The following is a 56071-nucleotide window of genomic DNA, read 5'->3' as shown; positions in this document are numbered from 1 at the left end:
TCAACACCGTTTACCGCCGTCATGGCACCGTAGCGCTTGGTAAGCTTGTTTAGCTCAACAAAGGTCATCGTTCCTCCCGAACCTTTTCGAAGGCAGCGCGCGCCTTACATTCACACCGTCGATTGTTTTCAGAAAATTGTCAACAGTTAACTATACAAGTGACGAGAGAATAATTTGCTCTAGATATCGCGAGCCCTGCCGCCCGCGGACAGACCCTACCCGGCAACCAGGAAGAAGCCGCAAAATACCAATGATCCCGCCCCCATAAGCGCGAGTGGACCGAGCCGAAGCCTTTGCGCCGCGATGGCTACGATCAGGGCAACCAACCAGGCGATCCAGCCTCCCTTGGCATCGCGTAGCAGGAAGAAGGCACTCGAAAGCACGAACGCTGCGGCAAGCGGAGACAGGCCATAGATCAGTGCGCGCTGCCAGATCGCGTTGGGGCTGCTATGCCAGGCATGCGCGACGAGCAGAATGAGCGCGGAGGAGGGCGCGAAGATCGCAATTGTCGCGGCTATCGCGCCAGCAAGCCCTCCGACCTTCCAGCCGATCAGCGTGACGATCAGCGTGCCCGGGCCAGGCGCCACGCGGGAAATGGCGAAGATATCAAGGAAGCCCTGCTTGGTGAGCCAGTGAGATTGGTCGACGACGCTGTGCTGCAACTCGCCCAGTATCGAGGCTCCGCCCCCAATCGCCAGCAGCGACAGCGGCGCAAACGTCAGACATAATCCGATAAGGGAATTATCGTCTTTCATGCCACTCCCTCACGAAACCGATACCGACGCCGACCGGTGCCAGAATGGCCACCAGGGTGATCGCTGAGAGATGGAAGACGATGCCGCCCACCAACGCCGTGAGAAACAGTATGCCCGAGAAAATATCACGATAGGCATGCCGAGCCGCCCGATAGCCGACGGACAACGAAAGGCCGGCAGCCGATGTCGCCAAGCCGGCGAGCAGGGCGCCGATCACGGGCACAGCACTCAGATGCAGGATCGAGCCACCGATCAGAACGATGACGACCGCCGGCGGGAGGACCACGGCGGTCAGCGCCGCGAGTGCTCCGGCGATGCCGCGCTGTTGATAGCCGAGCCAAAGTGCCAGGTTTGCGATATTGACGCCCGGCAATGCCTGACTGACCGCAAGGCCCGAGAGGAACTGGTCTTCACTCAGCCATCTTCTGGAAACAACGAGTTCGGCATGCAGCATGCCGTTTACGCCATTGCCGATGCTGGTAATGCCCAGCTTGGCGAACACTGCAAAGAGCATCCAGAGCGGGGGCGCTGAAGGAACGGGATCGTCCGGCGACGGTTCGATTTTATATGCCTGCACGCGCCCGTCTCCCTCTTCCATGGAGGTTTGCACTATGCCCGGCTCCGTAGGAGAATGGGTCTTGTGCACCGCTGGGCCGCCGTCGAACCGTGATGGTTTGTTGACAGTTGCCAGTAAATGATGGATTGGCGTTTTCATGACCAATGAGCTCGAATTTTTGAAGGCCCATTCGTTGAGCAGCCTCGTGCGCCGCGAACTGGAGAAGCTGATCCTTTCCGGGGAATTCGCCCCCGGTGAAAGGCTCAATGAATATGTGCTTGCCGCTCGCTTTTCGGTGAGCCGCGGTCCGGTGCGCGAGGCATGCCGTGCGCTCGCCGAAAAGGGGTTGCTCGACCTCGTTCCCAACCGCGGCGTCTTCATGCGCAAGATCGACGAAGGCCATGCAGCTGCGCTTTACGACGTTCGCGCCGGCCTTTTCGCCTCGGCAGTAAGGCTGCTGGCAAGCAGGATTACGCCTGAGCAACTTTCCGCGCTCGAGGATTTGCTGCGGCGCATGGATGATGCCGCGGACAGGCAGTCTTTGGATGAGTACTATCCCTTGAATCTGGAATTCCATGATTCACTCATGCGCTTTGCCGGAAATAGCCGATTGCACAGCCTTTACGGGGAGTTGATCAAGGAACTTCATCTGTTTCGCGAACGCGCGTTGCTTCATGACGGCGGTCTGGCCGTATCGAATGCCGAACACCGTCGCATTGTTGACGCGCTCCGAGCCAGGGATGCCGCGGCCGCCACGGAAGAAGCGTTCAACCACGTTCTGAGCGGTAAGGCGCGCATGGCAATTCACGATACCCACGAGTCCAAATAACGCCGGCAACGGCATCGCAGCAATCCTCCTCCGGTGCTGTCGGCCCCGCGGACGGGGCCGACGATAAATGACGCGTACGACGCAGTGACGGTCAGAGCGCGCTTTCGATCGCCGCCGCACATTCCCGTGTGTTCGCCTTGCCGCCGAGATCCCGGGTTCGAAGCGATGGTTCGGCCAGCACTCTTTCGATCGCTGTGACAATGGCCGCCGATGCCTCGGGATAACCGAGATGATCGAGCATCATTGCCGCGGACCAGATCTGGCCGACCGGGTTTGCAATTCCCTGTCCGGCAATATCGGGAGCCGAGCCGTGCACGGGCTCGAAGAGCGACGGAAACGTGCGCTCGGGATTGATATTGGCGCTCGGTGCAATGCCGATCGTGCCGGTGCAGGCCGGTCCGAGATCCGACAGAATATCGCCGAATAGGTTCGACGCCACGACCACATCGAACCAGTCGGGATGGAGCACGAAGTGCGCTGTCAGGATGTCGATATGGTATTTGTCCCAGGTGACATCAGGGAAGGACTTGGCCATCTCGACCACGCGCTCGTCCCAATAGGGCATGCTGATCGAGATGCCGTTCGATTTTGTTGCCGAGGTGAGGTGCTTGCGCGGGCGCCTTGCTGCCAGATCGAACGCAAATTTAAGGACACGATCGACGCCCACGCGCGTCATGACCGTCTCCTGCAGGACGACCTCGCGATCGGTGCCGGGGAAGATGCGGCCGCCGATGGACGAATATTCGCCCTCGGTGTTTTCCCGGACGACCCAGAAGTCGATGTCGCCCGGATGGCGACCTGTAAGCGGGCTCGGCACGCCTGGCATGAGGCGCACGGGGCGAAGATTCACATACTGATCGAACTCCCGCCGGAACTGGAGAAGCGATCCCCACAGGGAAATGTGATCGGGGACGGTTGCAGGCCAGCCGACGGCACCAAAGAAGATCGCATCGTGCGATCCGATCTTCTGCTTCCAATCCTCGGGCATCATCTGGCCGTGGCGGAGGTAATAGTCCTGGGAGGCGAAATCGAACCAGTCGAAGGACATCGAGATGTCGAAGCGCGAAGCGACCTTTTCAAGGACGCGCACGCCTTCTGGCACGACTTCCTTACCGATCCCGTCGCCGGGGATGACTGCGATACGAAAGCTATTGGACTGGGACATTCGATGCTTTTCCGGAGATTGCGTTGATCGAGGAAGTGGTTTGTCCCGTTTGGGAGGCGGCCCGTTTTCTGCCGGCAAGCTGCGCTGCCAGGCGCACGGCGCTCTCCAATGCTCCCGTGGAGGCGACACCCTTGCCCACGATGTCGAAAGCAGTTCCGTGAGCGGGGGTGGTGAAGACGGTGTCGAGGCCCGCGGTCACCGTCACGCCGCGATTGAACCCACGCAGCTTCGTCGCGATCTGGCCCTGGTCGTGATACATCGCGACGACGCTGTCATATTCTCCGGCGAAGGCCTTGATATAGACCGTGTCCGACGGAAATGGCCCCTTGCAATTGATACCCGTTTCTGCCGCCGCGCGAACGGCAGGGCCGATCAGGTCGATCTCCTCCCGGCCGAACAGGCCGTTTTCACCGGCATGGGGATTGAGTGCGGCAACGGCGATGCGGGGCTGTTCTATACCCGCAAGCCGCATCGTGCGGTCAACGAGTTCAAGCGCCTCTATGATGCTTTCGTGGGTGATCATATCAAGGGCTGTACGCAAGGAGACATGGGACGTCACGCGGGACATCCACTGGCCGTCGAGCACGTTCATCTCGGAAAAATAGCCTTTGTGACCCAACAGGTGCGCGAACATCTTGTGTTCATCGGGAAACTTCCAGCCACCTGCATGGAGAGCCGCCTTGTTCAAGGGCGCAAAGGTTATTGCGTCGAACATGCCTGCAAGCGCGAGTCGTATCGCCTCCGCCAGCGTCTCGCCAGTCAGTTTGCCGGACTCCGGCGACATGACGGCGCGAGGGAGTGTCTCAGGATCGATGTTGCCGAGATCCATGACGGGCGTGCCCGGAGCATCCCAATCAATCGAATTCACGTCGGTGACGCGATTGACCGCAAGCGGCACGCCGGCATCGCGGGCGCCCATTTCCAATACGCGGACATCGCCTAGGACGACTATGCGTGCGACATCGGCGAGCCGCCGATCTGACATCACACGGGCGACAAGCTCCGGACCAATTCCCGTCATGTCGCCAAGAAGAAGGGCGAGGCGGGGAAGTGTGGTCGGGGCTTCTGATTTAAGAGCCATGACATATTCCTTGAAGATCTAACGGCCTCATCGGAACCGCTGCAAGGAATGTTGAAGCGAATGCATCAAAAGTCAACTGAAAACTGTTGACAATTTTTTCTTCGGCGGCGACGATGCCCTCCACTATCTCGTGGAGGAAACGTATGGTCGATCAAATCCAAACGTCGAAAGACACCGTGCCGTCGCAAATGCCGGCCCTCGAAACCGGTCACAAGAGCCTTATGGAAGGCTTCTCATATCGCCGCATCAAGACACGGGGAGCCGAGATCAATGTTGCCATGGCAGGCGAGGGGCCGCCGTTGCTCCTCATCCATGGAAATCCGTTGACCCATGTCAGCTGGCATTGCATCGCTCCCTCGCTCGCCAAGACATTCACCGTCGTTGCGATGGACCTGCGCGGTTACGGCGACAGTTCGAAGCCGGATGGCGGTCCGGACCACGCTGCCTATTCCTTCCGCGCGATGGGGGAGGATGCCTTTGACGTCATGAGCGAACTGGGTTTCGAGACCTTTGCACTCGCCGGACACGACCGCGGTGCCCGCGTCGGCTTTCGCATGGCGCTTGACCAGCCGGACAGGGTCACGCGGTTCTGTGCCCTCGACATCATCCCGACCTATCATCTGCTGACGAATGTCACGATGGGCTGGGGATTGGAGAGCTATCACTGGTTCTTCATGGCGCAGAAGGCGCCATTCCCGGAAAAGCTCATTTGCGCGGACCTCGATTACTACATTCAGTATAAGCTCAACAAGAAAGGGGTGGGTCTCCAGATTTTCACCCCCGAAGCATTCAAGGAATATGCGCGCTGCACCACGCCGGAACAGATTCACGCCGTCTGTGAAGATTACCGGGCAACGGTTACCCTTGATCTGGCCATGGATACGGAAGATTTCGGCAAGAAGTCGATACGCTGCCCGGTCATGGTGCTCTGGGGCAGCAACAGCCACGTCGGCCGCCATCTCAAGCCCATCGAGGCATGGTCGCCCTGGGCCCCGGATCTCAGAGGTTGGGCTATACCGACTGGTCATTATCCGTCCGAGCATCGCCCGGATCTTGTTTATGAAAGCTTCTGGTCGTTCTTTACGGGCAAGGAACCAAAGCCCTTCGAATAGGCTGGATCTGGCTGGCACCGCCCTGCGGTGCCAGCAACATGGCGAGGATATCGCGTCCGAGCCGAAGCACACCGGAAATGGTACGTGGCTGGTTGTTCGATCGAGCCCCGTCCGCATGATCCGGCCTCATGAATAAGGAGTTTTCGCTGTGATTGACCAAAGCCTCAAAGGCCGGGTCGCGATCGTAACGGGCGCTGCCCGCAATATCGGCCGCGAGATTGCACTGACATTGCCTCGTCAGGCGCGGCAGTCGTGGTGAACGCCCTGAGTTCGCTAGAGGAAGCTGAAGCCGTCGTCTCCGATATCGGCTCGGCGGGCGGACAGGCCATTGCAGTGCTGGCGGACGTGGCGACCCGGGAAGGGGCCGATCGGCTCGTCGCTCGCGCCGTGGAAACCTTCGGTCGGCTGGATTGCCTTGTCAACAACGCCGCGATCCGGCGCGAGACACCGTTCGCCGATCTCGATTATACCGAATGGCGTCAGGTGATCGGCATCATTCTCGACGGAGCCTTCCTGATGGCCAAGGCCGCTCAACCGGTTCTGGCCCGCTCAGACGGTGGGACAATCATCAATATCGGCGGCCTGTCGGCGCACACGGGTGCGGCCCATCGCGTTCACGTGGTGACCGCCAAGGCGGGTTTGATTGGGCTGACACGTGGCCTCGCGCATGATCTTGCGGGCCAGGGCACCACCGTCAATTGCGTCGTGCCCGGCATGATCGACACCGTGCGGGGTAGGTCGGCCGGCGGTACCCCCAGCCATCATGCGACGGGTGCGCCCCTCGTTGGCCGTCGAGGTCAGCCGGACGAGGTGGCCGCACTGGTCGGATATCTTGCCGGCCCCAAGGCACGTTACATAACGGGACAGACCATTCATCTGAACGGTGGGGCGTTCATGCCCTAGCGCTCTAGGAGCAAGGTCGAGGACGCTGCCTCGATCGCTCCGCGCGATAGATTTTGATGAAGCGGGAACGCGCGAGCACGTCGTATGAACGCGGTTCCCGAACCATAGGTCTCGAAGCAGCCCTTGTTTCCACAGGGGCAAAGTTCACCGTTCGGCATCAAATGCCCGATCGCAAGCAAAGCTTAGGATCAAAAGCAATCTCAAGCGACCGACCATCCACCGTCGACCAGAAGGTTGGCACCGGTGACAAGCGCGGCAGCCGGCGAGGCGAGATAAACCACCGCGCCAACGACATCGTCCGTGTCGCCGATCCGGCCGAGGGGAATGTGACCGACAGTGCGATTGTAGAACTCCGGATCTGCCAGCGCGGGCCGGGTTCCATCCGTCCAAATGAACGTCGGAGCAACCGTGTTGACCGTGATGCCGTATTGCGCCCATTCGGCCGCCAGGCAGCGGCTCAAATGGTTTATCGCGGCCTTGCTCATGCAATAGATCGCTTCGCCGCGCAGGGTGACTGTCCCGGCCTGCGAACTGATATTGATAATACGACCGCTCTTTCTCTCGATCATGTGGCGGGCGACCGCCTGCGTGACGAGGAACGTGCCCTTGATGTTGACATCGAGGATCTGATCGAGGTCCTTTTCTGTGACGAGCTCCGCAAGATCGCCTGGAGCAACGCCGACATTGTTGACAAGCACGTCGATCTTTCCGAAGACGTCAAGCGCCTTGGCCACAGCTTCTGTGATCTGCCGGCTGTCTGAAATGTCCATGGTGACTGCGAGAATACGCCGGCCTGTCGACTCCAACTCGGCAACGAGATCGGCGACCGCCTCGACATTGCGGACGCCGATCACGACGTCTGCGCCCGCGGCCGCGCACGCAAGTGCACATGCTCGGCCAATGCCCCGCGCGGCTCCGGTGACGAGCGCGACCTTGCCTGCGAGACTGAAATTCGGTGCTTTGACTGTCATTTTCTTTTCCGTTCGACTTTGGTTTTGGCCTTATGCCGTAGCGGCCGCAAACCGCGCCGGCTTTCGGCCGAGGATGATCATTCCGAGAGCGTCTTGGGTCAAATCCCGCGTCGGATATGACCCAACCACACCACCGGACTTCATAACTGTAATCCGGTCCGATAGTTCGAAAACATCGTACATGTCGTGGCTGATCAGAAAAATGCCCAATCCCTGGCGCTTCACTTCCTTGATCAGCAAGCCGACATTTTTCGTCTCTTCAGGTCCGAGAGCGGCTGTCGGCTCGTCCATTATCAGGATCCGAGCATTGAAATGCAACGCTCTGGCGATCGCAACGGTTTGACGCTGGCCACCGGACATCGATCGTACCGATGCAGGAAGCCGCGTTTCTCAGGAAAAGCAGCCCGCCAAAAGTGCCACTCCTCAGCCATGAGGCGCAGATCTCGTAGCGCAATCCGGCGAGCAAAATATTCCGCCGTCCCGACACCGCTTGTTCGGGCGCCTACCGTTTAGAAGGGCCCCAGCGAGCCGCCGCCCGACTTTGGAACTCCGGCTTCACGGGCCGTGCAAGTCCGAAGGTCTAATGCATCGGATAACAGAGTTAGTCTTGTGGGGCAGGGCTCGTGAAATAAACTAAATGGGCTGGAGAAAGACTGTTTGCCTCTTATTTCAGGGAGGAGATCGGAAACGAAGAGCGAGAGGACCACGCAATGGCAAAGAGCACGATCTGCCTATGGTACGACAAAGACGCCGAGACTGCCGCCCGTTTCTACGCCGAGACCTTTCCCGACAGCGCAGTCGGTGCCCTCATTCGCGCACCTGGAAACTATCCAGATGGGAAGCAGGGAGACGTGTTGGTAGTTGAATTCACTGTCGCAGGCATTCCTTGTATCGGATTGAACGGCGGTCCCGCGTTCAAACACAACGAAGCGTTTTCATTTCAGATCGCAACTGACGGCCAGGAAGAAACCGACCGCTACTGGAACGCCATTGTCGGCAACGGCGGTCAGGAAAGTGACTGTGGCTGGTGCAAAGACAAATGGGGTGTGTCCTGGCAGATCACGCCGCGCGTACTGACCGAAGCGCTCGCGGCAGGCGGTGATCAAGCAAAGCGAGCTTTTGATGCAATGATGACAATGAGGAAGATCGATGTTGGGGTGATCGAAGCCGCTAGGCGTGGCTGAGCACCAGTGAAGGGAAGGGCGCTTTTTCAACGACCACCGGGCTTCTGATCTGGAATGCCCGCAGACAAGCCGTCTCTGTTTCAGCGACGTAAAGGACGCTGCCGTCCGGCGATAGACCTGGGGCCGATTTCGCTGCTGAACAGCGGACCTTGCTGCCTATTTCCCGGGTCGGCTCGAGTGTGCCCTTGCGGGTGCAGTACCGGAATGGGCGTCACGCGCAAAATGGTATAGCTCACCGTTGAACCTAGTAGGATTCTCCAGAAAAGGTGCGTGTCCCGTCGCGGCATACCACGATGCCTTGGCTCCAGGGCACAATGCCAGAAGGTGCCGCCCCATCGCCGGCAGGATCACCGTGTCCTCTTGGCCGTGGGTTACAAGGATAGGCGCCGCAAGTGCGGTCAATATGTCGTCGGAATCGATCTCGCGGGCCAGCAGGGCAGCCCGGATCTTCGCAGGCACGGCCATGTTCCAGCAAATTGCTGTCTCGAATACTTCGGAAGGTAGTTGCGAATAAGTGCACCCGCGCACGAAATTGCGGATTGCTTCGATGTTGCCGGGAAGGTCGTCGCTCGTGGCACCAATGACATGATCGAGGAAGCCGGGGCCAATCAGGGTGCCGAACGCCGCCTTATTAAGCGTAGTTGCCCCGCCCACGAAGTTGATGCCCGCAACATGGGCGGTTCCATGGGCGCGGAGATAGTCACCGATGATGAAGCCGGCGTAGGACCAGCCCACAAGAACAGGACTGCCAAGGTTGAGCTGATCTATGACGGCGGCGATATCATCTGCCCAGAGCTGCGGTTTAGTATAATGCTCCGCTTCAAGGGGCGCCTCCGACATGCCGTGACCGCGCAGGTCCAGGGCTACGAGGCGAAAATCCTCGGCAAGCGTGCTTTCGTACTGGTTTTTCCAGCAGAGATGGTTCTGCGACCACCCGTGGATGAAGAGGATCGACGGCGCATCTTCTTTTCCCCACTCGCGAACATGCAGTCGCAATCCTGCACCGCCAGTTACATTGTGAACCTTCATCGTCGCGTCTCCTTGTCAGCGTCGAATACAGTAAGAAGCATGGTATTCTGCGCGCGTAAGAAAGAGTGTGGGAAGAACCGTCGAAAATGCCGGGCCAATCGTTGAAAGAGCGCCGCAGCCGAGGTTGCTATAGCGCGTCAGCGAGAGGCGAGGGCACCTTGCTCAGTAGGCAACGTCTCCAAGGCAGTCGGGGTGCAGGTCAAAGCGCTATAACCAGCCGCTACGCTGTTTCTGCGACGAACCGCCTTGCTTCACGAACAAATTGCTCAAAGGCGGGCTCGTTGGCGAGGAGAATGTGGTTCGCGCTATCGAGATCGACAAATCGAGCCCCAGGGATGCCGGTTGCAAACTCCCTTCCGCACTGAAAGGGAACGACAGCGTCTTTTCTTGCGTGCAAGACCAGCGTCGGAACCGTCACCTGCGACAGGACGTCTGAAACGTCGATGTCCCCGAATGCCTCGTGCAAGCGACCCGCGTTGCTGGGCGACACGGAAATGCGCTGCAGTTCGTCAAACCAATCCATCTGCACCTGGTCCGCCCCTGGAATGAACATTGCAGTGAACAGATGCCGAAAAACCGGATTGTTCTGGCCCCATCCTTCGCGGATCAATGCGGTCATTGCCTCATGCGTTGCTACCTCATGACTGTCGCTTCGCTTGCGCCAGCCTTTTACAAATCCTCCATACAGGATGAGCCCTGAAACCCGCTCAGGATGTCGGACGGCATAGGCAACAGAGACGGCGCAGCTTTGCGATACTCCCAGAAGCGTGAATCGGTCGAGGCCTGCCGCATCGACCACGCTCTCCAGGTCAGCAATCATTGCCGTAAACGAGATATCCTCGGCAACCCAGTCCGAAAGACCGGTGCCACGTTCGTCATAGCGAATGAGCATCGCTTTTTCCGAAAGGGCGTCGATCCAATGCCTCCACACCGGGCTTTCCCAATCGTACTGGAGATGCGACATCCAATGTGCGGCTCGCACGATCGGTAGTCCGTGCCCACACACCGCGTAAGCAATCGTTACCCGGTCGGCCGTCTTGCAGAAGCGAATTTCCTGCGATCTGTTGCTGGGCGTCACAGATGGCAATGGGACATCCGTTTCGAATGTCCGGGACATGAGACCTGATCCTGGCCGTGGAAGTCGAAGTGACTGGTCTGGGGCATAGCCACAACTCTCGGCCAACTCGCTGCGGAAGATTGAAGGCTCCAACCGCTGCTCGGGGAGATCGACGCCGGCAGTCTCTTCGGTAAGTCTGTTGAGAACCATAGAATGAGCGTGCACTCGGTCGGGACAATCTCGAAGGCGTCGGAGGAGGGCGCGCAGAATTGCTGTGTGAACCCGCAGCGCTATGTCTCGGTGGTATAGCCGCCAGGCTTCAAAGTTCGGGCAGTGCGGCAGGTAGAGGCCCTCGAGAAATTCACCGCGAAATGTCGCGGCAAGCGACTCTAACGCATCCGTATCCAAGACGTCGAGGTCAGCGGGGCGGAGGGAGGCGATGCCGTTGAAGTCCACGTCGATTGTCTGAGGGCTGAGGAGAACGGAATTGTGGTCCGCATGCAGACGCTCATCACCTTCAATATTCACGATTGGCCTGAGTTTGTGGAGGCTCCACCTTAAGGAAGCCCGAGGGTCGTCTGGAACTTCCCAGAACATCTTACAAAGATGCTCGCGGCGCTGCGGCTTTCCGATAACGGCCAAATAGGCGAGAAGGGCGCGGGTCTTCTTCGACTGCGGCAGAGGCAGAAGCTGTCCCTGCTGCCTGACGTTGAGTTCGCCCAATACCTCAATGGTTAGCTGGCCGACCATGATACACCGACAACACGCTAGTGTTCAGCCAACAGCTTAGAACAATGCAGCTCAAGATGAAATCGGCTCCGCTTGCCGTCAGGCGATCAAGGGCAGGGCCGCCATATCAGACTGACAAGATTTCGGCGCGGCAACTTGGCGCTTGCGCCACCAGACCCCATTCTTCGAGATGGCACGGGATGACCGAGCGTGTGTCCCGCCATATCTCGGCTATGATGCGTAGCCCAGTCTTGCCTCGATCTGTGTCCGTCGAATAAAATGGTGGCATGGCCAAGCAGATCCTCTTCGTTCAAGGAGCCGGCGAAGACGCCCACGATCGCTGGGACAGCAAGCTCGTGGCGAGCCTCGAGCGCGAACTCGGCGAAAACTACGCTGTCGGCTATCCCCGAATGCCCAGAGAGGATGATCCCAGCTTCACAGCCTGGAAGGCCGCTCTAGTGAGAGCATTCGACTCACTGGAGGAGGGGGCAGTTCTTGTGGGCCACTCGGTCGGCGGCACCATTTTGATGCATGTGCTTGCCGGGCACCCGCCGAAAACAAGGTTGGGCGGGCTATTCGTCATCGCTGCGCCCTTCATCGGCGAAGGCGGATGGCCGAGCGATGACATCGGCGATTGCAAGGACTTCTCAGGCCGCCTTCCGCCCGACGTTCCGGTCTATCTCTATCATGGCGCCGACGACGCAGTGGTGCCCATTGCTCATGTTCATCTCTATGCGAAAGCCATTCCGCACGCCGTGGTCCGCACGTTCGAACGCAGGGATCACCAGCTCAACAACGATATGAGCGACGTCGCGCGAGACATTCGTTCCGTGGGTTAAGCTGAGGGCACGGGCCACCGGCAGAACAAGACCAAGAAGCCGTCGGCCACGGCGTGCAGCAGTGAGCCTTTCTCACGTCTAGGTGCCAGCCTGTTTGAATCGGCCGCCCGCTGACGTGTTTGCCTTTTACACCAGGAGTGGCATAGTCCAAATGCTGAATCTCGGGAAAAGACGTGGTTTGCCGTTCAGCGTCGCCGAGGTGTCCGCGATTGACAAATGGCCGCGAAGCCATAATCTGCTTTCAGCCCTTGTGATCATCCGCTTTTCGGAGACGAGGAGGATGCTAGTGCCGTCGCCCCGCAAACAGGTCAGGCCAAGCACATGAGACGGTTTCTGCTGGCGGGCATTGCTGTTTTCCTTTCGGCCTTCGGAGCGAACGCCGGGACGCTCGACACGCTTTCCCAGCACGGAACCCTGCGCATCGGCTACGTCGTCGACGAGGCGCCGTTCTCCTCCATCAAGCCTGACGCAAAACCGACGGGATATGCCATCGACCTCTGCGGCAAGGTCGCCGAAGAAGTCGAGCACGCGATTCCGCAGTTGAAGCGCGAATATGTAGAAATGACGCTGGCCAATGGCTTCGACGCAATCAAGGACGGTCAGGTCGACCTGCTTTGCGGTGCGATTACCGTCAATCTAGAGAGGCGGAAGCTTGTCGACTTCTCACAGCCAATCTTCCTGACCGGAGCGAGCGCGCTGCTGCGCAGGGACTCGCCCGACTACCTGCAAACCCTTTTTCTCGATGAGCCTGCTGTTCGTTCCGTTAGCCAGCGTACTGCATCCACCAGCATCATCGGCGTGCGTGCAAACACCACGACGGACGCAATATTGCGAGAGGCGCGCAGCATTGAGGCCTCTAACACCCGAATTGCTGATTTCGATACGCACGAGGACGGTCTCAAGGCGCTGGAGGAACACAAGATCGACGCCTATTTCGGCGATCGTGTGCTGCTCATGAACCTGGCCAAGCGAGCGCGCGATCCGTCCTCGCTCGAGGTCGGCGATCGCCTGTTCACGCATGAACCCTATGCAATCGCCCTGAGGCGCGACGACGCCGACTTCCGCTTACTGGTTGACCGCGCGCTGACGGATTTCTACCTGTCGGACGATTTTCTGCCGCTACTCGAGACCTATTTCGGAAGCGAGGCGCCGATGCTGCACACGCAAATCATGATGGAGCATGTGCCTTAGGGTTCATGGACGACGTGCGTTGTGTCGGTGAGTGCAGAGATCGACTCAGCCGCCTGTCGCGCCGCATCCTCGAGCCTTGAGCGCAGCCACCTATGGGCTGGGTCATGACCATGACGATTGTGCCACACCATCTGAACAGGCGTCGCAGGCGCCGCCCAAGGCAACTCCGAGACCGCCACTGATCGTGATCTGAGAAAAACGTCTGCCAACCTCGCAGGGGCGAGGGCCGCAGCCGAAGTTCCGGCCAGCAGCGTGGGAAGCGCGAGGAAGTGCGGCTGGATGACCTTCAGATTGGGCTTTGCGCCAATCTTCGCGAACTCTGCTGAAAGCGTTGCACGATCAAACATCTCCATACGCCGGGTCAGGCCGCGCTCGGAGATCTGCCCATCGTCGATGCCGCCCGCTGCTACCACAAAGAGAGGAAGAGCAGAAAGCTGATCGACAGTAATGGAGCGACCGGCAAGGGGGTGGTCAGGGGCGACTATCACCACGTCCCGCTCTTCAAAAAGCCGCTGGGCACGAAGACGATGCGGGATGTCCGAAAAGGACCCAAGAGCCACGTCGACCCGTCCCACGTCTATCTGAGCTGTGAGGTCGATCCTTGTCGCAGGCAGGATCGTCACCCCAACATGCGGTGCAAGTGCCTCTAGGGTCCGCAGAAAATGGGGGGCCACCACGGCAGTCATATAATCTGTCGCTGCGATGCAGAATTGCCGAGTAGAGGTCTCAGGTTCGAAGACCGGTGGTCCTATGGCGTGCTCGGCAGACACCAGTGCATCCCGCACCAGCGGTGCCATTTCGGTAGCGCGCGCAGTCGGCGCCATCCCCGCAGCCGTACGGATGAAAAGCTCGTCGTTCAACAGGGCGCGCAGCCGCGACAATGCGTGGCTGACTGCCGAGGGGCTGAGCCCGATCGCCTGTCCGGCGCGAAGCACATTTCGCTCCCGCATCACCGCATCGAAAACGATCAAAAGATTGAGGTCGAGGTTTTTCATTGGCTCACAAGCTCGTTTGCAGGCGGAACCTACCGCCAGCAGAGTGCATGTCATGCATTTTCATATTGTCAACATTGCACTTCCTGAAACAGGCAAGTCGAACGATGATCTGAGCATTGCAGGACATAATGGACGCCAGCGATGACCAGCGACCCGGGCAGCGTTTTAAATTCAGTTTCAGCCGTCGATCACGTGATGCGCGGTCGATTTGCCAACCGGTTCTATGTGGATCGCCCTGTGAGCCTTGCGACGATCACCGAGATCATTGAGGTCGCGCGTCATGCTGGAACTGGAGCGAATGTGCAGCCTTGGCGGGTGCATGTGGTGACGGGCCATGCCAAGGGGACCTTGATCAGAGCGATCGGAGTTGCGCATGAGACCGTGCCAAGCGCTCACTCACCCGAATACAATTATTTCCCGGAGAATCTGCCTGAGCCCTATGCTTCGCGCCGGCGCGAGTTCGGCGCCGTCTTTTACGGCTCAATCGGCATTGACGCCAAAGATCAAGCCGCGCGGGCCGCGCAGACCGCGCGCAACTACCGGTTCTTCGATGCGCCGGTCGGCCTCATCTTCACGATCGATCGACACCTGGAAAAGGGCAGTTGGCTCGATCTCGGCATGTTCATTCAGAACGTGATGCTGGCGGCTCGGGCGCGCGGTCTCGACACGTGCACGCAGGAGTTTTTTGCCCGTTACCATGCCGTTATCCGCCACCATCTGCCGCTTTCGCCCCAGGAAATGGTCGTCTGTGGCATGTCCATGGGTTTTGCCGACCCCGAATGGTCCCAGCGACGTCCGCCAATGCCGAAGGCGCCGGTTGAAGACATCGCTTCGTTTCACGGCTTTTGAGCAGTTGTTGGAGGAACTTTCATGACCGAGCGTTACGAACTGATCGAGGCAGCAATGGCTTTCATCGAACAGATAACAGACCGGACGCCAGGCGAGGAAATGGAGCGTTGGCTAAATGACGAGCATGGTCCTGGTAGCACAGTCTACGAAGACCTTGCGCACCGGGTGAGGCGCGGGGTCGAGCAGGGCTGGGCAGCCGACGTCGAAATCAGTGGGCGCCACTACCGTCGCAGCCGTCTTCTCGAGCCTTGCGCTCAGTCGCATTATTTCAGCTTGACGACTGTCTACATGGACAGTCGCGAGGGCCGCATCCCGAATGACCAGAAGCCGGCCCCGGAGCATGTCTTCCGCGGAGACTATCATCTCCATCCGTATGGCGAGTTCAACCTCGTTGTGCCGCTGGAGCCGTCCGCGGAACTGATGGGGCCGCTGGGATGGCGTCATGCTGGATGGACAGCGCCGGCGCCCGGCAGCCATCACTATCCCGAGGCTAGGGGTGGTGCTCTGATCGCCTTCTTCCTTCTGCCCTCTGGACGCATCTCCTACGACATCAAGGCACCCACTGCTGACTTGATCCGATGAACCGGGAATCAGGATGGACCCGGCCGTGCCATGAGGGCGTTGGAAGGAACAGAAGCCACGTCAAAATTGCCAGGAGGCTGCCATCAGTGACCGAGATCTTTGGAATAAAAATCCCCGACAGCAAATTGGCGGGTGAGGTCACGCAGTTCATTCGTGATACCGAGAGCGACCTGCTATTCTTCCACTCCACTCGAGTCTTCTTCTGGGGAGCCCTCATGGGAAAACAGAAGAACTTGAAATTCGATATCGAACTTCTTTACGTGGCGGCCATGTTCCACGACATCGGTCTGACCGAGGGGTATCGTGACAGCGAATTGCGCTTCGAAGTCGATGGCGCCAACGCCGCCCGTAACTTTCTGCGGGCCCATGCCATTCCGGAATTGGACGTCGAGAAAGTGTGGACCGCGATCGCTCTTCACACGACCCCTGGCATTCCCGAACACATGCACCCGGAGATATTCTTGGTGCAGGCCGGGGCTGGCATGGACGTGGCCGGACGCGGCTACGACAGCTTCAGCGACCACCAGCGTCAGGCGATTGTCTCCGCGTACCCGCGCGCTGCCGACTTCAAGAACGGGATAATCAACGCCTTCCATGACGGGATGAAGCATAGGCCACATACTACCTTCGGCACTTTCAACGATGACATTCTTGCGTTCAAGGACCCAACTTTCCACCGCGCAGATCTCTGCAGCATCATCCTTCATTCACCGTGGGATCAATGACTGCCGAAGAGCAAAAGCAGCGTATTGTCGCAGCAGGCATGAGTGTGCGGACGCGGCAAGGTGCTTACGCATCGGCAATTGCTCCTGGACGTCTGAGTGAAGCGTTCGCGGAGTAAATTCGTTAGAGTAGATTTGTAGGAAGTCAGGCAAAATGCCCATAAAGTATAGGAAACACAATGGGTTAAGTCTATGAATTAAGCGGTTTCTTCATCGAAGCGCTTGAGACGCTGCGAGGGGTCGGGTGCATGCCTCGGTCCAAAAATGGTCGCGGCGCGTGTGGTTCTCGCCAATATTGCCCAGGCTTAGGTGGCACGACGTTCCGTCCGTCGAAAACGCTAAACCTATCACGCACAATCGCGTTTCAATCGATGTCGAGATCGGGAACGGCAGCGGCCTTGCGGCAGCTTGCTCAAGCGGCCTGACTGGCGGCCTTCACCGGGGGGGTACGTCGGCTGCTGGCTTTATCCTTTTCCTATTTCTGCGAGAGCCGTTCCCAATCGAAAAACTATGAGCTCGTCGTTAAGCTGGACGCAGCAACGCGAGGTGGAATCTCGTCTCATTGACAGGGCGCGAATGCTGGAAGGAAAGGGGTCGCGGAGCATTGGGCAGATTCTCTACGCCGACCTGAAGGAACCTTATGGCAACCTATGATTTCATCTTCCATGCTTTTACCACTTTGTTAGTGACTGTCGATCCGCCGGGCCTTGCGCCGCTTTTCCTCGGCGTAACGCACGGCATGACGCGCCAGCAACGCAAGCTGGTCGCAGGCCGTGGCGTAGTGATCGCTTTCGGCATTTTGACCACTTTTGCCCTTTTTGGTGCGACGATCCTTCAAACGCTCGGCATATCGATGGGCGCGTTTCGTGTTGCAGGCGGACTGATGCTGTTTACGATCGCTTTTGAAATGATCTTCGAATTGCGCCAGCAACGTCGATCGCGCAGCAGTGACGCCGCCATTACCAAGGAGCACCTGCATCACCTGGCAGTGTTTCCAATCGCGATCCCGCTCGTCGCCGGGCCGGGTGCTTTGTCCGCGACAGTGCTGATTGCAGGAACACTGGATGGAGTAGTCGGAAAGCTTGAGTTGATGGGCGTCATTGCTGTCGTGATGGGATTGGTCGTCGCCGCGCTTATCCTGGCGCAGAAGGTCGACAGGGTGCTCGGGGTCAGCGGTCGTGTACTGCTTACCCGTTTGCTCGGGGTTCTTTTGGCGGCGCTTTCGATCCAGTTTGTAATTGACGGTATCCGCTCGGCATTCAACCTCTAGAAGATGTGATAAGGCGTGACTGGGCCGCCGTTGAGCCGGATCGACTACTGGTTGCCGATAAATTTCAATCCGGTGTAGGGTCCGCTCATGCCGTAGTTGCCATTGTTGGACGAAGTATTGCCATTGCGGATATGCGAAGCGAAGCTTGGTGTACCGGCCTTATGATTGCCTGCCTTTAGGATTGGTTTTCGTCCGCCGTGTCCTCCATGACCTGCGGCTGAAGCATCAGCGGCAACCATAAGACTGGCCGCCACTAAGGCAGTGCTGACCACGATCATTGTTGTTCTAAACATGAGCCGGTTATCTCCTCTGATATATTCGCTTCGGCACGAAGCTTATGGGCATTAAGGCATCGAGGCTTTGGAACGGGGCAAAACGAGGGATGCGCGTCACGTGTGCCCATATGAATCCAGGTTTTGGATGACTACGGTCGCGTGCCGTCCTCTCAGGCCGAATGTGTACCTCTTTATGGTGGCATCCTCTCCATCTGGAGTGTCGGATGCTATGCTCTCCAACGTTAATCGACCAATGCCATTGGCAGCAAACAAGTCTTGCTGAGATACCGATAATGCTTCGGCCAGCAAATGCGCGTCGAAGCCGAACGCCCAGTCATCGCCGTTGGGGTTGATTATCTCCGCAAATCTCGGGGCGTGGATGTCTCGGGTTGGCTGATCATCTGAAATGAACAGAAAAATTCGCGGCTCTAGGATCCAAAATCCTTGATACGGGAATCCTTCGGGTAGAGCGTTCCCTTGTCCAAGCAACGGGATACTCATTCTTGCCCCTCTTATGCGCGCTGGTTGTCTTCACGGGTAGCTTTAATCAACCGGTTCTTGCAAAACAACTCAATAGGCCGTTACCGGCAGATAGCAGTCGGCATGAGCTAAGGAACCGCGTACAGCGGCTAGGGAATTGACGACGATAGGCCATCTGATTTCACCCCGGAGATTGCGACACCCATAGGCAACAGGTACCGCCCCAAGCGCCCGAACTCGCGAAGTATTACGGAATAGCTTCGGGTGGAGCGCGCCCCGCGCTCGCGGTAACTTGCTGAGCAGTGGCCACGCGCTGAACGAATGATCCGATAAACGCACCAAGCGTGAGCTTCGCCAGGTCCATAAAGCCGCCGTTGGGCTTCCATAACTCCAAGGCCGAGAAGATCAGCGTCAGTGCTCGCTACGATGGCAGTCACTGAATTGACTGCGGCGATGGCCCTAGCCAACTCCCGGTTACCGGTCCAATTGAGGCAACAAAAAATCTAGAACTGAAAAGCCGTCGGCCTCTCCGCCGCAGGATGGAGGCGTATGCCCAATGAGTGCCGAATTTGCAGTGGCCAAAGAGCGAGAGATTGATCCGGTCGACTCGCTTATTTGTTCTTTTTATGTTCTCGTTTAATGTCAAACGGCGCGCTCTCTTGGAAACGTGCATCCTTGCGCCTCATTCCGACCAATTGTTATGTGGAGAAAGTATTATTTTGGCTGCAGTGAAGGAGTTAAAGAACGGCCACGTGATCTCGCGGCAGCAGCGTGACGTCAATCGGCCGCCCGACCCCGTTCTAAAACTAACGGCGGTCGCGTTCTTCGAGGGTGTCTATAGTATCGGCAGTGACAAGCAAACCAGATCGGCTCACTGCAAAAAGATTGCCCTTAGTCTGTCCACATCAACATCTCGGACATCGGCTGGCACTTCGCTCGCGGGATGAGCCCTAAACCACTCCGCCGCTTCCCGCACGCGATCACCATGCGGCGATGGATACGAGCCAAGGCGCAAGATCCACTCACGGACGGTCTCCCTCTCTATGCGTCCTCTTTCGTATCGGTCGCAGACGGATTTAGCTGACGCTATCAGGTCATTGATTTTCAACATGTCGCCGGCTCTCCCGGCCGCTGTCGCCTTTCGGCACATATCGACCGGATGAGAATCCTCGCGAACCCGGAAATGCTACGCACACGGCCATCTTTGTCAGTGATCACAAATTCACGCTACAGAGATAGAAATGGTCAGCGGTTGCGATAGTCGAAAAGCGAAGCTCGTGGAGCTCGTCACCTGTTACGCTCCTGGTGCCGGAACGCCTTCCACAATAAAGACGCGATACTCAGCGCCCTTCAGGCGATGTACCCGGGCGTCCTGGTAAAGCGGACTGTCGTACCAAGCCTGAGCAGCATCCATCGTCGGAAACTCTATAATGACGGATCCGTCTACCGTAGGCCCTTCCAGCGTCCTGGACGGTCCGTAGAAGGCGAGAGCCTTCATATCGTGTCCTTCCCTTGCAAGGGGCGCCATCTGTCCATACGTCTTGAATTCCTCGGGGTTCGTAATGCGGTCACGGACGAATACAACATAGGCGCTCATTTCAGTTCCTTTCGTTCTGCAATCCGGTCATCCTTATCGCCAGTTAGTGACATCGCCAATGGACGTTGTCGAGCCCGCTCTCCTGCGAAACCGAGGCCCGCCCGACGAAATTATCATGGAACTGCTGTGCGACGTTCCGCAATTATGCCGTCGAGGCGCGCGCCCTCGTCGCCGAGGAACGTGCACCGGGCCCTTCTAGCCTTGTAGCCCGGGCACTATCCCGACACTAATGGGCATCTTCAGATCCATGTGCCCGCGCAAGGAGCCTGCCGACTACTGACAGCTTTCTCCGGAGATCAATTTCCCTTTCGTCCAGCCGACAGCAGAGAGTTGTGACAGCATGACGGCGTCCATGCCCAACGCTTCGTTATCGATTTAAATGCGCCGCGGCTTCGGTAGAGGACTCCGGACGTTGAGCTGCAGTCTTCAAGTATCCAGAGAGGCGGTTGCACCCTGGACGATACGACGAACATTACCTGGTTGATCCGCGCGTCATTTGATGCCGGATCGGTCAAAACCGCTTGGGATCGATTGCAGTCCCGGCCGGATCGCGCCAAAGGCTGTCACGTACGCTTTCGATGTGTTCGGCAAGAGAAAGGCTCCACGCCAACGTGACAGGAAGGCCCGCATCCGCAAATCAATGATGATCGGCAGATGCCTTCCTGGAACCACTAATGGTACGGAGCGCAACGCAGCGTATAAATGCGGCGGGGACGGAGCGTCGAAAACATGAGGGCATTCAGGTCTTCGAGATCGCATGCGTGTCAACCGGACGCGAGAGCATCGCCGAGCAGTGTTTCGGCGGACTATCGAAAGGAGTAGCTTTTGTTCGAAACCGAATGAAGCTATATTGCCGGGGTCCGGCAAAGCCAAGGTGCCGGAGGGGGTAGAATACTTTCACGAAGTCGCCGTGTATCCGCTCTAACCACGCTTAGTGAGCAAGGTAAGGCCGGGACACCTATACCTATTGTCAGATAAATCCGCGGACATTTCCTGGTGCGCTGGGGTTTTCGCAGCGGAAATTTGCGAAAGGAACACCGTGGATTACCAAATTATGGGTCCAAGAGTGTAGAGGTGAAGCTGGTTGTCCTGAGGGCGGACCGATTCCGGGGGGCGGCCCAGGCTAAAGCCCCGATCATGTAAACTTGCATCTGCATCATTGTTGATCAAGGAGAGACGCATGACACAACACGTTCTTTTCATTGTGACCAACGCGGCCGCGATCGGCCCGCACAATCGCAAGACTGGCTTCTTTTTCGCCGAGGTCGCTCATCCCTTCGATGTCCTCGACAAGGCGGGAATTGCGGTAGAGTTCGCGTCGCCCGCGGGCGGATGGACACCGTACGACGCGTATGACGAAAATGATCCCGCCCAAAAGGAATTCATGCAGAGCAAGGCTTTTCGTCGGCTCAATCGCAGCCGAAAACTATCCGAGGTGGATGCTGCAGACTACGACGCGATCCTGATACCAGGTGGCCTTGGCCCAATGGTCGACATCCAGCGCAATTCTGATGTCCAGAAGGCTGTCGTGCGGGCATGGAGCACGGGCAAGCTGGTGACCGCTGTTTGTCACGGGCCGTGCTCGTTGCTGGGCGTTGACCTTGGGGATGGCACGCCGTTCGTGCGCGGTAAAAAGCTGACATCGTTCTCGAAAAAGGAAGAGTACGATTACGCGCGCGAGGACGTGCCATACGAGCTTGAGGACGCATTGACGGCGGAGGGTGCCGAGTACTCGTCCGCAGCTAACTGGGAGCCCCATGTCGTCGTTGATGGCCGTCTCATCACTGGTCAGAATCCTGCCTCAGCGGGACAGCTGGCTAAAGAATTGCTCGCCGCCTTGAAAAAGTCGGCGTGAGACCGCTGCGTGGCGGCTGGCCAGTGGACGTCGACGAACATTCGGGGGAAAGTCGCGCCTTGCGAATTAACGCAACCGTTCCCATCTGTGGTCAGCCACCCTTTAATCCGCAAACCTCCGCGACCGTCTGTCTCCGGGCGCGTCGATGACTTGCGCCTGGGGTGAGGGGCGCTCCCTCAAAGAGGTCGAGCGCCCTCGGACGATTTCGATACCATTTTCAGAGAAGAGGCTCATGGTCATCTGGTCGAGCGATTGGTAACAATGCCCTTAGCTGCCAAAAGCTGCTGGTAAACTTCCGAGTTCTACGACAATGAAGTGGCTGCGGAGGACGGCCCGCCGACGCTGATTTGGGCAAGTGTGCAGACAGGTAGCAAAACAACCATGTTCCAGGTTTACGCCGACGGCTCGTTCGATGCTGGTTCTGGCACAGGGAGTTGGGCATTTGTGGCGTTTGAAGGTGACCGAACCATACACACCGCCACCGGATCGGCCCGCGGCACTTCGAACAACTCGATCGAAGTGATGGCCATCGTACGAGCGATGACCTGGATCGAATCCGAAACGGGTGGGCAGGCCTGCGCTCTGTGGACCGACTCCGTTCATGTCATCGAAGGTTGCCGCCGATGGCGGGCCATCTGGCGTACCAACGGATGGACGGGGATCAACCCAAATCCACGGTCGAGGCGGGGTGTGATATCGGATTTGGCACTTTGGCAGCAATTGGACGCTCTGCTCAATCGCAACGCTCAAGTGAGCATTGAATGGTGCAAGGGGCACTCGGGCGTTCCTGGGAACGATCTTGCCGACGCATTGGCTAGAGGGTTTCCGTCAATTTGACGCTAGTCATCCTCGTCGCCAGTTCCAGCAAGGTCTGTCCAATGAATTCACTGGAGGGTGATTGGTCCGCAGGTCCGCCTCAGGACGTTGGACGTGCCCAAGCCCGGCCTCATGGCGAAGGCGATGACGACGGCCATCGAAGCGCAAGGGAACTCGCCGCGGGTCAGCGGGAGGCATCGTCGTCACGAAATCTTACGCCTGTGGGGTAAGAGACCGCATGAAGGAGGTTCCTGTTCGATCCGCGGATCACCGTGACTCGATGTCGGCGAAAACAGGCTCAGATTCAAAACGCTCTCGACACGTTTTCACACGAAAATCCGAATAGCCGATAGTTCCCGCTGGATGCGAAATCGAATAACATCTCTTCATCAGAGATTGTCAACGAGGGCAGTAAGGATGTCTTTGCAGCCGATCCAATACGGGCTCACGAGGGCAGTTGCCTTTGGCATCCTGATCATTCTTCCGGCTGTTTTCCTGGCCTCGTGTTCGACGGTCGGCAGAGCTGGCGGCCAATCTGCTTCCCTAGCCGCGAGCAAGTCGGCAGATTCCGTCAACGGCAAAGACAAAGCGGACGAGCGTCGGCGATGGGCAACGAGAGTGCAGCGAGATAACGAGTTAGCTCCGAGCGGGTCGCAACCAGGTTCCTATGGGTCTTTCGGCCCTCGTTTCAGTTGGTGATCAGCGGGCTGTTCGTCCGTGACCACTATTCATCTCCATCGAAGAGTCCGCGGACGATTGGCCATCCGCCGAGAAGTCGTGAGAGCGACCCGTTGGCTGACCGACGGCGACGGAAAGAGGAACTCACAGGGCAAGAGCCTGAACGTGGAGCAGACGTGTCAGATCGGAAGGAGCGAGTCGATCGATGAAGCACGACTAGGTTAACGAGGAATGGGGAGCCATCGGGTCATGTCCGTTATGTTCCCATCGGCCGAAACCTTGAGCGATGCAATGGAGGATCGATTACCTCTTCGGATGCGGCCTGGGTCCTGCGATAATGTGCTGGGCCAGTCTCTCGTAGTCTCCATCGAAATGATGGCCACCGGGCATGCCAATCACTTGTGCATTGGTGCCCTGCAACGACGGGCAGGCATTGTCGTGATAGTCTTCAGTGCCGTAGATGCACTGAACTATATCCGGGCTGATCGACTTGAGGTCATCCGCAGGGTTTCCACCTTTGCCTTCGGTCTGCAAGCCAAGCCATCCTCTGAGCGAGACCACATAATCGACCTTGTGGGACATGGCCAGAAGTGAGATCTGCCTGATCCTGCTCTTTTGTTGTCGGGACAGTCTTTTGTAGCTCGCTGGCATCACGTCTGCGCCGAAGGAATATCCGACAAGAAGGACATGCTGAACGTTGAACCGCGTGGTGTAGTAGTCGATGATCCGGCCGAGGTCCTTTGCCGTTTCCCCCGCGGTTCGCTGCGACCAGAAATAACGCAGCGAATCGAGGCCGATGACAGGAATGCCCTCTTTCTGCAACGAGCCGCCGACTTTCGCGTCAAGCTCCTGCCATCCGCCGTCCCCTGAATAGAGGACTGCTAACGTGTCCTTGGTCGGTTTGGCGTCCATGATGTGGAGCGGAAGATTGAGCGGGGGATCATCGCCGTATGGCCGCCCGCCCGGGTTCACGTCTTGTCGCGCGTTCGCGGGGCCGCCTATAATCGCGAGCAGGCCGATAGTAATCATCGCGTATTTCAAGATCATTTGCGGGAAACCCCTTTCAGTCTCCGTTCTCGGCACCCTCACGTCGAGCGAACGGAGAATGGCCCGGCACCACGCGGTGTGTATAGTCCGATAACAGCCACAGCAATAGAAGGCATTGGAATGGCGAAGATCATCGAATCCGGCGGCGTGATCATCGGCCAAGCCTCGGGGCCAATTCTCGCCTCGAATGTCTCTTTGTCCTTTCTGGGGCGGTGTGGACCCATCCACGGGAGAAGTGATGGATCGACACTATCCGCTCGCGGGTCAAAGGCTGGGAGGCGCCGTGCTGGTGTTGCCGAGCGGCAGGGGATCCTGTTCGGGCAGCGGGGTCCTCTTGGAGCTCATTCTGTCGGGCAATGCGCCCGCCGCTTTAGTTTTCTCGGAGCTCGAAGAGATATTGACGTAAGCTCGCTTTTGGCGAACTCGCTCCGCGAGCCGATGGCAGCAAGCCTACGCTCTTCGGCAGTTGATCCGAACACCGTGCCATCCAAGCGCTGCAGGCGCTTTTCTTCGAATGAGACTACATTTTCTGTCATGCGATATCCGGCTCGCTCATTGTTGAGCGCATGCACGGCGAAAGCTTGTCGAGATCACCGGCTATGGTCCTGCGCCGATTGCCGAGGATGGGGTGAAGCGGATCGGTGAACTCTATCGTATCGAAGCTGAGCTGCGCGGTCTCTCTTCCGAAGCTCGCATTGCTAGAATGCAAGAACGATCAGCGCCGCTGATCGGCGATATGCGAACTTGGTTGACCCGTCATCGTACCCGCGGCGCTGGCAAATCGCCGCAATCCTCGTCTCGTGTCTGACATGTCCATGTCGACGAGGCAGGACGGGCCTCAGGCGGCAGCGGCCTGTTCCTCCCGCACGAACTGCGAAACGCGCTTCAGCCCTTCACGCAGGATGCTCTCGCCGTTGGCATAGCCGATGCGCAGGTAGCCCTCCATGTCCATCGCGCTTCCCGGCGTCAGCATGACGCCTGTGCGCTCCAGCAGCTTGACGCAGAAGGCTTTGGAAGACATCGGCAGGTGGTATTTCAGCAGCGCCGACGTTCCGGATTTAGGCCCGGGAGATCAGCGGTTCGTTTTCGACGAAGTCCGAAAGTATCGCAAGGTTGGTCCGGGTGATCCCTTGGCTGCGCTGAGGGATCTTGTCGCGGTTTTCCAGCGCGGTCACGGCGAAATGGTCGTCCAGCATCCTGACGCTGATCGTATTGTAGTCACGATGGATGGACACCGCATGGATCAGCTCTTTCCCGGCGACGATCCAGCCGAGCCGGAGGCCGGTGCATGACCCGAAGCGTGTCATTCCGGACAGTAATTTGCGTAGACGATTCACGTCAGGCAGGTGGAGGGAGGTTCAGTCGAAGAAGCCCGCATCCTCTTCCCTGAGATATCTCTTGGCCGCTTGGGCGTCGATATCGAGGCCCAGCCCCGGCGCTTCCAGTAGGTCCACCATACTGTCCTTCACGATCTGCGGTGGCAAGCCGATTACCAGATCCTCCCACCAGGGGTCGGTGGCGCTCGGATATTCGAAAGCGATGTAATTTGCAGGCAAGGTGGCGCAGACATTGATCAACGCGCCGAGGCCTAGCAGGCCGTTGGCAGTCCCGTGCGGTGCCATCAGGATCGAGTGCATGTAGGCGTGCTCGGCGACCCATTTGAGTTCGGCAATGCCGCCAACATCGGCTGGATCGGGACCGATAACGCGCACCGCCTGCGTCTCGATCAGTTCCTTGAAATTGTGCCGCAGGTAGATCTGCTCGCCAGTGTGGATTGGCGTCGAGGTAGAGATGGTCAGTTCCCGATAGGCCTGCGGATTGACCCACGGCACATAGTCGCCAGTCAGCATGTCCTCGAGCCACATCAAATTGTACTTCTCTACCGCGCGAGCGAACTTAATCGCATCTGGCAGCATCCAGCCCGGACCGCAGTCGAGCGCCAGGCTGACTTTGTCGCCCAGCACTTCCTTCATCGCGATCACACAGTCGAGCATGTGATTGAAACCGCGCTCGCTGATCACGCCCTGATCCATGGCACCGTGATAGCCCGCCTTCTTCTGCGTCACGCCGTAGTGGAAGCCCTCAATGGTGTCCTTCATGTTGGAGTGGAACGAGATTCCTTGCTTCACCATGAAGAAGTTCTGCGGCTGCTCCATCATCCATTTGACGTCAGCGGCGTAATCCTCCGGCCGATCGCCCGTGCGTTTCCGGCGGATCGAGCCGTTATAGACGCGGACCTTGTCCCGCACCTTGCCTCCGAGCAGCTTATAGACGGGCACGCCCGCAGCTTTGCCGGCAATATCCCACAGCGCGTGCTCAATAGCGCTCACCGCCGCACCGTACGGCTTGAAAGAGCCGCGTTGGCGGATCTTCAGCATCACTCTCTCGACGTCGGTCGGGTCCTCGCCGACAAGCGCCTCGCGGAAATGCAGCACAAAGGGCTTGAGGTAGGACTTGGTGAACTCGACTTCGCCCAAACCATACAGGCCCTCGTCGGTTACGATGCGAACGATCGGGTGTTTGCCGATAACCGCACAGCGGAGGTCGGTGATCTTCATCTTCGGTCCTTTTCGCCTTAGCTCCAGGTTCGATCCCAGGAATACTCATCGTCCCAGTGATCCGTAGGCCGCCAAATGCCGGTGACACCCGGCTGCAGATGCTGCGAGATCACCTCGTCGACGACGTCGTCAATCCCCAGGCCCGGCTTGTCCGGAACAGTGATGAAGCCGTTCTTCACCAGCGGCTTGGGAAGGCCCGTGACGATATCGTCCCACCAGTCGACATCGACAGAGTGGTATTCGAGCGCCATGAAGTTTTCGGTCGCGGTCGCCACATGTGCCGCAGCCATTGCGGCGATTGGACTTTCTGCCATGTGGATGGCCATGGCGACACCATGGTCCTGCGCCATATCGCCGATCTTCTTGGTCTCGAGGATGCCCCCACTGGTGAGCAGGTCCGGGTGAATAACGGAGACACCGCCACTCTTCAGCAAAGGCTCAAAGCCCTCCTTGAGGTATATGTCCTCACCGGTGCAGATCGGCACGGTGGTGCAGTCCTGCAGGTGTCGGTATTGCTCGCTATACTGCCAGGGGATCACATCCTCGAGCCAGGCTGGCACGTATTTTTCAATTCGCCTGGCAAGGCGAATGCCGTTCTGCACCGAGATGTGGCCGATGTGGTCGATGGCGAGCGGAATATCCATGCCGATGACCTCACGAACCTCGGCGATGTATTGCTCAAGGAAGTCGAGGCCCTTGTCGGAAAAGTGGAGGCCGGTAAACGGGTGCGGGACGTTATGCAAATCGTACGCAGCGTTGCGGACGCGCCGCTCTTCAATGGTCTTCAGCGGGCCGCGGCCGGGGTGGTCACGGTACCCTTCAAGTGAGCCGGCAGGAGACACGACCGCGCCGGGCACATCCGCGATCTGCATTAGCCCCAGATCCATCTTGAGGAAGGTGAAGCCGAGTTCCATGCGTTGCTTGAGGCGCCTGCCGGTCTCGGTGCCGCTCGGCACGGTGGCGTCGGTGTCGCAATAGACGCGCACTTTCTCCCGAAACCGGCCGCCGAGCATCTGGTAAACGGGGACGCCATAGGCCTTGCCGGCAAGATCCCACAACGCGATCTCGACCGCCGATACGCCACCGCCTTGCCGGCCGTGCCCCCCGAACTGCTTGATGCGGCGAAACAGGCGGTCGATGTTGCAAGGGTTTTCGCCAAGCAATCGGCTCTTCAGCATCAGCGCGTAGGTGGCGCTGGCGCCGTCGCGCACCTCGCCAAGCCCGACGATGCCCTGATTGGTGTAAATCTTGAGCAGCACTGAGGTGAACGGCGCGCCGACAATTTCGGCTACCCGCATGTCGGTGATGCGAAGGTCGGACGGCTTGGAATGCGTGTTCACCCGATTGAGCGCCTCGTCGGCTCCATCTGCCTCTGGCATGATTTATCCTCGTTTTGGTCGGCAGGGCACGTCGCCGCGCACGCCGGGGCGGCGTAGAGCGTCGCTAGCTAGTCCAGCTCTATCTCGTGATTTTGAAGGTAGTCGCGGTTCATTTCAACGCCGAGACCAGGCTTGGGCGTAAGCTTGAGGCTGCCGTTCGAAACATCGAGTGGTCTGTCGATGAGGTGATCGTATTTGCCCAGGTTCCACTCCGACGTTTCGAGTTTGTAGAAGTTAGGAACGGTCATCATCACTTGGGCTCCCGCGACCACGTTGATCGGCCCTGCGGCGTCGTGCGGCGAGACCGGGATGTAGTAGGCTTCGCATAGGGCAGAAATCTTCTTGAGTTCGGTAATGCCACCGGTCCAGGTGACATCCGGCATGATGTAGTCAGCGAGCTTGTTCTCGAGCACCGGCACGAAATCCCACTTCGTGTGGCCGCGCTCGCCCCACGAGATCGCGGCACTGACCTTCTCACGGACCTGCTTGAGGGCGTTGAGGCTCTCGGGCGGACAGGGCTCCTCGAACCAGTCGATCTGACCAGCTTCCTCGAGGCTCCGACAAAGGCGGATGGCGGTGGGAACGTCGAAGCGGCCATGTGCATCGATGAGGATGTCGACATCAGAGCCCGCCGTTTCGCGGATCAGAGCCGTGAGTTCGGCGGCTTCGCGCTCGTCTTTGCGGGTCATGCTGCCATCGAGGTAACCGTCCCGCTGTTCGCGAGGCTGTCCATCGACGGTGCGGCCCTGGTGGGGGAAGGGATCGAACTTGAGCGCCGTGTGGCCGGACTCGACGATGTCTCGAATTTCGCGGACCACAGCCTCTTTGCTGGTAAACTTGGCCTGGTTGGGATGGGTGTAGAGCGCAATTTCATCGCGTACTGGTCCGCCCAACAGCTCGTAGATCGGCTTACCAAGGACTTTGCCTCGGATGTCCCAGAGGGCTATGTCGATGGCGCTCACGCATTCGACTGCGGCGCCGCGACTGCCCATGTAGGTGAAGCTGCGGAATACCTTGTGCCACAGATACTCGATACGCGCCGGATCCTCGCCTGTTACAGCGGCACTGATCTGCCGCAGGATTGTGCAGAGGGCGCGATTGGCGAGCCTTGTCGTGGTGGTGATCTCTCCCCAGCCGCTCACCCCCTCGTCGGTGGTCACTTCGACGAACAAATACTCTCCCCAATAAGAAGCATCGGATCTGATTAGCCACGGCCGTACGCTGGTGATTTTCATCTCAACTGCCTTTAGTGAAGTGGTCGGGATAACGATATTCCAGGCTATGTATTTATCCTGCCCGAGCGGCGTTACGCGCGCGCATGTGTTCGAGGATGTGCCGGCCGGAGCCCTCAACATGGCGTGCAATGAGTTCGGCTGCCTCGTCCGCATTTCCCGCTTTTACATGCGCGATGAGCTCGCGATGCTCGCTAAGGATCACGGCACGCCGGGCGAGGGTGAAGTTGAAACGCCGGCTTACGGCTCGAAGCACTTCACGATGCTTCCACCAAAGCTCGGCGGCATGGCGGTTGTAGTGCTTCTGGTACATCACGGTGTGAAAGGCAGTGTCCAGCTCGCTGTGCCTGAACGTGTCGGCGAAGTTGTTCTCTTCAATCAGGCCTTGGATGCGTTCGAGTTCAGCAATGTCCTCGACGGTGGCCATATTCACGAACCATCGCGTCAGTGCCGGCTCGATCAACACTCCTATCTCGTAGATGTCCCGAACAAAATCCTGATCTATGGGCCGAACGCGCGCTCCGCGGTTGGGAACGAGGGTGACAAAGCCCTCCCCGCGCAACAGTTGCAGAGCTTCGCGCACGGGGTTGGTTGAGGTGCCGTGGCGCCGGGCGAGATCGGTGACCACAAGCCGCTCGTTGGCAGCGAGCCGCCCTTCGATGATGTCTTCCCTGATCAGTTGATAAAGGGAGGCACCCTCGCTGGAGGCCCCGATAGCGTCGATCCCTTCGGGTGGCTGTGCTTTAAAATCGCTTGTTTCGGCCAAGACTGTCCCCAATCAATACACAGATTGCTCGGATATCACGCGAGGCTTCTGCAAACAATGTACGATTTCTTCGATTGACAGGCAATCTACGATCTGAAAACGTATGATAAGGTCTGAGGGATACATTGGGTGGATAGTCCCGCGGCCGGGGAGCAAAGACCGCTCGCCTCGATGCAGAGCGGCATGGGAGAGAACCTGGAGGATACCTATGACGAGGATTTCACTCGGCCGTGCCGTCCTGCGCGGCACTGTTTCCACTGCTTTGATGGTATCGTTGATGTCCGCGTCTGCGCTGGGTGCGCCGGTCGACTTGAGCAAGTGGTCGCCGGAGTACGTGCGCTCCATTGCCGGCACGCAGGATTTTGACACGGCAGGCGATTGCGCCAAGGTCACCCCGCTCGACTATAAGGGGCGACTGACTTTCTGGTATCAGGGCGTGTTCGAGGGCGACCCCGACCTCCTGCGCCAGTATTACAAGGATTTCTTCGAGACCTTCCGCAAAACCTATCCAAACATCCAGCTTGAGGAACAAGCCCTCACCTATAATGACCTTCTGGACAAGTTCCGGACCGCACTTCTGGGCAACGCAGCGCCCATGGCGGTCCGCCTGCAGATCCTGGGCGGCACCGAGTTCGCCTCAAAGGGCTATCTGCAACCGCTCAAACCCGAGGATATAGGGTATTCGACCGATGACTTCTGGCCCGGCGCAATGAAGGCCGTGGCCTGGGAGGGGGTGACCTACGGCATTCCAACCAATAACGAAACGATGGCGTTCATCTGGAACGCTGACATCTTCAAGCGTGCAGGCCTCGATCCGGACAAGGCTCCAGCAACCTGGGACGACGTCGTCAAGTATTCCAAGCAGATCCACGACAAGCTCGGCATTGCCGGTTACGGCCTCGTGGCGCGCAAGAATGCCGGCAATACGCCGTATCGCTTCATGCCGCAGCTGTGGGCCTATGGCGGCGGCGTCTTTGACGAGGCCACCGCGAGCCCGACCTATAAGCAGGTCGAGCTAAACAGTTCGCAGAGCAAGGCGGCGCTGCAAGCCTCGTACGATATGTATGTTCGCGACAAGTCGGTTCCGGTTTCGGCACTCACCAATCAGCAGGCAGATAACCAGCCACTGTTCCTCGCTGGCCAGCTCGGCATGATGGTCTCGCACCCGTCCGACTACAACGTCATGCTCGACCTGCAGAAGAAGACGACGGGCAGCGACAAGGAAAAAGCGCAGACCGTCATAGACAACATGCGCTACGGTCTGATTCCGACTGGCCCTGACGGTAAGCGTGCCGTCGTGTTTGGCGGCTCGAATTTTCACATCCTGAAGCCCGAATATGTCGAGGGCGGCAAGGTGGACGAGCCGGCTGCAAAGGCTCTCGGCTGCATGTGGGCGAGCCCCGAATGGTCGCTGAAGATGGCCTACGCCGGCTCGAACCCGGGAAACCTTAACGGCTTCAAGACCAAATGGATGAAGGAACGTCTGGACAATATCAAGTTCCTCGATGTCACGACTTCGATGTTGCCATACGGCATCCCGTTCCCGGCGCTGCCGCAGTCCCCCGAAATCATGAACATCATCGTCCCGGACATGCTGCAGAATGCCCTCACCGGAGCCATGACCGTCGACCAGGCAGCGGACGACGCAGCCAAGAAGGTAAAAGACCTGATGGACGGCGGACTCTAGTCCACGCCTGCCGATCTGACCGGCTGCGCCTCGATTGCAGCCGGCTTCTTCCGAAGAATAAGGGCAGGGCACAGTGACGATCTTGACTGGCAAGGCCGAGGGTGGCCGAAGACAGCAACCCGCTAGGTCCGGCGTGCTGCGAAAGGTTTGGGAGCATCGCGCTGACTACGCGTACGTGCTTCCTGCGATCGCCGTGATGCTCATCGTCATAGCCTATCCAATCTACTACACGATCGAGCTGTCGTTCTTTAATACACCGCCTGGCCTGCAGCTCCGGGACAAGATTTTCATCGGCCTCAACAACTACACCGCCATCCTCACAAGTCCGGTGTTCTGGAAGGTCACCTCGAACACTCTTATCTGGACACTGGGATCCACTTTCATCTCATTTGTCCTGGGGTTTGCCAGCGCGCTGGCGCTCCATCGTGACTTTGTCGGCCGTGGCATCCTGCGCGCCGTCCTGATCATTCCCTGGGTCATCAGCGCGGTCGCCGCGTCCTATATCTGGAAGTGGATCTACCATTCGGACTTTGGGATCATTGGCGCGGTGCTGGTTGGCCTCGGATTGGCGGACCGGCCGCCGAATTTCATCGACAACGTCAACACAGTGCTGCCCTCGCTGATCGTCGTCAATATTTGGCGAGAGTTTCCGTTTGCCATGATCATGATGATGGCTGGCCTGCAGACGGTTCCCGACCAGTTGCTGCGCGCCGCAAAAGTCGACGGAGCCAACGCATGGCAGCGGTTCTGGCACGTCACCTTTCCGCACTTGAGAAACGTCTCGACGGTGACGATCCTTCTGCTGGCAGTGGCAAACTTCAATTCTTTCATCATCCCCTGGATCATGACCGGCGGCGGGCCGTCGAACGCATCGCATATCTGGATCACCCACATTTATGAACTCGCCTTCGGTCGCCAGCGCTGGGGAGTGGCATCGGCCTATTCGGTGCTGCTGTTCCTGATCCTGATGTCGCTCGGCTACTTCTACGTCCGTGCGCTGAGCGGCAACGAACAGAAGGGTGGAAGCGAATGAGCGCGATTGCCGAGACTGCTTATCGAGGCCAGGCGCGTCGCCGTATGCGCATCGATGGATGGCGGTGGGGCGGACGCATCTTCCTTGTGTTCATGCTGCTTTACACCGCATTGCCGATGATCTGGATGCTGATCACCTCGATCAAGTCCGGCTTCGCGGCCATGCAATTCCCGCCGCAATGGTGGCCGGACCAACCCACCCTTGCCAGCTACCAGAAGCTGCTCGATCCGCAAAATAGCGTCGGCCAGGACTTCCTGCGCTTCTTCTGGAACAGCCTTTTCGTCTCCACCGCCACGACCATCCTTTCGGTGATCGTGGCGGTTCCTGCGGCCTACGCGTTTTCACGCTTCACCTTCCCGGGGCGGAACTTTCTGTTTTTCGCCGTCTTGCTTCGCAACATGTTCCCGGCAGTGATCTTTCTCGTGCCGCTCTTCATCCTGATGCGCGCGATCGGGCTGGTGAACACGCATGGATCGCTCATCCTCACCTACCTCACATTCGGCCTGCCGCTGGCAATTTGGCTCCTCAAGGGCTTCTACGACAACATCCCGGTGCAACTCGAGCAGGCGGCGCGCATCGACGGGGCAACGCGGTTCCAGGCTTTTGTCCTGATCGTGATGCCGCTCTCGGCGCCAGGAATCATCGCCACGGCGATCTATTCCTTCATCGGCGCGTGGAACGAGTATATCTACGCCTACACCTTCCTCTCCAAGAACGAGCAGTTGACACTGCCTGTCGGCATCCAGCGCTTCTTCTCGGAAAATACGACGGACTTTCCGGGCCTAATGGCGGCCAGCTTCATGATGAGTGTTCCCGTCGTGGTTCTGTTCCTCGTCCTGCAACGATACTTCGTACGCGCCCTTACAGAAGGCGCAGTTAAGCACTAGGGAGTTGCCGGTGGCCCACGTCGTCCTCAAAGATCTTGTCAAGACCTATGGCAGCTTCAAAGCTGTCAACGATGTTTCGCTGACCGTCAATGACGGCGAATTCGTTGCGCTCGTCGGCCCTTCAGGCTGCGGCAAAACAACCACGCTCAATCTTGTAGCAGGGCTGATCCCCATCACATCGGGCGATATCGTCATCGGGGACCAGGTGGTCAACGACCTCGACCCCAAGGACCGGGACATCGCAATGGTGTTCCAGAACTATGCGCTCTATCCGCAAAAAACGGTCTATAAAAATCTGGCGTTCCCGCTGCAGATGCGCAAACTGCCAAGGGACGAGATCGACAAGAAGGTCAAGGAAGCAGCGCGAGTGCTCGACATGACGCAGCTGCTCGAGCGCAAGCCGCGCGAGCTTTCGGGCGGGCAACAGCAGCGCGTGGCCCTGGGCCGCGCCCTCGTTCGAGATCCGGCCGTATTCCTTATGGATGAACCACTCTCCAACCTCGACGCGAAGCTGCGCGTGCAGATGCGGTCGGAGATCAAGCGCTTCCACCAGGACCTCAAGGCAACGATCATCTATGTGACGCACGACCAACTCGAAGCCGTGACCATGGCCGACAGGATGGCGGTGATGAACGGCGGCTACCTGCAGCAATACGATTCACCGGCGCAGGTCTTTGCCCATCCGGTGAACATGTTCGTCGCCAGCTTCGTCGGCAGCCCGGCGATGAGCCTTGTTCCGCTGGAGGCTTCAACGGCAAGCGGCAATACTGCGTTGACCAGCGCGGAGGGCTGGCGCCTCGAGCTCTCGCCACACAACGCCCAGAAGGTGGCGAGGGCAACCACCAAAAAAGTCGTGCTCGGCGCACGTCACTCGACGATCAAACTGCACAAGAGTGCGGTGCCAGGAAGCATTCCTGCCAAGGCCTACACGGTGGAGCCGACCGGAGACGTCACCTTCGTACAGGCGTTCCTGTCCGGCGCCATCGTCAACGTCAGCGTGCCGCCGACCATTGCCGTCACGCCCGACGAGCCGATTTGGCTCGAGTTCGACCAGGAGCGAATGCATCTGTTCGACGGCGAAACAGAAATGGCCCTCAAGGCCAACTGAGACAGAGCCGCTGCGTCTGGAACGGGGGTTTGGATGACTACGAAGCTTAAAATCACCGCTATCAAGCCCTATCCAGTATGGGTAGGAACACGCAACCAGATGCTCGTGAAGGTCGAGACCGACAACGGCATCTTCGGATGGGGCGAGAGCGGCTTGAGCGGTCGCGAGAAGGCCGTGGTCGGCGCGATCGAGCACTATCGCGAGTTTCTCATCGGCCGCGACCCGATGCAGATCGGTCGGATCTGGCAAGAAGTTTATCGCAGCCAATACTTCGAAGGCGGGCGCGTTCTGCAGGCGGCGATTTCCGCCATCGACATTGCCCTTCATGACATCAAGGGCAAGGCGCTGGGGGTGCCGGCCTACGAACTGTTGGGCGGCAAGCAGCGCGACCGCATTCCTACCTTCGCCTCGACCGGTGACGAGGCCGAGGGCGATGTTGCCATCGAACGAGCCCGCGAACTACGCGCACAGGGGTGGCAGGCGATCCGCTTCTTTCCCATCGGGCACAACAGCAAGGACATCTTTGAGCCGCGCGAATCGATCGGCGCTACCGCAAGCATGCTAAACACGGCGCGCGAGGTGCTGGGCGACGACGTCGTCCTCGGCATCGACTATCACCATCGGTTGTCGGTGGCACAGGCGGCGAGCTTCTGCAACAAGCTCGGCCGTGGCGTGCTTGATTTCCTTGAGGAGCCGATACGAGACGAGGCACCGGAGGCCTACGAATCCCTGCGCACGATGACCGACATCCCGTTCGCCATCGGCGAGGAATTTGCCAGCAAGTGGCAGTTCCTGCCCTACATCGAGCGCGGCATCCATCAGTTCAACCGGCTCGATGTTTGCAATGTTGGCGGGCTCACTGAAGCGATGAAGGTGGCTGGCTGGAGCGAGGCGCACTATGTGGACCTGATGCCGCACAATCCCCTTGGCCCAGTCTGTACGGCCGCGACCATCCATCTCGCCGCCGCGGTGCCGAATTTCGCTTGGCTCGAGACCAGGGTGCCCGAAACAAAGCTGGGCTTCGACAATTCCGACTTCTTCCCCGTGCAACCACGGCTCGACGGCCCCGACTATCCGGTCCGCGATCTGCCGGGACTCGGCGTCGAGGTCAACGAAGAGGCGGTCAAGGCGGAGAGCTTTCGTTTCTGGGAAGCGCCTCACCTGAAGCGCCGCGACGGTTCTGTTACGAACTGGTAGTTTCATTCACCGGAGTTTAAAATGACGCATACTTCCGACATTACGCGACCGTCCAAAGACCTGATTGACGCGCTAAAGGAAATCGGCGCCGCGACGGTTGCCGGCACGCTTGGCCACATGGGCTTCCGCAATCCGCACATGGTCGGTCCCGTGCCGCAGAACCGAGGGAAGTCGATCGTCGGGCCGGCGCTGACGCTCCAGTTCATGCCGCAGCGGCCGGACCTCTTCACCGAGGGAGAATATGCCGATCCGGAGACGCAGTTGCACCGGCACGTGCTCTATCACGCGCAAGAGGGCGATGTGGTCGTGGTCGACGCGCGCGGCGACATGAGCTCGGGCGTCTTTGGCGATATGATGTCGACGTATTTCAAAGGCAGAGGCGGCGCTGGCATCGTAATCGACGGATGCATGCGCGATCGGCCCAATGTCGAGAAGCTAGATCTCCCCCTATGGCTGCGTGGCTGGACACCCAACTACCATGTGCAGACCAGCATCTATCCCAATGCCGTCAACGTTCCAATTGCCTGTGGCGGTGTCACGGTAATCCCCGGCGACATCATCGTCGCCGACGACGACGGGGTGGTGGTGCTTCCAGTCGCAATGGCCTCGAAGGTAATCGAAGAGTCGCAAAAGCATCACGATTGGGAGGAGTTCTCGCGAGTGAAGCTTATGGAGGGCGGGTCGTTGCAGCGCTACTATCCGCTGCATGACGATGCCCGCGGAGAGTACGAAGAGTGGCGCAAAACAAACCGCTTGGAGAACCGAAGTTAGCCTATGGGATTACCCGAGACGGGCAGCGAACCTTCTGGGGTATCGCCGGCATCTATGCGTTGGTGCCGAAGCGGATGACGCGATGATCTCATCAAGGTTCTGCAACAAGTCGAGATCCACCGTCTTTTACGACGGCACTGCCTGATCGGCCGCTTCACCGGTGCAGACGTCGAGGTCGGTCTTGAATTCGAGCTTACAGGCCATAAGGTGGCTGCAGCGTTCCGTCGACTGGCTGACTGTGCCTTTCACTTCCTGATTTCAATTGAAGTGGTAAGCCGATTGTGTAAGCAGATCTTGCCTCACGCCGTGAGTGGGTCGTCATATCTCATCAGCCGGCCGGCGTTGGCGAGCACCAGCAAGGTGCTGAAATTGTGCAGGATCGCAGCGACGACGGCTCCCGCCGCTCCAAGAAAACCAAATCCCGCCAATGCAACGATCGCCACGGTCCAGCCGAGGCCGATGATGACGTTGGTTTTCAATGTTTGGCGGCATAGTCTGCTGAGGCGGATGCACGTGCCGAGCCGTCGCAAATCGCTGCCGATCAGGATGATGTCTGAGGAGGCCAGCGCGACATCGGCGCCGCCCGCGCCCATCGCGATCCCGACAGCGCCCGCCTTCAGCGCGAGCGAGTCATTGATCCCGTCGCCGACGACAAGAGGTTTGAAGCCGCTATTCGTTTCGTGCAATACACGTTTCAGCTTGTCGGCGGGCAGGGCCTCAGCCATGACGTCATTTATGCCAATCTCCTGCGCCAAGGTCTGCGCGACCGACTGGCGGTCGCCGGTTAGCAGGAGCTGACGATTGAGACCGAGCGTTCGCAAATCCATCATAGCATCCGCGGCCTCCGGCTTGATCGTGTCCGACAGGAGTAGCCAGGCGATGAAGTCTCCGTTGATGGACATCCCAGCGAGCGGACCGTCATGCAGGGGAATGGAAGGAACGCTGACGGACATACGTTCGAACAGTTCGGGGCGTCCAAGTGCGACTTCGCCGGCGATTCCGGCGGCAATCACACCCAGGCCTTGGATCTCCCGGACATTCGTTAGCGGATAGTATGCGTCATGGGCGACGAGCGATGCCATGGCCCGGCTAACCGGATGGCTGCTGGCAGCCCCCAAAGATGCCGCTAAAGTCAGAACAGCTTCCCGGTCCGCATTCGCGGTCATTCTAATCTCTTGCAACCGAAGTCGCCCAAAGGTGAGCGTGCCGGTCTTGTCAATGACCAGCGACGTCAGATCGGCCAGCTCCTCCAGGAATGCCGAGCTCCGGATGAGGATGCCGTGGCGCGCCGCGACCGCAATGCCGGCAACCGCGGTCGCCGGCGCGGACAGGACCAGCGCGCACGGGCAAGCCGCGACCAGGATCGCAAGCATGATTTGGTCGTTGTAGGTGAGGAACCAAGCAATCGCCGCGACCGTCAAGACGAAGCCGAGATATTGCTGAGCGTAACGCTCCAGCAGCCGGGTGATTGGCGGCTTCGAATTTTCCGCGCGCTGCATCAATGCGATGACTTTTCCGAGCGTCGAGTCCTCGCCCGTTCGGGTAATCTCGACCTCAAGTCGACCGTCCAGGTTGATCGCACCGCCGAAGACGTCGATGCCGGCGGAGACTTCGAGAGGTAGGGATTCGCCGGTGATCGGTGCGGTGTCGAGGCTTGCCCGTCCTTTCCGGACACGACCGTCGGCAGGAATGCGGTCTCCCGCTCTGACCTCCACCAGATCGCCCGGCTTCAGCGTGATATTGTCGACTTCACGCGTCGAGCCTTCCGGCGTGATCAGCCGTGCGTGGCTACGGGTCAGACGCGCCAGCGCCTCCATCGCTTCTTTCGATCCGATGACGCTGCGTTCCTCCAGCACATGGCCGAATATCATGATGATCGGGAGAAGGGCCGCGGTCAGCAGATCTCCGGTTGCCCAGGCGGCCAACATCGCCAGCGCAATCAACTGATCGGTGATACCATGTAGGCTCGGATGGCGCAGACTATGCCAACCGGAGCGGATGACGGGAACCGCGACGATCAGCGAGGCGGCCGCGAGCAGAAGCTGGCCGACGCCCTCTTCGTCAGGCGCAAGCCAGCGCCAGGCGATGCCGAGAGCGAGTAGGCTCAAAGCGATCATGGCCAGGGTAAGTTGGACGGCCGCTGCTTGTTTTTCGTTTGCCGTCAGCAGACCGGTGCTGAGCACATGGCCATGATGATGCTCGTGGCCATGGGAGCCGTGGGAAAGATCTGTTGCTACACTCATTTGCCGGCTCCCTGCAGAATGAGGCGGGCGTCGTCCCTGGGGTCGACCGTGACCACTGAGCCTGCCTGCGACAGGATCTGTGCAACGCGATCTCGATAGAGGCGCCAGAGAAGACCGGGATCGCTATCGGACCATTGCGTGCTTGCAAAGCCAGTGACGGTGGCCGTGTCGGCGCGCGCCTTTGCCAGACGTTCGCTAGCTTGGGCTTCTGCCACCTGCACGATCCGGTCTGCTTCCTGATCAGCGGCCTGCTTGTCCTTTTCCGCGTCGTTCTGCGCTGACGCAATCGCCTGCTCTGCCTGCTGGCTTGCGGTCAATACCCCATCGAACGCGCTGACGGCCGTCGCCGGAAGCGCGGATTGAACGTCGGCTCGGTCGATCTCGATCCCGAGGCCCACGCCCCTCGCTCTCAAGGAGCTTAGGCTGGCGTTGATGCTATTCACCAGGTCGGCCCGCAACCGTTCGCGACGCTCGGCGATATCGCTGTTGGGCGCGACCAGCTCCGGGCGCGCGACCAGAATGCTGTCAAGGTCTCTTGAGGCGCAGATCACGACGGCGCTGCGGGTGGCGAGGCGGTCCAACGCCGGAAGGACGTGCTCCTGCTGCAGAGCGTAAGCGAAGGGATCAGTTACCCGATAGAAGACGCGGATGTCGAGCTGAACCACACTGGCGTCGGCGGTCAGCAGATATCCCGAGCCCGCGAGAGTATCGCTCTCCGTCGCCGCGTCGGCCTCGCCGGTCTGAGCCGCGGGCGAGCGAAGCAATCCGTTGATCCGGCGTTCCAAAACCGTTGCGGCGTCGGGCAGAAGCAGAACCTTTTCGAAGGGCGCGGGTAAGGCCCATAACAGGCCGGATTCCTGCACCCGGTTAAAGGCACCCAGGCGAAGGACAACGGCCCGGTTCTGCGGCGCGATCTCCCTGACATTGGATGTCGCCCAGCCGACTGCCGCCAGCACCATGATCGCGGACAACAGCCCGGACACCAGACGAACGGCCTGATGTTGCGCCATCGAATTCCTATCCCCGACGGTGCGCATCTCTAACGCGCTCCGCTCGCCGACGCGGCGCTGGGTGGTCCATCGACCAGGGCCCGGAAAGGCGCCGCGTCGGTGCGCAGGACAAGGCGGGTGTTGGAATTGACGATGGCGCCGAGCGTGTCGAGGGAGCGAAGCAGTTCATAAAGCTCCGGCGCGCTTTTATAGGCCGTTCCATAAATCTGAGCTGCTTCGACGCGGGATTTGGCTTCTATGTCGGCTGCCTTCACGGTCGCGTCCGCCTGCAGGACTCTCGCGTCGCGTTCGGCTGCGGAACGAATCTCCGCAGCCTGGCGTTTGCCGACAGCCGCACGTTCGGTGGCGATCGTCTCACGCTCGGCCCGCATGCGGTCGACGGTGGCGCTCAACGTCACCGAAGGTAGGGTCAAGCGCTCGATTCCGACAGCGACAACCTGCAAGCCGTAGGTATCGAACAATTGCTGTGTGATCTGGGCTTTGAGCTGCGTTTCGAGGGCATCGATCCGGAGCTTGTCCGGATCGGGATTGATCAGTGAGGACAGCTCGAAATTGCTGGCTGTGGTCTCCAGCGACGATCCGAGGAACGTGCGGATTTGCGCTGCTGCCTGGTCCGGCTGGTTCTGAACCGACCGGACGAAGCGCTTGATGGCATCCGGATCAGACGGGACCTGCCAGATGGCATAGGCCTGCGCGATGATCCGCAGCCCATCCTTGGTTCCGACATCCTGCAGACCGCTGGACGTCGATTTGGCGCGAAGATCGACGTCGATGGTCTTCTCCAGGGGAATGGGAAGCCGGAAGGCGGGGCCGGGATCGATCAGAACGCGAGTCGGATTGCCAAATCTGGTGACGATGGTCGCGGCTCCCGATCTCACCTGGACGAGGCAGGCGGCGATCAGAATGATGGCGACGACGATCATCGCGACGATCAGGCGGGACCACCGAAAGGGCATCGTCTCGTTGTAATCATTGCCGTGAGAATGATGATGATCATGACCACGATGGTCCGAGTCTGGATGGGCGTGCGCGTCAGTCATGGGCCAGTTTCTTCGCTTTGGTGTGGAGTGCTGGGCTCGGCACTGGTGTCGGGATCGACCGGCACCGTCATGCTCCGGAGATCGAGGGTCGGAGCGATGCTGCCGCCGATGCGGTGATCGAGGACGAGAGCCTTCGAGTGGGATAGTCCCATCGTCAGTTGATTGAAATATTCCTCTGTCAGAAAGGCCTGTCCGGCCTCGTGGAAGGCGGATTGCTCGGCTTGGAAGCGCAGCTTTGCGACCTCCGAAGCCGCTATGCCTTCCCTTGCCGTCGCCGCCGCATTGTCCCGCTGAAGGCTGGCGTTCAACTGCGCGTCGTTGATCTGTTCGGCGGCCGTTCCCCGCTGGCGCGCAACAAGTGCCTCCGCGCTGATCTGTGCTGCCTGGACTCCGTGAAAGGCATTGGCTGCGCCGGCTGGAGGGTGGATAGCCTCGACGACGACCGCCAGGATTTCGACGCCGCTGTTCAACTCATCCATGTTTTTCTGGACTGCCGAGGCGATATCGTTTGCCAGTGACAGCCGGCCTTCGCTCAAGACATCATTGAGTGTCCTTCTGGCAAAATCATGCACCAATACGCGGTTCGCGGTGCTTTCGATCAAGGCCGGGAGATCGGCGACCCGATAGGCCGCCTTCATCGCTGCCTGATCCGAAAGACCGATGCGGTAGACGAAGCGCACGTCCATGTTGACGATCTGAAAACCTTGTCCGCCGCCGGTGCCACCAGCGATGATTTGCGATTTTTCGCTGATGTGCGAGGCATCCCACAGCCGGTTTGCACTTTCCGGCGCTGGTCCTTCGGCATCGGCTAGGGGCGCGTTGCCGTCTCTCGTGCTGACGGAGGTTGCCAGTTCATGCACGCTGCCATTCTCGAGGAGGATGACGCGACCAAACGGCCAAGGAAGGCCGACGTGAAGGCCGGAATGCAAGACGCCTTCGGCCTTGCCGAACCTTTCGTAGACGCCCCGGCCGGTTATCGGAATTTCGCGGACGCCGCTTAACATCCAGTCCAGAAAGATGGTTCCGAGAATGATAGCCGGGGCGGCCCTACGAATGAATGAAACAGCCCAAATCTGTCGAAGATCGATACCGTGCCTGGTCCGCAACTCTGCCTGAATACCGATCCAGGGCTGAGGCGGCCACTGAAGGAGGCTCGCGACATAGCTGTTGGTGATCAACGACGGCTCGTGGTTCTCGTTTTGCGGGCGGAACATCGAGACAATTGCACGGAGCAGAAATTCAAGCCCGATAAGAGCAATAAAGCCACCCAGCGCCGCCAAAAGTTCGACGGATAGACTGGAGCCGCGAGCGCTCAGGTAAAGACAGAAGCAAGACGTAACGAGTACGAGGATGGGTACTCGTGCCAATTGTGAAATTGCTTTTGCCTCTGGCCATTCGCTGGTATCGACGGCCGCGAGCCTCCTCTCCGTCACCAGCAGAAAGAAGGCGAACACCAGACAGGCCGCAATGATGAGGAAGGCCAGCGTTCCGATCGTTATATCGTCTGTCCTCAAAGACCAATCGGAAGACACGATGAGACATGCCAACAGCGAAAGGCCGAAGACCCAGAGCGGGCGGGCGCCGATGTGCGAAAAGAGCGCCTGGCCTACGGACAATGGACTGCCGGTCCAGGGCCCAATTCGATCCGGCCCTTTCGTGGACCACGGAGAGCTCAGGAAAGCGACGAGCCAACGCATCGGCGCGCCGAACGGGATGCTGGGGAGGCCGGCTTTCTCTTGACGCCATCGGACGACATCGTAGGCCGATCGTAGTCCAGCACCGAAGAGGATAAGCGCAGCCGCGTTATTGCAGAGGAACGCGATCCAGATCGTATTGAGGCTGAGGGTATTCGCAACTAGGGCGGCGAGCAAAAGCAGGGCTGCGAAAATCGAAATGCTGAAGCCTTGGCTCGCAAGATCGTGCGCCTGAGCCGCCGCAAGTTGGAAGTCCGCTCGGTCTTTAAGATCAAAGTGGCGCTGCGTTTCGTCGCAATTCATTTTTGGCGTTGCCATGCTTATGTCTGCCTTCCCCCGACCGCGATCACTTAGCAACTGACCCCATAAGAGACTCAATTGCCATGTTCGAAGCGTTTAGGCTCGAAACGAGCGGATACGTTATTACGTATCGTCTATCTATCCGCAAGGTCCCACATTGATTGAGGAGGCTGATGGATGCGTGAGCATCATCACACGAACGACGGAGCACCCCATCAACGACGGCTTCTCGCGGACGGGAATATTCCCGGCATACGGCCAGCAACGGGTTTGTCCCGTCGACGACATGAAATCACCCAGTCCCTGAAAATGCCGGAGAGTGCCGGGCGTTTCGCCCGTTGGGCCATAGTCGGCTTACGCCTCCCCGAGCCCGTCGTCTCGGCCTTGCGCTGCCGAAAGCCGAGGGGGCCGGATTGGATCCTCGAAATCAAATGGCGCGATAGCGCCTGCGATCCATATCGAGTCAGAGGGGGTGCTGATTATCAGGCGCGGCGGGCACGACTGGACGCATCTCCGGTAAACTACGCCGGGAGCCGGCGAAACCGAAGAAGGCGACAGCATAGAGGTCGTACACGTTGGAATTGACGCTATAAACCCCGATCGAGCAGAAGGCCATGATCGGGAAGAGCAGGTAATAAGGAATGGTCAGCAGCTTCACCCAGAGCCCGATCAGCGGCAGGTTCAGCACTACCAGCATAAGATTGCTGGTCCACATGGAAGCAATGATCCCCCAGAGGATTTAGGACGAGCTCTTGTGGCACCAAGCCGGGTTAGAGTGGACGCTCCCGGCGCAGCGCTCTGTTCCGCGCCTTACAGCAACTCACAAGGCGACCTTAGCTTAAAATTCAACTTGCTTAGCTATTCTGCCCCAACCGATCGATTTGGAGGAGTAGCCCGTGAGCCTTGTGACGCTTGACCAGGTTGAGGGCCAATTGGCTCGGGGCTTCGGTCTCTTGCGATTTTCGCCGGAACTTGAAAGGCTGTTTCTCAAGGATTACGCGGCCGAGAGGGCTCGGCTCGTCGCAATCTGGTGCGTCATGGGCTTGTTGATCTACGATCTCGTCTATTTCGGCGATCACGACATGGTGCCTGACGTGCTGACAGAGCTGATTGTTGTCCGCTTCCTGATCTTCACACCCTTCGTAATCGCGTGCATCTTTATCGTCCGTCGTTGGCCCAATGCGGTGCTTTACGACGCCTTGACGGTCACTGCAGCCGTGTTGAGCACCACCTTGCCAATGATCCCTGCGATCAAGAGTGGCAGCCAGTATCTATTTGTCTACCAGACCTACAATTCGGCTGCCTTTTTGTTCTTCGTGGTATCACTCCGGCCGCGTTTTCGAGCCGTGTTGATGGGGCTGGCGCTCACGTGCGCTTCGCATTTCACGACGACGTATCTAACTGGCGCTTTCGACCAGATTTCTTACTTCGGCATCATCACAGTCTATTCCATGTTGTCGATCTTTCTCGCGGTAAGTGCCTATTTCCTTGAGAAATCCGATAGGAAGAATTTTCTCAATCAGTTGCGGGCGAACCTCCTATATCGGCAACTCGAGCATAGGGCGGACCATGACGAGCTGACGGGATTGCTGAACAGGCGCTCGCTGACACGAGTCGCTGACGAACTGTGGAGCAACGCGGCAAAGGACGTGCCTGTTTCCGCTATCCTTCTCGATATAGATCATTTCAAGCGCTTCAACGACACCCAGGGGCACATTGCAGGCGACGCCTGTATCCGAGCCGTGTCGGAGTGCATCCGTAATACGGTCGGTGAGACCTTGTTCGTCTTTCGGTTCGGTGGAGAAGAGATATTAGTGCTTGGTGTGGGCCAGGAACCGATACAGGCATTGGCGATAGCGGAAAGAATCAGGGCTGCGGTTGAAGGGCTTCGCATCCAGAATTACGACAGTGATAACAGATGGGTCACCGTGAGCGCAGGTGTCGCCTCCGCGTTGCCTGCCGAGACCACGGTCGAGAAGTTGCTTCAGGCGGCCGACGGAGCTCTCTACGAAGCAAAACGACTAGGTAGGAACACTTTCGCCGTGGCCAGTCTCGTAGAAGTACGTGCGTTCGTAGCTGGATGATCCAGGCTCGGGGGCTATCATCACGTGTGAAAAGGCCTAACCTCGGACAACTAATGCTTATCGGAATTTAATACATTCGGAAGACGTCGCTCGTTCATATTGACGGCTCGCAGGCGTCGGCGCACATTTCTATGTGCCGGTGATGCGACGGGCGGGTCCGAAGAAGCAGCCCGCTTCAAGAACAAATGATCTCGGCGGGCTGACCTAGACAAAACGGCGAAATGGCAGCTGCGTCGGATGCGTCGGACCGAAACAAGGATTTCACAGATTACTGCTTGTGAGCGGGCTAACCCTCCGGGCGCGTCAATCGCGCCTGTTTGTATTTCTCCTGTAGTCCTACCAACCTCACGCAGCAACAAGTTCCCGTCGCAGGTTCCGGCTTAAGCCGCGTGCCCAATCATATCGACGAGTTCCTCGATGCCGCGGGATTGGATTCCCAGTTCTTCCAGGCCCGGCAGATCGTTTGCGGCGACATTGTCACGAAGCATGAGATCGACTTGGTTGCGCGTTAGAGACACGACGGGAAGAAACTCCGCAGCAGTGGCCAATATTCTCCATACCGCGAATGGCACGGGCACCAGCCTGATTCGCGCGTTCAGTTGAGTGGCGATCTCCTGGACGAGTTCCCGATACGAATAAATGCGCGGACCGGCGCACTCGAAGATCGATGCATCCGTGGAATACTGTCCTGAGGCCAAGCGGCTCACGGCTTCCGCCACGTCCTCAACATAAACCGGTTGTAGCCGCGTGCCGCCTTCTCCAAACAGCGGATAGATCGGGAGGATGTGCACCAGCCTCGCGATTGTTGTGATGAACGTGTCGTCGGGTCCCACCATTACAGACGGACGGACGATTACCGCGCCTGGAAACGCGGCCTTCACCACCTCCTCGCCGCGGCCCCGCGCCCGGATGTAATTCGAACGGGACATTGGATCCGATCCAATGCCCGAAATCTGGACGAACATCTCGACGCCTGCATCCCGAGAGGTGGCCGCCAAATCGGCCGCGGCTTCCACATGGACACGTTCGAAGGTCTGCTTGCCGCGCTCAACATAAAGGCTGACCGCATTCACAACCGCGCGAGATCCAGCCACGGCAGCGGCGATCGAGGATGAATCGAGTATGTCCGCCTCGATCTGCTGAGATGGCCTCTTACCGGACACGTTGTCAAACTTATGCTTGTGCGGATGGCGCGAGACGGCACGTACATCAACAGCCCTGTCCAAAAGGCTGGTTACGATCCGCCGCCCGAGGAAGCCCGTTCCGCCGAACACTGTCACAATATTCTCGCCGGCTTCAGTTCGACCAGGTTGGTTAGTCATCTTGCTCTCTAGGGCCATCCTGACCTAGCGAAACCAGACCGTCGGTCCTTCGTTGGCTCGTAACTGACCTTCTGCCCGTCCTTGAGGCCTTACAGGCCCGCCCTCTCGACTGCAGAAATATGCACGGAAACATCTGGCGAACCATCGTCCGGCTGAATGAACCCATAACCCTTGTCAGAGTTGAACCACTTAACGGTACCAGTTGCCAGTTGATGTCTTTGCTTGATTCCCCGTGGATCGCGAAATAGGGCGCGAAAGCGCACCTGACAAGATCGCTGCGGAGGCCAAAGGAACGATCCGTCCGAGGGGCCGGAATTGCACCAATGGCTCAACGGCTGGGAGCTCGAAGCGGAATGAACGGTTTCCGTCGGTGTTCTACTTGAAAGGAGTGCGACCATGGGAACCAACGACACAAACGCCACCCCTGAGCAACGTCGCCCGAACGACGTTGACACGATACCCGACGGGCGTTGCGTCATGCCGCACTCAACGATCGCGCTCGACCCTGGCGTGATGCTCGGATCCGTTTCGGCGAACCCGACGAGGTGCAGGCCGCGGACGAGTGCGCCCGACTCATTCAGCGTTGCACCAGCTTCGGCTCGCTGTCAGACGGTGCCGCACCGAAGTCACCGAGGTAGTGGGCCTGCAGCAGGCCGAAGTCGGCATCCAGAGATCGTCGGAACTCCAAGCCGAACCGTCCGTTGTTGACCGGTCCGTCGGCTGTGACTCGGTCGCCGATCGGATCCACACCACCCTGATCGTCACATTCGCGTGCGACCACGACAACCCGGCCGTTGGGTTGGCCGGCGCTACCGTCGAGGAAGCGGACCGTGCCCGTGGCACTCGAGAGGCTGACGTCGTCGAACTCGACGACCACAGCGCGACCAGCGCCCACGCTGATTCCTGTCCCGCCCGTCAGGGTCGGCGCTCCGCAGTCGGCGGGGAAGGGTCGTTCTGCCCAGCCCTCGACACTGACCTTGTTGTCCTGAAGATGCCGACGAAGTCATTCGGCTGATGGTAGACGTCATCGCGCCGATGTTTTCGAAGCCGGGGCAAAGAGACGCTTGACAAGGGGAATTGCGACGCGGCACGAGCCGGTCGATGGTGACCAACGTGCGGTTCCGGCGGATACAGTTGAAAAGGCCAGCACAAAGCTGGTCTGGGCCGTTTGCCGCGAGGTCGCGAGAGCGATGGCGAGAGCATTAAGTCCGCGTCCCTGCCATCATCCTGCCGAACTCTTCCTACATTGAGTTTTCGGAGGAGGTTGGGATGCTGGATGGGAACTACAACCGCTACGTGGAACTGACGACCCGGCTGCGCTCGGTTGAGGCGTTCTGCGATTTCCTCGCCCATGGCGGAACGATCCGCGTGGCAGCATCAGAGAGCGCTCCATTCACCGACGTGACCTTGGAACTCCTTCAGCGGCAGCGGCGTGAAGCAGACGCCCTCAGGCAGACCAGACGACATCTGTTCCCAGAGCACGCGGACGAAGACTTCCAACAGACGCTCTATGGCAGTCACTAGGGCGTTGGCGGAATTGTCAACACGGTTATGGTGATGGCTGGCTGGTCTTCGAGAAGCAGGACGGCCGGTTCTTCAAGAACGCTATAACGCAAGTTACACCGGTGCGGACATTTATCAATTGCCGACCATCCGCGCCGCTCCTCCCGCGGTGGCGTTACTCTCTCGATACCTATGGATTCGTTCGAACCTAGTCCCAAATGGTGCCGCCTGAATAAGCTGCGAACCCGAGCAAGGTCTGAAAATCCACTTTGCTTCGGTCGCTAGCGACCGAGTTCCTGTTTCTCAGGCGCCATCTATGGCAATCATCACGTCCTTGCTCATGTCCGTCGCCGATTGCCTGAGCTTGAGCAGCGGCTTGTATTGCGGCGAGCTGTACCAGGTGTTCAGCGTGGTCATATCAGGGAACTCGAAGACAGCCACGCGATCAGGCAAAAAATGGTCAGTCTCCAGCACTTTGTGGGTGCCGCCTTTTGTCAGGAGACGGCCACCGTAGTTGGCGATCATCGGCCGGACCGTGCCGCTGCACTCCTGGAATTTGTCGGGATCAGCAATGCGGTGTTCTACAATAAGGTAAGCGGGCACATCGACCTCCACACTCTGTGACAAGTTCGCTGTGGTGGCGGTCGCTCATTGTAGCATTAGCTTACCGGTGCCGGCGTACCGTACCGGCCGTCTCTCGTCGCGCCGAGGGCGGCCGGGCTTTTCGCAACAGTGGAGCTATCGGGAAAAGTACTTGCGGTACTTCAAAGTGTGATCGCTTCCTGCGCCAGCCTGAGGCCTTGTTAGATTCCGGCATACCAATCGTAACCTACTACGTCTTCCCAATAGCCGCCTTTGCCCTGACCAATTCCCGAAAGGACGGTCACGATCTCGAGACACGTGACATACTTTGCCTGCTTATATTCTAACTGGCGCTCCACCCGCAATCGCAAGGGGGCGCCGTGGTCGACCGAGAGAGGTTGACTGTTCATAGCATAGGCAAGGATAGTTTGAGGATGATAGGCATCGACAAGATCTCTGCTCTTATAGTACGGCGTCCCGTCGAATGTGTCGGCACAATGAAGGACTACGAACCGCGCCGCTGGCTGAACCTTGACCTCCTTCAGCAGCGTAGAAAGTTGAACTCCCGTCCATTTCCCCAATTGCGCTCCATCCCTCGACACAGTCATGAGGGGTTATCTGCGTTCGTGCTGGCATCGATTGTAATTCTGCAAGCGAAAAGTCCGTCGGTCTGTCAACAGCTCCATCAATCCGCAATCGCCAATCGATGAAATTCTTATCGGCGAGCAGCTGATATTCATCGGTGCCTGGATCAGTGTTGCCGTTCGTGCGAAAGCTCGGTGAAATTTCCGATTCCGAATATTCCGGGGCACTCGCATTCAATCCAAGGAACCGTTACATTCGGTAAGCCAGCCAGTCTCCTGTCGAAAGAACGGCGTTTTGAAAACCCTGGTCATATGTCGGGCCGGTGCAACCCGATACTGCAATCGCCGACCCGCCCAGCGTGAGGTTTGCCAAAAGCTTTCTGCGCGATATTTTCAATGCCATCAGCGTCGATCCTCAGGAAGGCGATAGCGTCCCATCAATCGGATTTCATTGAAGGGACCGACCAAAACCACCATCGAAATATGGATAAGGGAGAATGCCACCAGCAGCGTGGCCCAGATAAAGTGCAGCGATCGGGCTGATTGCCTGCCGCCAAACACCTCCAGCAGGAACGGCCAAGCCGCGTTCATTACCGGAGACATTGTGATACCAGTTAGGACCATGAGAGGTATAAGGATCGCGACAACGCTCCGCCAACAAGGCTTTCAGCGGCTCGGTCGACAACCTTATGAGACGACGTGGTGGGTCCGCGATTATTTCCAAGGGCCAATCGCTCAAGACGGCGAACGCAGCACTCTTCGGCAACATCGAGCGTACGTACGGCGTGCTCGCCGGGGTGTTGCTCGCCATCTGGGGTATGGAGACCGGCTTTGGCGCCTCCATGGGCAACCAGAACACTGTGTCGGCAATCGTCACGCTCGCCTACGATTGCCGCCGCCTGCAATTCTTCGCGCCGCATGCCATCGCGGCGCTCAAGCTGGTCGACAACGGCGTGCTGAGCGCCCGCTCGGTCGGCGCCATGCACGGCGAGATCGGCCAAACCGGGTTCCTGCCCGGGAATGTCTTGAAGTACGGCGTCGGCAGCAGGAACATGCGCGACACGAGTACTGCCCTGATGTCAACGGCCAACTTCCTCGGGGCGCACGGTTGGCGGGCCGGCGGGGGCTATCAAGGCAATATGGGCGCCATCGCTGGCTGGAACTCCGCGAGTGTCTATTAGCAGGCAATCGCCCGCATCGGCGAGGCGATCGACGGCAGTTAGACAGTTAGGCCGGCATCCAGCTAAAAAGCCGCCCTGCGACGGCGACACGTCCTTGGCCAGAGCTCACCTCAAGAAGCCGCGGCGCTCCGGGACCTCGCGGCCGAGGCCGCCCCCAGGCGGACTGTCACCTGATTGGGGCTTGTGGAGCCGGAGGCTGATTGGACTATACTGAACGGAACGCAAGGAGGAGCAACAATGAAGACCGCACTGACTTTGCTTGCCTGCACCGCACTGACCGGCATTGCGCTGACCACGCCGCTCGCTGCGCAGGACAAGCCGAAGATCGCGACTGTGGTGAAGATCGCCGGTATCCGGTGGTTCAACCGCATGGAAGAAGGCGTGAAGAAGTTTGCCACCGACACCGGCGCCGACGCCTTCGAGGTCGGGCCGGCGCAGGCTGATCCGCAGCAGCAGGTGGCGCTGATCGAGGACATGATCGCTCAAGGGGTCAACGCGCTAGCGGTCGTGCCGATGTCGCCCGAGGCGCTTGAGCCGGTGCTCGGCAAGGCGATGGAAAGCGGCATCACCGTCATCACCCACGAGGCGGCGTCGCAAAAGAACACCAAGTACGATCTCGAGGCCTTCCAGAACGAGGCCTTCGGCGCGAACCTGATGGAACACCTCGCCCAGTGCATGGGCGGCGAGGGCGAGTATGCGGTGTTCGTCGGGTCGCTGACCAGCCAGACCCATAACCAGTGGGTCGACGGGGCGATCGCCTACCAGAAGGAAAAGTACCCGAACATGAGGCTGGTCGGGGACAAGAACGAGACCTTCGACGACCAGCAGAAGGCCTACGAGAAGGCGCAGGAGATGCTGCGAGCCTTCCCGAATGTCAAGGGATTACAAGGGTCTGCCTCGACTGACGTCGCCGGCATCGGGCTCGCCATCGAGGAGCGCGGGCTCGCGGACAAGACTTGTGTCTTCGGCACCTCGCTTCCCTCGATCGCCGGCCGGTACATCGAGACGGGCGCCGTCGATGGCATCGGGTTCTGGGACCCGGCGGTTGCTGGCTACGCGATGAACAAGCTCGCTATGATGGTGATGAACGGCGAGGAAGTGAAGGACGGGATGGACCTCGAGCTTGAGGGCTACAACTCGGTCAAGCTCGATGGGAAGGTCATCTACGGGCAGGCGTGGGTGAACGTGAACAGGGACAACATTGCCGACTATCCGTTCTGAGGGACTGTGCGGATTCAGTTTCGACTTGGAGAGACACCGTGGCGGATGGCGAGGCTCTGCCCCTTTCCGCGCGCCGATGGTCATGTTCACGTGGCAACGGCGACGCTGCTCGGGAAGCCATGATTCACCATGCCCGTCGGAAAAGCCGCTCGCGTCAAGGATCCAAATCGTGCCGGCTCCGTCCGGTGCTCCAGGCACCACCAATCCGTCGCACCCTTGCCGCGGTCATAGCCGAAGCTTCCCCACTTCTTGCACCCCGCAGGGAGATGGAGGACGGAGACCGCGAGTTCTATCGCCAGATTGCCGCCAGTGCTATGCTTTGCATGGAGGCAACTCGGAAGCCGTGACATCGGCGGCTTGGTGCACGAGCAACGCAGCTTGTATTTCGTCGGAGAAACCGAGCGGCCCGCATCGAGGAATTTGCATCACCATGATCGATCTGTGGTTGCGTAGCGGCATAGTGGGGATCATCCTCATCCCCTTCGTCCTCCTCTATTCGATCGCAGTCGGGATCGTATGGCTGACGCATCTGTCGTCGGCGCGGCCTTTTTTTGCCAGTTGCATCGGCATCACCGGCCCTTTCTTCGCGTCAGTCGCTGTACTTTTCGGCCTGTTCTCTGCCTTCCTTGCCAACGATGTGCAACATCGGAATGCCGATCTTAGGGCTGCAGTCTTTCGAGAGGCCGACGGGCTCCGAACGATCCTACGGCTCGCCGAGGCGCTCGGCGCGGCGGGCAGGCCGATCACGACAGCAGCCGTCGCCTACGCGGAGTCGGAGATTGCCAGAGAATGGCCGGCGAACGGGAGACGGGGCACAGCACCTGAAGACCTCGAGGCATTGCGCAAGCTGACCCTCTCGATGCTGGCGCCGGGGCTGACGGACACCCTTCCGACTGCCGCCCATCAGGCGATTCTCGGGGGACTTGTCGAGGTGCGCGAAGCACGGTTGGAGCGCCTGACATTGACCGCTGGCGGGAGCGACCCCATGAGTTGGCTCGCCATGTTTGTCCTGGGCGTGCTGACCCAGATCGCCGTTGCGGTCGTTCAGCTTGAGCGCCTGCGGCCCCAGGCGCTGGCGCTCTTTGTCTTCACCACGGCCTTCGCCGCGACGGTGGTGCTCATCGGCCTCGCCAGGGATCCGTTCTCCGGCAAAGAAATCGACGCCGCGCCGCTTCGCGCCGCGGTGGCGTCTGCAACGCCCTAAGGCACATGCCGGCGGCCGCCCGCCAAGTGCCGCGCGTGTTTAGGTTCGCGGGCGGAGACTCAAGGCGGTGATAGATTGTGCTGGGTGCATCTGCGATCGACATCATCGGTTGATCGGTCGTCGTTCTCCGGCAGCCGTGCAATCTGCTCCGGCGTGACGCCCGGCCACGTCCAGGCCATCACCCCGTCACAGCAGTCCTCGCACGCTTGTGCCGCGAACCGGGTGGTGTCGGCCATCCCGTAGATGTGCGCAATGCTACCCGTGCCCAGGCCGTGGCTGAACGGTGTACATATTGCTGACCTCGCTGAGCGACGGGAGGCGGCACGTAAAGAAAATGACCAGATGCAGGTGTGTTTCGGCGCTGGGTTTGACCCCGCCATAGACGTCGAAGGTCGGCCCCTGGCACGTCGAAAGAAGTGGCGATCCGGCAAAGAATTAGGCTGCGCAGACGGGGGTCAACCTTCGGCGTCGAAAGGGGGCAAAGTTCCTGGCTGATTCACAGGTCAGGTCTATGTGGATTTGATGCCTTTGTTCACGTCGGCAGTCTGCCGGGTCTTCAAAGCGTTGAAGGCCGCCGGCGTAAGCTTTAAAGGCGATGACGCCCAGACTTACGAGAAGCCCTTCACGTCCGAAATCGACGTCGACCTTGGTGATCGGCAAATAGCGCCTAATCAGGGTGCGAAGCGCGGAAGGTACGCAAATCGTTCTCGAATGCCGATGGGAAAGCGGCAACACGGCATGTGCAGGCAGATGTCAGCTTCAACAAAATGATGCACGAAAGCGGCCAGTCCGCAACCGGCCCCAAATCGGTCACCGCTCCGTGGGGAGCGCATGTCTGCTTTTGGCGCGTTCCAGCCGTGGTCGCCTGTCGGCCCGAAGCGGCCACCTGGTGCAGTTCACAAACTACATGCTCTCAAGGTGTTGAAGGCATTCTTGCCGAAAGGCATCCAGATCAGATGTCGTGGCGGCACCAATCATGCTTACACCGAAGGCTCGCGACTGGGCGCTGACCATCTCAGGCGGCTTTGAGCCCGACTTGCCGACTATGTCTCTTAGCCGATCAAAGTCTATCTCCGAGGAGATGATCGTGTCGATCACTCCGAACCGCTCCACCTTGAGCGACGCCTGTAGGTGATGATCAAACTCTCTTGCCTTTCCTACGAAGATCAACGAGGCGTCACCTTGATTAACGGGAGCTACTTTCTGAACCATATCCCTGTCGAACGGGAAGAGTCGCGTTTTCAACACGAGCTTGAAGGTATGGCTAGGCGTGCATATCACGGAGAGAGAACTGCGTTTCCAGGGGCCGTAAGCCGCTCCAATCTCCAGCCGACCGACAGAAGCCGCACTACCGAGGTCCCTGAAATCTGCAAACGCAACACGGGGGTCATTCCCGCCCATCCAGCAGAACGCCCAAATCAGGGCGGATATTGCCAAGCTTGCCCAGAGGTAGCGCGGGCAAAATTCCGCCATTAGGCAAACCCCAAAATCATCAAGCACCACACGAATGTTACAGCCGCTCCAGTCAAATACGCCGGGCCGCAATCTTTCTCAACCTAAAGATCGTGGCGAACAAGGCTGCGCAGAGGCCGAAGGCACCGACACCCAAGTGAAGATCAGCGATCCTTTCCCCGCAGGGAAGGCCGCCATCCTGACCCATGACATAGTAGCGGTCATCGAGATAATAGCTGGTCGCCGTATAGCACCACCACGCGAAAAATATCACGAATGCCCATGACCAAGTTCTCAGGCGATTGCCAAGAAGACAGACAATCCAAGCGACAGCGCCGACCATATCGAAAAAATAGTGATCACTGTTCCCGTCTGGACGAAGGAGAGGATAAAATTCACCGTCGCTGTAGGCGACTTCGTAACCTTGGTTGACGGAATACAGACCAATGACAATGAGGGTATCCGATAGTGCGAGACGGAGCGATTTCTCCAATCTGGTGTCGGGTGCGATAAACCGACCTACCCCTGCAAAATTGCCGACCAAATTTCTAAGGTATTCGTTCATTCGCGTCCCTTCGAATACAAGCGCTATGCGAATTTAGACGTCTTTGATGATATTCAGGCACACTGGAGGCATGGAAAGCCCAGTGGACGTCGAAAAAACTGAATACATCCCGATGGGGAGTTGAACTTTCAGTACCGGCAACATGCGTCCAGCGATCAGCCAGGCTATATCCGCTGTGAGGAGATGGGCGGAATGCGGTAGACGACCGAGCGATATTTTGGATTGATCCGTCGCTCCGCAATACGGCCACCATATGCCTCAGCGATCCGTCTGCTGGCAATGTTATCCTCTGCAACCGGGTATTCGAAATATTCAATGGCGGCGTTTTCGCTTGCCCATGCCGCGATCGCACCGATCAGCTCGCGGCCGAGCCCCATTCCATGGGCATCATATCGAAGCCATATCCCAAGCTCTGGAGTACCGGATTGCAGATCGTGTAAGCCGATAATGCCGAGGCAACGGCCGTCACTTTTGGCGCGGGCGACCAGATGAAGATCGGATCGGTTCTCAATTGGGGGAAGCCAGGTTTGCCAAACTTCAGCGAAGTCGGCCAATGAAGCCGGAGGTTCCCAAGCCATAAACCGAGTGATTTCGGGCGATATGCAGGCCAAAACGTCGGCGGCATCCTCCGGCGTAAAGGGTCTCACGACAGTTCGGGTCGATAAGATTTCAATGTTAATCATTCTCCTCCCCTTGGTGGCATCACGGCAATGCCACGAGACCCTTTTTTACAAACATCGCTATCGCAATCCTCCTGCAGATGCAATTTTAACGATAGATTTTGACACTCCTTAAATGGCTCGCCGCTGCAAGGCGGCATATCAGGGAGGAATGGATGCTCTGGAAGCAATTTGCTATTGTATTGTCTACGCCCAACTGGAGGCCTTCGTCGAAGCTTTAT

The 56071-nt window shown here is 58.7% G+C and carries 54 protein-coding genes and 7 pseudogenes (1 of these 61 cut by a window edge); 25 read left to right on the top strand and 36 right to left on the bottom strand.

Annotation, left to right across the window (positions count from 1 at the left end; translation table 11 throughout):
- The 3 genes from FHT86_RS22360 to FHT86_RS22350 form a co-directional block, all read right to left on the bottom strand.
- Positions 1 to 68: the beginning of an ABC transporter ATP-binding protein gene (locus tag FHT86_RS22360; protein ID WP_133709657.1), read on the bottom strand. The gene continues 1000 nt to the left of window position 1, outside the view; only the first 68 of its 1068 coding nucleotides appear in the window; it begins with the start codon at positions 66 to 68; the stop codon falls past the left edge of the window.
- Between the two features lie 147 nt (positions 69 to 215).
- Positions 216 to 755 carry a chromate transporter gene (locus FHT86_RS22355; RefSeq protein ID WP_133709656.1) on the bottom strand — a complete coding sequence of 180 codons (540 nt, stop codon included), beginning with the start codon at positions 753 to 755 and terminating at the stop codon, positions 216 to 218.
- Positions 742 to 1332, bottom strand: coding sequence for a chromate transporter (locus FHT86_RS22350; RefSeq protein ID WP_166656902.1), 591 nt, complete (start codon positions 1330 to 1332; stop codon positions 742 to 744). The genes FHT86_RS22355 and FHT86_RS22350 overlap by 14 nt, the downstream gene beginning before the upstream one ends.
- Positions 1333 to 1468: 136 nt before the next feature.
- Here FHT86_RS22350 and FHT86_RS22345 point away from each other — a divergent pair, with 136 nt between their 5' ends.
- The gene (locus tag FHT86_RS22345; protein WP_133709654.1) at positions 1469 to 2140 is read left to right on the top strand and encodes an FCD domain-containing protein; all 672 of its coding nucleotides are present in this window, start codon (positions 1469 to 1471) and stop codon (positions 2138 to 2140) included.
- A 91-nt stretch (positions 2141 to 2231) separates the two neighbouring features.
- On the opposite strand, the gene FHT86_RS22340 is transcribed toward FHT86_RS22345, so the two are convergent.
- Together FHT86_RS22340 and FHT86_RS22335 are read right to left on the bottom strand one after the other, a co-directional pair.
- Entirely contained in the window at positions 2232 to 3305 is a 1074-nt protein-coding gene (locus FHT86_RS22340; protein WP_133709653.1) for a tartrate dehydrogenase, read from the bottom strand.
- Positions 3289 to 4386, bottom strand: a complete 1098-nt coding sequence (locus FHT86_RS22335; RefSeq protein ID WP_133709652.1) for a PdxA family protein — start codon at positions 4384 to 4386, stop codon at positions 3289 to 3291. Before FHT86_RS22335 ends, FHT86_RS22340 begins: the two co-directional genes overlap by 17 nt.
- A 143-nt stretch (positions 4387 to 4529) precedes the next feature.
- On the opposite strand from FHT86_RS22335, the gene FHT86_RS22330 reads away from it, so the two are divergent.
- Positions 4530 to 5498 (top strand): alpha/beta fold hydrolase, encoded by a 969-nt coding sequence (locus FHT86_RS22330; RefSeq protein WP_246779611.1) that lies wholly within the window; start codon positions 4530 to 4532, stop codon positions 5496 to 5498.
- A 252-nt stretch (positions 5499 to 5750) separates the two neighbouring features.
- Positions 5751 to 6401 (top strand): SDR family NAD(P)-dependent oxidoreductase, encoded by a 651-nt coding sequence (locus FHT86_RS22325; protein WP_312862455.1) that lies wholly within the window; start codon positions 5751 to 5753, stop codon positions 6399 to 6401.
- 71 nt (positions 6402 to 6472) lie between these two features.
- Here the strand turns inward: FHT86_RS22325 and FHT86_RS22320 are convergent.
- From FHT86_RS22320 to FHT86_RS22310, 3 genes and pseudogenes are all read right to left on the bottom strand, one after another.
- Positions 6473 to 6559, bottom strand: a pseudogene (locus FHT86_RS22320) (ROK family protein); the annotation flags it as partial.
- Between the two features lie 42 nt (positions 6560 to 6601).
- Entirely contained in the window at positions 6602 to 7372 is a 771-nt protein-coding gene (locus tag FHT86_RS22315; RefSeq protein ID WP_133709651.1) for an SDR family NAD(P)-dependent oxidoreductase, read from the bottom strand.
- Between the two features lie 30 nt (positions 7373 to 7402).
- A pseudogene (locus FHT86_RS22310) lies at positions 7403 to 7744 on the bottom strand (ATP-binding cassette domain-containing protein); the annotation flags it as partial.
- A gap of 338 nt (positions 7745 to 8082) precedes the next feature.
- Between FHT86_RS22310 and FHT86_RS22305 the strand changes: the two are divergent.
- Positions 8083 to 8556: a VOC family protein gene (locus FHT86_RS22305; RefSeq protein WP_133709649.1), complete on the top strand. Its 474-nt coding sequence runs from the start codon at positions 8083 to 8085 to the stop codon at positions 8554 to 8556.
- 156 nt (positions 8557 to 8712) lie between these two features.
- On the opposite strand, the gene FHT86_RS22300 is transcribed toward FHT86_RS22305, so the two are convergent.
- Together FHT86_RS22300 and FHT86_RS38135 are read right to left on the bottom strand one after the other, a co-directional pair.
- On the bottom strand, positions 8713 to 9585 hold the full coding sequence (locus tag FHT86_RS22300) for an alpha/beta fold hydrolase (RefSeq protein WP_133709648.1): 873 nt from the start codon (positions 9583 to 9585) through the stop codon (positions 8713 to 8715).
- 220 nt (positions 9586 to 9805) lie between these two features.
- Entirely contained in the window at positions 9806 to 11392 is a 1587-nt protein-coding gene (locus tag FHT86_RS38135; RefSeq protein ID WP_246779610.1) for an alpha/beta fold hydrolase, read from the bottom strand.
- Between the two features lie 266 nt (positions 11393 to 11658).
- Here FHT86_RS38135 and FHT86_RS22290 point away from each other — a divergent pair, with 266 nt between their 5' ends.
- Together FHT86_RS22290 and FHT86_RS22285 are read left to right on the top strand one after the other, a co-directional pair.
- A complete protein-coding gene (locus tag FHT86_RS22290; protein WP_133709647.1) occupies positions 11659 to 12210 on the top strand; it encodes an alpha/beta fold hydrolase in 552 nt (183 codons plus the stop codon).
- A gap of 321 nt (positions 12211 to 12531) precedes the next feature.
- Positions 12532 to 13401 (top strand): amino acid ABC transporter substrate-binding protein, encoded by an 870-nt coding sequence (locus tag FHT86_RS22285; protein WP_133709646.1) that lies wholly within the window; start codon positions 12532 to 12534, stop codon positions 13399 to 13401.
- On the opposite strand, the gene FHT86_RS22280 is transcribed toward FHT86_RS22285, so the two are convergent.
- Positions 13398 to 14396 (bottom strand): LysR family transcriptional regulator, encoded by a 999-nt coding sequence (locus tag FHT86_RS22280; protein WP_133709645.1) that lies wholly within the window; start codon positions 14394 to 14396, stop codon positions 13398 to 13400. The two genes, FHT86_RS22285 and FHT86_RS22280, sit on opposite strands and share 4 nt — an antisense overlap.
- A 141-nt stretch (positions 14397 to 14537) precedes the next feature.
- Between FHT86_RS22280 and FHT86_RS22275 the strand changes: the two genes are divergently transcribed.
- The 4 genes from FHT86_RS22275 to FHT86_RS22260 all read left to right on the top strand — a co-directional run bounded on the left by FHT86_RS22275 (position 14538) and on the right by FHT86_RS22260 (position 17819).
- A complete protein-coding gene (locus tag FHT86_RS22275; protein ID WP_133709644.1) occupies positions 14538 to 15245 on the top strand; it encodes a nitroreductase in 708 nt (235 codons plus the stop codon).
- Between the two features lie 21 nt (positions 15246 to 15266).
- Positions 15267 to 15827 carry a DUF4863 family protein gene (locus tag FHT86_RS22270; RefSeq protein ID WP_133709643.1) on the top strand — a complete coding sequence of 187 codons (561 nt, stop codon included), beginning with the start codon at positions 15267 to 15269 and terminating at the stop codon, positions 15825 to 15827.
- A gap of 86 nt (positions 15828 to 15913) precedes the next feature.
- Positions 15914 to 16552 carry an HD domain-containing protein gene (locus FHT86_RS22265; protein WP_312862452.1) on the top strand — a complete coding sequence of 213 codons (639 nt, stop codon included), beginning with the start codon at positions 15914 to 15916 and terminating at the stop codon, positions 16550 to 16552.
- 637 nt (positions 16553 to 17189) lie between these two features.
- Positions 17190 to 17819 (top strand): MarC family protein, encoded by a 630-nt coding sequence (locus FHT86_RS22260; protein ID WP_133709641.1) that lies wholly within the window; start codon positions 17190 to 17192, stop codon positions 17817 to 17819.
- A gap of 44 nt (positions 17820 to 17863) precedes the next feature.
- Here FHT86_RS22260 and FHT86_RS22255 read toward each other — a convergent pair whose 3' ends face one another.
- The 4 genes from FHT86_RS22255 to FHT86_RS22245 all read right to left on the bottom strand — a co-directional run bounded on the left by FHT86_RS22255 (position 17864) and on the right by FHT86_RS22245 (position 20171).
- The gene (locus FHT86_RS22255) at positions 17864 to 18112 is read right to left on the bottom strand and encodes a hypothetical protein (RefSeq protein ID WP_133709640.1); all 249 of its coding nucleotides are present in this window, start codon (positions 18110 to 18112) and stop codon (positions 17864 to 17866) included.
- Positions 18113 to 18208: 96 nt separating this feature from the next.
- Positions 18209 to 18595 (bottom strand): hypothetical protein, encoded by a 387-nt coding sequence (locus FHT86_RS22250; protein WP_133709639.1) that lies wholly within the window; start codon positions 18593 to 18595, stop codon positions 18209 to 18211.
- Between the two features lie 850 nt (positions 18596 to 19445).
- Positions 19446 to 19685 carry a hypothetical protein gene (locus FHT86_RS38675; protein WP_133709638.1) on the bottom strand — a complete coding sequence of 80 codons (240 nt, stop codon included), beginning with the start codon at positions 19683 to 19685 and terminating at the stop codon, positions 19446 to 19448.
- Between the two features lie 183 nt (positions 19686 to 19868).
- Positions 19869 to 20171 carry a DUF1330 domain-containing protein gene (locus FHT86_RS22245; protein ID WP_133709637.1) on the bottom strand — a complete coding sequence of 101 codons (303 nt, stop codon included), beginning with the start codon at positions 20169 to 20171 and terminating at the stop codon, positions 19869 to 19871.
- A 1180-nt stretch (positions 20172 to 21351) separates the two neighbouring features.
- Between FHT86_RS22245 and FHT86_RS22240 the strand changes: the two genes are divergently transcribed.
- Positions 21352 to 22026: a type 1 glutamine amidotransferase domain-containing protein gene (locus FHT86_RS22240; protein WP_133709636.1), complete on the top strand. Its 675-nt coding sequence runs from the start codon at positions 21352 to 21354 to the stop codon at positions 22024 to 22026.
- A gap of 381 nt (positions 22027 to 22407) precedes the next feature.
- Positions 22408 to 22863 carry a ribonuclease H gene (locus FHT86_RS22235; protein WP_133709864.1) on the top strand — a complete coding sequence of 152 codons (456 nt, stop codon included), beginning with the start codon at positions 22408 to 22410 and terminating at the stop codon, positions 22861 to 22863.
- A 960-nt stretch (positions 22864 to 23823) separates the two neighbouring features.
- On the opposite strand, the gene FHT86_RS22230 is transcribed toward FHT86_RS22235, so the two are convergent.
- Positions 23824 to 24567, bottom strand: coding sequence for a virulence factor family protein (locus tag FHT86_RS22230; protein WP_133709635.1), 744 nt, complete (start codon positions 24565 to 24567; stop codon positions 23824 to 23826).
- 187 nt (positions 24568 to 24754) lie between these two features.
- Here FHT86_RS22230 and FHT86_RS38130 point away from each other — a divergent pair, with 187 nt between their 5' ends.
- Together FHT86_RS38130 and FHT86_RS22220 are read left to right on the top strand one after the other, a co-directional pair.
- Complete coding sequence (locus FHT86_RS38130) at positions 24755 to 24973, top strand: aconitase X swivel domain-containing protein (RefSeq protein ID WP_312862449.1); 219 nt, start codon at positions 24755 to 24757, stop codon at positions 24971 to 24973.
- A gap of 132 nt (positions 24974 to 25105) precedes the next feature.
- Positions 25106 to 25351: pseudogene (locus FHT86_RS22220) on the top strand (transposase); the annotation flags it as partial.
- 54 nt (positions 25352 to 25405) lie between these two features.
- Here the strand turns inward: FHT86_RS22220 and FHT86_RS38125 are convergent.
- The 6 genes from FHT86_RS38125 to FHT86_RS22195 form a co-directional block, all read right to left on the bottom strand.
- A complete protein-coding gene (locus FHT86_RS38125) occupies positions 25406 to 25588 on the bottom strand; it encodes a hypothetical protein (protein WP_246779608.1) in 183 nt (60 codons plus the stop codon).
- A 37-nt stretch (positions 25589 to 25625) separates the two neighbouring features.
- A complete protein-coding gene (locus FHT86_RS38120) occupies positions 25626 to 25874 on the bottom strand; it encodes a hypothetical protein (protein ID WP_246779607.1) in 249 nt (82 codons plus the stop codon).
- Between the two features lie 51 nt (positions 25875 to 25925).
- Positions 25926 to 27125 carry a mandelate racemase/muconate lactonizing enzyme family protein gene (locus FHT86_RS22210; protein WP_133709633.1) on the bottom strand — a complete coding sequence of 400 codons (1200 nt, stop codon included), beginning with the start codon at positions 27123 to 27125 and terminating at the stop codon, positions 25926 to 25928.
- Positions 27126 to 27142: 17 nt separating this feature from the next.
- Positions 27143 to 28504 carry a mandelate racemase/muconate lactonizing enzyme family protein gene (locus FHT86_RS22205; RefSeq protein ID WP_133709632.1) on the bottom strand — a complete coding sequence of 454 codons (1362 nt, stop codon included), beginning with the start codon at positions 28502 to 28504 and terminating at the stop codon, positions 27143 to 27145.
- Positions 28505 to 28572: 68 nt separating this feature from the next.
- Positions 28573 to 29739, bottom strand: coding sequence for a mandelate racemase/muconate lactonizing enzyme family protein (locus FHT86_RS22200; protein WP_133709631.1), 1167 nt, complete (start codon positions 29737 to 29739; stop codon positions 28573 to 28575).
- A 52-nt stretch (positions 29740 to 29791) separates the two neighbouring features.
- Positions 29792 to 30502 carry a GntR family transcriptional regulator gene (locus FHT86_RS22195; protein ID WP_133709630.1) on the bottom strand — a complete coding sequence of 237 codons (711 nt, stop codon included), beginning with the start codon at positions 30500 to 30502 and terminating at the stop codon, positions 29792 to 29794.
- Between the two features lie 208 nt (positions 30503 to 30710).
- Here FHT86_RS22195 and FHT86_RS22190 point away from each other — a divergent pair, with 208 nt between their 5' ends.
- The 6 genes from FHT86_RS22190 (at position 30711) to FHT86_RS22165 (ending at position 37185) form a co-directional block, all read left to right on the top strand.
- On the top strand, positions 30711 to 32189 hold the full coding sequence (locus FHT86_RS22190) for a sugar ABC transporter substrate-binding protein (RefSeq protein ID WP_133709629.1): 1479 nt from the start codon (positions 30711 to 30713) through the stop codon (positions 32187 to 32189).
- A gap of 73 nt (positions 32190 to 32262) precedes the next feature.
- A complete protein-coding gene (locus FHT86_RS22185; RefSeq protein ID WP_133709628.1) occupies positions 32263 to 33222 on the top strand; it encodes a carbohydrate ABC transporter permease in 960 nt (319 codons plus the stop codon).
- Complete coding sequence (locus tag FHT86_RS22180) at positions 33219 to 34109, top strand: carbohydrate ABC transporter permease (RefSeq protein ID WP_133709627.1); 891 nt, start codon at positions 33219 to 33221, stop codon at positions 34107 to 34109. Before FHT86_RS22185 ends, FHT86_RS22180 begins: the two co-directional genes overlap by 4 nt.
- Positions 34110 to 34119: 10 nt before the next feature.
- Positions 34120 to 35217 (top strand): ABC transporter ATP-binding protein, encoded by a 1098-nt coding sequence (locus FHT86_RS22175; protein WP_133709626.1) that lies wholly within the window; start codon positions 34120 to 34122, stop codon positions 35215 to 35217.
- Positions 35218 to 35250: 33 nt separating this feature from the next.
- Complete coding sequence (locus FHT86_RS22170; protein ID WP_133709625.1) at positions 35251 to 36414, top strand: mandelate racemase/muconate lactonizing enzyme family protein; 1164 nt, start codon at positions 35251 to 35253, stop codon at positions 36412 to 36414.
- A gap of 21 nt (positions 36415 to 36435) precedes the next feature.
- Positions 36436 to 37185, top strand: a complete 750-nt coding sequence (locus FHT86_RS22165; protein WP_133709624.1) for a ribonuclease activity regulator RraA — start codon at positions 36436 to 36438, stop codon at positions 37183 to 37185.
- Positions 37186 to 37484: 299 nt separating this feature from the next.
- Here FHT86_RS22165 and FHT86_RS22160 read toward each other — a convergent pair whose 3' ends face one another.
- The 5 genes and pseudogenes from FHT86_RS22160 to FHT86_RS22140 form a co-directional block, all read right to left on the bottom strand.
- On the bottom strand, positions 37485 to 39428 hold the full coding sequence (locus FHT86_RS22160; protein ID WP_133709623.1) for a heavy metal translocating P-type ATPase: 1944 nt from the start codon (positions 39426 to 39428) through the stop codon (positions 37485 to 37487).
- Positions 39425 to 40465, bottom strand: coding sequence for a protease modulator HflK (hflK, locus tag FHT86_RS22155; protein WP_133709622.1), 1041 nt, complete (start codon positions 40463 to 40465; stop codon positions 39425 to 39427). Before hflK ends, FHT86_RS22160 begins: the two co-directional genes overlap by 4 nt.
- A gap of 2 nt (positions 40466 to 40467) precedes the next feature.
- On the bottom strand, positions 40468 to 41478 hold the full coding sequence (gene hflC, locus FHT86_RS22150) for a protease modulator HflC (protein WP_133709621.1): 1011 nt from the start codon (positions 41476 to 41478) through the stop codon (positions 40468 to 40470).
- On the bottom strand, positions 41475 to 43490 hold the full coding sequence (locus tag FHT86_RS22145; RefSeq protein ID WP_133709620.1) for a protease modulator HflK: 2016 nt from the start codon (positions 43488 to 43490) through the stop codon (positions 41475 to 41477). Before FHT86_RS22145 ends, hflC begins: the two co-directional genes overlap by 4 nt.
- A gap of 514 nt (positions 43491 to 44004) precedes the next feature.
- Positions 44005 to 44211: pseudogene (locus FHT86_RS22140) on the bottom strand (tripartite tricarboxylate transporter permease); the annotation flags it as partial.
- Between the two features lie 157 nt (positions 44212 to 44368).
- On the opposite strand from FHT86_RS22140, the gene FHT86_RS22135 reads away from it, so the two are divergent.
- On the top strand, positions 44369 to 45556 hold the full coding sequence (locus FHT86_RS22135) for a GGDEF domain-containing protein (RefSeq protein ID WP_133709619.1): 1188 nt from the start codon (positions 44369 to 44371) through the stop codon (positions 45554 to 45556).
- 380 nt (positions 45557 to 45936) lie between these two features.
- On the opposite strand, the gene FHT86_RS22130 is transcribed toward FHT86_RS22135, so the two are convergent.
- From FHT86_RS22130 to FHT86_RS22120, 3 genes and pseudogenes are all read right to left on the bottom strand, one after another.
- Positions 45937 to 46878, bottom strand: coding sequence for a complex I NDUFA9 subunit family protein (locus FHT86_RS22130; RefSeq protein WP_133709618.1), 942 nt, complete (start codon positions 46876 to 46878; stop codon positions 45937 to 45939).
- Between the two features lie 92 nt (positions 46879 to 46970).
- Positions 46971 to 47087: pseudogene (locus FHT86_RS22125) on the bottom strand (cold-shock protein); the annotation flags it as partial.
- A 368-nt stretch (positions 47088 to 47455) separates the two neighbouring features.
- Positions 47456 to 47773 carry a hypothetical protein gene (locus tag FHT86_RS22120; protein WP_133709617.1) on the bottom strand — a complete coding sequence of 106 codons (318 nt, stop codon included), beginning with the start codon at positions 47771 to 47773 and terminating at the stop codon, positions 47456 to 47458.
- Between the two features lie 374 nt (positions 47774 to 48147).
- Between FHT86_RS22120 and FHT86_RS22115 the strand changes: the two genes are divergently transcribed.
- Positions 48148 to 48402 (top strand): hypothetical protein, encoded by a 255-nt coding sequence (locus tag FHT86_RS22115; RefSeq protein WP_246779605.1) that lies wholly within the window; start codon positions 48148 to 48150, stop codon positions 48400 to 48402.
- Between the two features lie 282 nt (positions 48403 to 48684).
- On the opposite strand, the gene FHT86_RS22110 is transcribed toward FHT86_RS22115, so the two are convergent.
- The 3 genes and pseudogenes from FHT86_RS22110 to FHT86_RS22100 all read right to left on the bottom strand — a co-directional run bounded on the left by FHT86_RS22110 (position 48685) and on the right by FHT86_RS22100 (position 50138).
- Complete coding sequence (locus FHT86_RS22110; protein WP_166656901.1) at positions 48685 to 48984, bottom strand: DUF1330 domain-containing protein; 300 nt, start codon at positions 48982 to 48984, stop codon at positions 48685 to 48687.
- Positions 48985 to 49184: 200 nt separating this feature from the next.
- Positions 49185 to 49950 (bottom strand): annotated as a pseudogene (locus tag FHT86_RS22105) (molybdopterin-dependent oxidoreductase).
- Entirely contained in the window at positions 49950 to 50138 is a 189-nt protein-coding gene (locus FHT86_RS22100) for a cytochrome b/b6 domain-containing protein (RefSeq protein ID WP_246779604.1), read from the bottom strand. Before FHT86_RS22100 ends, FHT86_RS22105 begins: the two are co-directional and overlap by 1 nt.
- 56 nt (positions 50139 to 50194) lie before the next feature.
- On the opposite strand from FHT86_RS22100, the pseudogene FHT86_RS22095 reads away from it, so the two are divergent.
- From FHT86_RS22095 to FHT86_RS22085, 3 genes and pseudogenes are all read left to right on the top strand, one after another.
- Positions 50195 to 50728 (top strand): annotated as a pseudogene (locus FHT86_RS22095) (lytic murein transglycosylase); the annotation flags it as partial.
- A 237-nt stretch (positions 50729 to 50965) separates the two neighbouring features.
- Positions 50966 to 51949, top strand: a complete 984-nt coding sequence (locus tag FHT86_RS22090) for an autoinducer 2 ABC transporter substrate-binding protein (RefSeq protein ID WP_133709614.1) — start codon at positions 50966 to 50968, stop codon at positions 51947 to 51949.
- Positions 51950 to 52379: 430 nt separating this feature from the next.
- Positions 52380 to 53153: a DUF4239 domain-containing protein gene (locus FHT86_RS22085; protein WP_133709613.1), complete on the top strand. Its 774-nt coding sequence runs from the start codon at positions 52380 to 52382 to the stop codon at positions 53151 to 53153.
- A 903-nt stretch (positions 53154 to 54056) separates the two neighbouring features.
- Here the strand turns inward: FHT86_RS22085 and FHT86_RS22080 are convergent.
- The 3 genes from FHT86_RS22080 to FHT86_RS22070 form a co-directional block, all read right to left on the bottom strand.
- Positions 54057 to 54626: a hypothetical protein gene (locus FHT86_RS22080; protein WP_133709612.1), complete on the bottom strand. Its 570-nt coding sequence runs from the start codon at positions 54624 to 54626 to the stop codon at positions 54057 to 54059.
- A gap of 52 nt (positions 54627 to 54678) precedes the next feature.
- Entirely contained in the window at positions 54679 to 55170 is a 492-nt protein-coding gene (locus tag FHT86_RS22075) for a hypothetical protein (protein ID WP_133709611.1), read from the bottom strand.
- A gap of 164 nt (positions 55171 to 55334) precedes the next feature.
- Positions 55335 to 55853 carry a GNAT family N-acetyltransferase gene (locus tag FHT86_RS22070; RefSeq protein WP_133709610.1) on the bottom strand — a complete coding sequence of 173 codons (519 nt, stop codon included), beginning with the start codon at positions 55851 to 55853 and terminating at the stop codon, positions 55335 to 55337.
- Positions 55854 to 56071 lie beyond the last annotated feature (218 nt).

Source organism: Rhizobium sp. BK313, assembly GCF_014193655.1.
Classification (GTDB): Bacteria; Pseudomonadota; Alphaproteobacteria; order Rhizobiales; family Rhizobiaceae; genus Rhizobium.
This window is presented reverse-complemented; position numbering and strand designations above follow the sequence as displayed.

Coding starts and splice junctions, on each gene's coding strand:
- FHT86_RS22355 (WP_133709656.1), bottom strand. CDS start 755: ATGAAAGACGATAATTCCCTTATCGGATTATGTCTGACGTTTGCGCCG.
- FHT86_RS22345 (WP_133709654.1), top strand. CDS start 1,469: ATGACCAATGAGCTCGAATTTTTGAAGGCCCATTCGTTGAGCAGCCTC.
- FHT86_RS22340 (WP_133709653.1), bottom strand. CDS start 3,305: ATGTCCCAGTCCAATAGCTTTCGTATCGCAGTCATCCCCGGCGACGGG.
- FHT86_RS22335 (WP_133709652.1), bottom strand. CDS start 4,386: ATGGCTCTTAAATCAGAAGCCCCGACCACACTTCCCCGCCTCGCCCTT.
- FHT86_RS22330 (WP_246779611.1), top strand. CDS start 4,530: ATGGTCGATCAAATCCAAACGTCGAAAGACACCGTGCCGTCGCAAATG.
- FHT86_RS22315 (WP_133709651.1), bottom strand. CDS start 7,372: ATGACAGTCAAAGCACCGAATTTCAGTCTCGCAGGCAAGGTCGCGCTC.
- FHT86_RS22305 (WP_133709649.1), top strand. CDS start 8,083: ATGGCAAAGAGCACGATCTGCCTATGGTACGACAAAGACGCCGAGACT.
- FHT86_RS22300 (WP_133709648.1), bottom strand. CDS start 9,585: ATGAAGGTTCACAATGTAACTGGCGGTGCAGGATTGCGACTGCATGTT.
- FHT86_RS38135 (WP_246779610.1), bottom strand. CDS start 11,392: ATGGTCGGCCAGCTAACCATTGAGGTATTGGGCGAACTCAACGTCAGG.
- FHT86_RS22290 (WP_133709647.1), top strand. CDS start 11,659: ATGGCCAAGCAGATCCTCTTCGTTCAAGGAGCCGGCGAAGACGCCCAC.
- FHT86_RS22285 (WP_133709646.1), top strand. CDS start 12,532: ATGAGACGGTTTCTGCTGGCGGGCATTGCTGTTTTCCTTTCGGCCTTC.
- FHT86_RS22280 (WP_133709645.1), bottom strand. CDS start 14,396: ATGAAAAACCTCGACCTCAATCTTTTGATCGTTTTCGATGCGGTGATG.
- FHT86_RS22275 (WP_133709644.1), top strand. CDS start 14,538: ATGACCAGCGACCCGGGCAGCGTTTTAAATTCAGTTTCAGCCGTCGAT.
- FHT86_RS22270 (WP_133709643.1), top strand. CDS start 15,267: ATGACCGAGCGTTACGAACTGATCGAGGCAGCAATGGCTTTCATCGAA.
- FHT86_RS22260 (WP_133709641.1), top strand. CDS start 17,190: ATGGCAACCTATGATTTCATCTTCCATGCTTTTACCACTTTGTTAGTG.
- FHT86_RS22255 (WP_133709640.1), bottom strand. CDS start 18,112: ATGTTTAGAACAACAATGATCGTGGTCAGCACTGCCTTAGTGGCGGCC.
- FHT86_RS22250 (WP_133709639.1), bottom strand. CDS start 18,595: ATGAGTATCCCGTTGCTTGGACAAGGGAACGCTCTACCCGAAGGATTC.
- FHT86_RS38675 (WP_133709638.1), bottom strand. CDS start 19,685: ATGTTGAAAATCAATGACCTGATAGCGTCAGCTAAATCCGTCTGCGAC.
- FHT86_RS22245 (WP_133709637.1), bottom strand. CDS start 20,171: ATGAGCGCCTATGTTGTATTCGTCCGTGACCGCATTACGAACCCCGAG.
- FHT86_RS22240 (WP_133709636.1), top strand. CDS start 21,352: ATGACACAACACGTTCTTTTCATTGTGACCAACGCGGCCGCGATCGGC.
- FHT86_RS22235 (WP_133709864.1), top strand. CDS start 22,408: ATGTTCCAGGTTTACGCCGACGGCTCGTTCGATGCTGGTTCTGGCACA.
- FHT86_RS22230 (WP_133709635.1), bottom strand. CDS start 24,567: ATGATCTTGAAATACGCGATGATTACTATCGGCCTGCTCGCGATTATA.
- FHT86_RS38130 (WP_312862449.1), top strand. CDS start 24,755: ATGTCTCTTTGTCCTTTCTGGGGCGGTGTGGACCCATCCACGGGAGAA.
- FHT86_RS38125 (WP_246779608.1), bottom strand. CDS start 25,588: ATGTCTTCCAAAGCCTTCTGCGTCAAGCTGCTGGAGCGCACAGGCGTC.
- FHT86_RS38120 (WP_246779607.1), bottom strand. CDS start 25,874: ATGACACGCTTCGGGTCATGCACCGGCCTCCGGCTCGGCTGGATCGTC.
- FHT86_RS22210 (WP_133709633.1), bottom strand. CDS start 27,125: ATGAAGATCACCGACCTCCGCTGTGCGGTTATCGGCAAACACCCGATC.
- FHT86_RS22205 (WP_133709632.1), bottom strand. CDS start 28,504: ATGCCAGAGGCAGATGGAGCCGACGAGGCGCTCAATCGGGTGAACACG.
- FHT86_RS22200 (WP_133709631.1), bottom strand. CDS start 29,739: ATGAAAATCACCAGCGTACGGCCGTGGCTAATCAGATCCGATGCTTCT.
- FHT86_RS22190 (WP_133709629.1), top strand. CDS start 30,711: ATGACGAGGATTTCACTCGGCCGTGCCGTCCTGCGCGGCACTGTTTCC.
- FHT86_RS22180 (WP_133709627.1), top strand. CDS start 33,219: ATGAGCGCGATTGCCGAGACTGCTTATCGAGGCCAGGCGCGTCGCCGT.
- FHT86_RS22170 (WP_133709625.1), top strand. CDS start 35,251: ATGACTACGAAGCTTAAAATCACCGCTATCAAGCCCTATCCAGTATGG.
- FHT86_RS22165 (WP_133709624.1), top strand. CDS start 36,436: ATGACGCATACTTCCGACATTACGCGACCGTCCAAAGACCTGATTGAC.
- FHT86_RS22160 (WP_133709623.1), bottom strand. CDS start 39,428: ATGAGTGTAGCAACAGATCTTTCCCACGGCTCCCATGGCCACGAGCAT.
- hflK (WP_133709622.1), bottom strand. CDS start 40,465: ATGCGCACCGTCGGGGATAGGAATTCGATGGCGCAACATCAGGCCGTT.
- hflC (WP_133709621.1), bottom strand. CDS start 41,478: ATGACTGACGCGCACGCCCATCCAGACTCGGACCATCGTGGTCATGAT.
- FHT86_RS22145 (WP_133709620.1), bottom strand. CDS start 43,490: ATGGCAACGCCAAAAATGAATTGCGACGAAACGCAGCGCCACTTTGAT.
- FHT86_RS22130 (WP_133709618.1), bottom strand. CDS start 46,878: ATGACTAACCAACCTGGTCGAACTGAAGCCGGCGAGAATATTGTGACA.
- FHT86_RS22115 (WP_246779605.1), top strand. CDS start 48,148: ATGCTGGATGGGAACTACAACCGCTACGTGGAACTGACGACCCGGCTG.
- FHT86_RS22100 (WP_246779604.1), bottom strand. CDS start 50,138: ATGAACGCGGCTTGGCCGTTCCTGCTGGAGGTGTTTGGCGGCAGGCAA.
- FHT86_RS22090 (WP_133709614.1), top strand. CDS start 50,966: ATGAAGACCGCACTGACTTTGCTTGCCTGCACCGCACTGACCGGCATT.
- FHT86_RS22085 (WP_133709613.1), top strand. CDS start 52,380: ATGATCGATCTGTGGTTGCGTAGCGGCATAGTGGGGATCATCCTCATC.
- FHT86_RS22080 (WP_133709612.1), bottom strand. CDS start 54,626: ATGGCGGAATTTTGCCCGCGCTACCTCTGGGCAAGCTTGGCAATATCC.
- FHT86_RS22075 (WP_133709611.1), bottom strand. CDS start 55,170: ATGAACGAATACCTTAGAAATTTGGTCGGCAATTTTGCAGGGGTAGGT.
- FHT86_RS22070 (WP_133709610.1), bottom strand. CDS start 55,853: ATGATTAACATTGAAATCTTATCGACCCGAACTGTCGTGAGACCCTTT.